Raw genomic sequence first — 57671 nt, 5'->3', positions numbered from 1 at the left:
CCAGGTTTTAAGATTTGTTTTCGGCTGGATTAATAAATGTACATTTCTGTAAATTCCTGCTCCCGGATACCACCTCGATGATTCAGGTTTATTATCCACCCGCACACTTAGCGTATTTGCCTTCCCTTTTAGAAGTAATGAAGAAATATCAAAGTGAAATGAACTATAACCATAAGGCCAACGACCTACTTCTTTGCCATTCACAAAAATGGTCGAATTACTCATTACCCCGTCGAAAAGCAAACTCACTTGCTCATCCGATAAGCTAGCAGGAATAGTAAATTTGGTACGGTACCATCCTATGCCCATGTAGGGCAAAGCACCTGTTCTACCGGTTTTACGTGTTTCCTTCGTTTCATTGTTCTGGGTAATTTTAACAATCTGAATATCGTTATTCTCATCAAATGGGCCGTAAATTGCCCAATCGTGCGGCACGCTCACCATTTTCCAAGCTTTATCATCAAAAGCCATTTGTGAGGCAGCGGGGAAATCTCCTTTCGAGAACTTCCAACCATTTTCTAAAAGTATATCTTTTCGGATTTGAGCTTGTACAAAACTCAAACTCGCTAAAAAGATGATAAATATTGTCTTCAACTTATTCATAATTGTGTTTTTTATCTTTATAAAGTTACCGTTGGCCAAGCGTTGTGTTATTTTTCAGATTAATAATTTCGAAATCCCCTTGTTTGCATCATCATAGCCATGAAATACCACTTTTTATACATAAAAGGCGCTTCTATTGGATTAGCACCTGTATTTTTCCGAATGGCTATAATAGGTAAGTCGTTTATGGCTTGATCGTTTGCATGGAATAAAATAAATAATAAGTACCCTTATAAAATGAAATATCGGTTGCCCAACTAGGATCTTTAAATCCTCAGCTATCATTTACAGCCCACGTTAAAATTCTAAATTTCATTGGTATCATTTGTTAGTTATAGCGTCGTTCCTCCTCGCAATGACGGCTTTATTTCGTAATACTGAACACCATACTTGCGTGGGGGGCGATTTGCTGTGAAAAATTACTGTCTGAACCTTTAAAACTTTCGCCTGTCCACAACTCTTTTGCTTTATATTTTCCACTAAACCCAAATTCCTTAAGATTTACAGAAAGTGTTGCCACTTCTTTATCGCCCATATTGAATAAAGCTAGATAACGCTCCCCAGTTTTGCTATTTCTTGAAGTTATGGCAACTTTTCCGTTTTCCATAAACAGTTGGCGCACTTCACTACCATACTTATGCATGTTAAGAATGTCTGTATTGTTAAGTAAAGATAGCGTAAATGAATCATTAGAAGGCAGATCGCCACCGAACATTAAGGGTGATCGAAAAATCGTAAAGAAAGTCATTAACGAAACCTGTTCTTCTTTCTTTAACCTCGTCATTCGGTCTTTTCCGCGTTCGCCGCGGATGGCAATTCTGCCTAGGGGAATCATATCACAATCGGGCCAAGTACCGGGAGCCGAATAGGCGTACCAGCCTTTCGCTACACTCATTAGATGAATTAAATCTTTCCAAATATCCCAGGGTCGCGTTGCCTTGTTTGCGTTATCATAATACAAGTGTAAAACCTATTGCTAATGGTTATTCAAGAAATCCACAGACTATTGGTGAGCATATCAAAAAGAAACGGATGGAATTGGTGCTAATGCAAAAAGATGTGGCGAAGTTGATTAAGGTAACCGTTAACTGTATCACCTTTTGGGAGACCAACAGGAGCAAGCCCCAAATGCAGCACTATCCGTTGATTATTTCTTTTTTGGGATATAACCCATTCGTCAAAAAAGATAATTATATTGAACAACAAATTTTTGCGTTTCGTTGTGAACATGGGTTGAGTTATAAACGCTTAGGAAAGTTACTTAATGTTGATGCCTCTACTGTAAGAGCATGAGAAAATGCCAAACGACTGCCATCAAGTAAAATGTTGATGTTAATGAATAAGTATTAAAAAACAAAGCCACTCCATGAGTGGCTTTACTTAATTATCACTTTTATCATCTATAATTTTAGTAACGTTCCGAAAGAACCGTTGTAACAGTGAACTATTTTCCGTTATAATTTCTGCATCAGCATGCATTCCATTTTTCAGTACTATTTTTCTTTGGGGGTCTTTGTTCTCAAACAGGTCAAACCGTACCTTAGCGATAAAAACACTGTCTTTATAAGCGACATCGGATAAATGGCTTAAAGTCCCTCGTATAAGTCCGTATTGTTCAAAAGGATAACTCTTCATTTTAACCAATGTCTTTTCTCCAACACGAATTTTACCCATGTTATATTGTGGTATTTGAACTTCTCCAAAAAAATCAATATTGCCAGGATTTACTACGAAGATTTCTTGATTCGAGACAACATTTTGATTTTCTTGAATTATACCTGCATAGCTTAACCTTCCGTCGGAAGGTGAGCGCAGTATATATTTCATTATCCATTCATCAGTCTCTGTTATAAACTTATTTAATGCCTGAACGAATTTAGACTGTTGCTCAGCGATTGTATTTTCAAGTTCAAGTACTTCCTTTTCTTTGGCATTATAGTTAGTAATATTAGTCAATATGGCTGTTTCAGATTGTTGTAAGGGGTATTTTGCCGAGAGATATTTGTTTTCCTGCTGTGCAAACTCACTTCTTGAGACGAGGCTTTGTGTTAGAAATGGCAAAATCAGTTGTAGAAGGCTTCCGACGCCTAATCCGACAAACAACTGAAGAATTAATGACCTATAGTTTCTAAGATAGCCCAAAAGATAAACAAAGCCTAATTTCTGGTCTTTATCCCCATCTTGCAAGTAAAAATCTGGAGTTGGGGTAAGAGTGAGGACGATACCTTCCGTTTCACCATTGTCTAATTTTTTCGGCTGCCTCGCTAATGCCCAACAACGAAACTCCTTCCTTATTAATCCCGCAGATATCCCGTAATCTTTGAAGGCTAAAGTTCTTCCCAAAATGCTTAGCGACCATGCGTAAGCAAGTAGGGCCACAATCCATTTGATCGGGCTGTTTATAATGGTGAAAAGGCTTCAATGTTTAATTAATTTTTAAAGAGCTTTTTTAATATAGTCTTCCAATAATTTCAGGGAGGCATCCATTTGATCTGAGTTGTAAATTATCTGTCCTTGCTTATCAAATATAAAATAGGTTGGAATATAGTGAACACCCAAGCGCATACTTACTGAGTTGAGGCTTCTCTTCTCTGATACACTTATCCATTTGAGGTTATTTTTTTTCACATCGTCAACCCATTCGTTATAATTTTCATCTTGATTATAATACACTACTTGAAGTCCCTGATCTTTATACTTTTCATATAATGCCATTAACTTTGGTAACTGTTCATGACATGGCACGCACCACGTAGCGCTGAATGCCAAAATATAAGGTTTGTTCACCAAATCTTTATTGGTCAGCACCTTACCGTCTGGAACATTTTTGATTTCAAAATCAAACATTTTTTGGCCAACTCGAGACGCACGGTTTGCCTCAGTATACCTAATATAGTCTTCTGTCATTTTCACTCCCAATTCACTTTCTTGAAGATTCTTACTGAATGTATTTAATGCATTTATAATCAGGTCGCCGTAGTTAAGCATCGAAATATTTTTACTTAATTGGACCAGACGTGTTAAGGCGTAATAATTTTCGGGATATCGCTCTATTGTGTGCAACATGTCTAAATCTAATTGGTGCGTTTCTTGAAACGGCAGCGCAACTGCTCCCTGACCTATTTTATTCTTTTCTCGGTATGCTCGAGATGCTGAAGTTCGCAAACTATCAAGTTTTCCCTTGATAATATTTGATAGCGACATTTTTCCATTAAGAGACAATAAACGATAAGTTGGGTTTCTCTCTATTATTGATAGTTCATTTATTCCTGTATCCAGTGCAAATTGAAGGCTATATTTTTTCTCATTACCCTTGTGTACCTCTAGAACAGCATTTTTTGTTGGATGATCTAAATTTCCTTCAAATGAAAATTTTCCATTTGAAATATTTTTAGTTAAAGTCTGTTCAGTGTAACGTCCAATGTCATCCTTTATCAGTAGTGAGATGGTATAATTATTGAAAAGGGGCGGAAGATTCCCTTTAATGCTGAAATTGCCTTGCGCTAAGCAGCTCCCTACCAATAGGCATATTATTGCTGTCGTAATTGTCTTTTTCATAATATATGTAAGTTAAGGAAAAATGTCTGAATCTAACGATTCAGACATTTGTACACTTAAAGAGGTTTTATGCAAGTGGCCATAGGAACGCTTGATTCGCCATCCCATGCTACACAACGGCATTGCTTACCATTGTCTGAATAGTCGCATTCTCCATTTACTTCAACTCCTGGCGATACATCATACCAGCAAATTTTGTCATCCATTGAAGAATAGCAACTCTTAACCTCCTCAGTTCCACCAAGAATGTTTTTCATCTCGGCATTGGTTAATAGATTTACTTTTTTCATAATTAAAAGTTTAACTTTGTTTTTTAAATTTTTGTATTCCAGTCACGCCTGGACGACTTAAGCGACATGTATTTTATCACTGCATGCTCGTATTAGGGGCAGTTCGTTTGTGGCGACTGCCCTTTTTCTTATCCCTCGAGAATCTCGTATGCTATGAAAGAAAATATTTTATGTCTTCTAATTGATAAGGGTTTGGCAATTTGTACCCATTCACTAATACTGTTGGAGTAAATGTAATTTCTGCCATTTCACACCAATCCGCCTGACGTTGAATGCTAGTATCTGCTTGTGTAGTGAGTTCAATGGGAAATTTCTTTGCCCAATTCTCATAATCATTGGTTTCCATGTTATACCATTCATTAACGGCCTTTTCTAATAGATTTCTATCTCCAAGATCGTTGATTGCACTAAGATGCTTTGCGGCTCTCGTAGGTCTGTCACCTTCCTTGTTTTTTACTGCAAAGATTATTTTCAGTTGAATGGTATCGTCATTCTTTAACCAATCTTCAACTAGCTTATGAGCCTCAGAACAAGGACCACAAAAAGGATTACTTACCAGTGTGACCACATTCACTGCTTCAGGATTTCCCAAAATAATTGGATCTATAGTTTCATTAACGGCATAACGGGGCTGATTTTTTAGGGCTTGGTCAAATAGAGCGCTATTACATTTATATTTTTTTAGTTGTTTCTTTATATGCGGAAGTTCGGCATCTGCTTTACAAAGTGGTTTTAAATATGACCAGACAAGTATAGGAAGAAGAAAACAGAAGAATAGCATACTGATATTTTGTAATTTAAAATCCATAGAAAATGGCGTTCGACCTAAGAAAAACGTTAATGCTTCCAATACCAGTAAGACCTGAACGGAGCAACACAGCACGCACCAATTCTTAGTTTTGTACTGATATGAGATTGAATAAATGGTATAGGGTATCGCCAATAAATTTATCCATCTCAGTATAGATAATGAAGTTGGGATAAGTAGTAAGGCAAGTAAAGACCCAGCAAAATAAAAAAACCCGACTTCACTCCAGTTCAACCAAGGAGTTATCTTTGAAGCGTTTGATTTTAGAATTTCATTACATCCATTATTTGCCCCTAGTTTACAAAGGTTGTTGATAAACTCGTTGTTTGCGTTGATACTGTGCATTAACAATAGGACTGTTACGGCAATTCCAGCCATTTTCAACGTGAGGAGTAATAGAGAAATCCAATTAAATGGAATGCTAAAGAAACTTACATACAGAATAATCGTCAACAAAACTCCTGCTAAAGGCAATTTTAAATCTTGCAAGAAAAATTTTATGCGATTCTTCCAATAATTCATCTCTCCACTTGATTCCAATACTGTAGAATGCAAGGAAATTCCCTTCCATCGCTTTAATAATTGAGGAATTGGATATTTGGATTTTTTTAGAATTTCATCTGAATAGGTTACTATTCCATTTCTTATTTCCTCTATCAAAATAAACTTACCCATTGAATGTGCAATAAAAGGTGTGGGTATCTCGTCAAGATTTGCTTCGCTAGTGTCGACTCTATGCCCATAATTTTCCACACCCCATTCATTCAGGCATCCACTTACTGACATTAGGCTGGGATATTCTGGATGGTCTTGCAAACATTTTTCTACACTTCTACGATTGACTTTGACACCTATACTCTTCGTTAGATTGTATAGGACGGATTCTGAATTTCCTTTTTTCATAATAGCTAATAATTATGTGAATTAGGAACAGAGTTTGGCCTCACTCTTTTCCCAGTGGCTTGAAAACTAAATTAGGCATCTTTTTTGTCGCAAAAATCTTTTGCATGAATAGCCATATTCTTACCATGAATGCTATGTTGATTGTCATCAGCAAGAAATTTATGCAAAAATAATGTTGTATTAGCCTTATTACTTTTTATCGTTTTTAAGGATTTGCGATTTAATAGCATTCATGAAATGCTCTTTGTAAGATTCACCAAGTGATATTATAGTGTCATTTGATAAGGTAATTTTTGAACGTTCAACCGCTTTAATGTAATTAATGTTTACTATAAAGGCACGGTGTACTCGTACAAACGTATGTGCAGGCAACATTTCCAATACTTTTGTAATGCTCACATGGGTTAAATGTGCGTTGTCTATTGTAGAGATACTTATATGGTGTTCCATCGCTTCGATGTAAGTTATATCAGAAATCTTAATTCGAATTATTTTACCTTTAATACCCGAATTTATAAAAATACCATCTTCCAGCGGCCGATGGGAAACTGCCACTATATGGCAAATACCGCCCGTACTCATCCATCACGTAACGTGGATCGGTTTGATTGTATCCTCCTGCCTTATCGTTTTCTACAAACCACCGAATATCGACCACAATATATTCCCAACCTTGCTTTTTAAGATTAGCTGCCATATAATCGGCATTTGCTTTAACTTCGGCCTCAGTAACGGTAGAACCATAGCAGTCCCAGCTATTCCACCCCATTGGAGGCACTTTTGCCCAATCTTTAAACGAAGTTTGTGCCTGTGCGGTCAACGCACTCATGTACAGCAGTACCATCACCAATGAGCTGTTCAGAATGCTCTTCATTTCTATTTCCTATTTGGTCAACTCAAAAATAAAAAAATAAACGTTAAATAAACGTTTATTTAAAAAAAATATCGATGCTGTCATTTATCGATTATTATTATATTGGGCTTTCAAATTTTTAACTGATGAGCTCGAATAGATATCAAAATATGCAATACCATAGATGTGGAAATAGTGGTCTTAAATTACCAGCAATTTCTTTAGGTTTATGGCATAACTTCGGTGATGTAGATGAACCAGCAAACTTTCGCGACATTCTTTTGCACGCATTTGATAGCGGCATCACGCATTTCGACTTGGCTAACAATTATGGGCCTCCTCCTGGCTCGGCCGAAACAAATTTTGGAAAGCTATTGGCTACCGATTTAAAATCGCACCGTGATGAATTAGTTATTTCTACTAAGGCAGGTTATTACATGTGGGAAGGTCCGTATGGCGACTGGGGTTCGAAAAAATATTTGGTATCTAGTTTGGATCAAAGTTTGAAGCGTATGGGCATTCCCTATGTGGATATATTTTATCACCACCGTCACGACCCCGATACCCCATTAGAAGAAACTATGGGCGCATTAGATCTTATTGTGCGACAAGGAAAGGCACTTTATGTTGGGCTTTCTAATTATAAACCAAAAGAAGCAAAAGAGGCAATTAGCATTTTAAAGCAGCTGGGAACACCTTGCATTATTCATCAGCCAAAATATTCGATGTTTGAACGTAGTGCAGAAGATGGATTATTTTCGGTGTTGGAAGAGGAAAAAGTGGGTTGCATTCCATTTTCGCCTTTGGCGCAAGGCATGTTAACGAATAAATATTTAAAAGGTATTCCAGCAACCTCGAGAGCTGCTAAAGCTACAGGTTTTCTTCAAACCGCAGCAATTACGCCAGAAAAATTAAACCAGATTAGTCAATTAAATGAAATTGCGCTAACGCGAAACCAATCTTTAGCGCAAATGGCGTTAGCTTGGGTATTGCGCCAAAAAAGTGTAACCTCGGTTCTGGTTGGTGCCAGTAGCGCTGGCCAGCTAACCGATTCGCTTAAAACGTTAGATAATTTGGCATTTTCTGCAGAGGAGCTTGGAAAAATTGAGGGGGTTTTAAAGGCATAATTACCATTTGTTATCCAACCTTAACTTAATATCCTGATTTCTATGATAAAACCAAAATCTTGCTGGGCTTAACATAGAAATCCAGCAAGAAATAACCTAACAGCCAAATTCGCTACAACACCAACGTTGTTCCATCCCCTATTTCGACACAGTAGGCATCTAATTTTATCAAAAATTCTGCCGCATACGCTTTCTGCAGATTTTCAATAAATTCGTTCACTTTCCCCGCTTCAACAAGGTTTAGCGTGCAACTACCAAAGCCGCCACCCATCATCCTGGCACCTAAAACATAAGGCAGGTTTTTTACCAGCTCAACTAAAAAATCGAGCTCTTCACAACTCACCCTAAAGGCCCTGCTTAAACCATCATGAGTTTCGAACATGGCTTGTCCGAGCCCCCTTAAATTCCCATTCTCTATATGGGTTATTGCAGCGAGTACACGTTCATTCTCTTCTACCACAAACCTGCATTTCTGATATACATCAACATCCTTGGTTTTAACATACTTATCGAGCATTTTCACATTTACATCGCGTAAGGTATTTACTTTGCTAACATTTGCTTTTATCCAAGCAACACCTTGTTCACACTGCTGTCTCCTTCGGTTGTAAGCCGAATTAGCTAAAGAATGTTTAACGTTGGTATTCAATAAAACCAGCTTGTAACCTTCTAATTTCAATGGAATATATTGACATTTTAGGCTTTTACAATCGAGCAATATTGCATTTCCCTTTTTGCCAAATACCGAGGCAAATTGATCCATAACACCAAAATTAACACCTGCAAATGTTTGCTCTGCCTTTTGCGCAATCCTGGCAATGTCTAATTTTGGCACCGATAACGAAAAAAGCTCAACCAAGGCGTACGTTGTGGCACATGCTCCGGCAGCAGACGGTGAAAGGCCCGCTCCTAAGGGCACATCACCAGTTATATATAAGTTAAATCCTCCAATTTTATAATCCCATTTCTGCAACTGATCGGCTACGCCAAGTATATAATTCGCCCAGTTTTTATCAGACTTCGTTAACGCAAAGATGGAGCTTTTAACCATTTCGGCATAACTTTCGGAAAACAAATGGATTTCATGATCGCTACGTCTAGAAACTGCCACATAAATTGCTTTATCAATTGCTGCAGGCAGCATATAGCCACTATTGTAATCGGTATGCTCGCCGATTATGTTTATTCTACCGGGCGACTTTACAATAATGGGTGCGTGCTTAAAATGCTTTACAAATGCACGTTTTACGGAATCGGTATTCATCTTATTTTTTCTGATAAACCCTTACGTAATCTACTTCCATGCGATTCGGAAACTTTGTTTTTGCTAAATTGCCACCATTTAATCCCCCCATCGCCAAATCTAAAAGAAGATAGTGCTTTTGCTTAAATGGATGTACGCCTTGGCTGCCTTCATTTTGTAATTCTGTTAATGGTACGTTTAGATAAAGTGTATCATCCACAAAAAGGCTAATGTTTTCGTTATCCCAATCCATCCGCCACGTATGAAATTGCTTTGCCCATGCTTTGTTAACTTCTTTTGTAGTACTAAACCATTTTGGCTTACTGTTAGTACCCATACGGGCGATGTTTGAAAGGATTTTACCTTTATAATACTCCATGATGTCTATTTCTCCATTCGCCGGCCATCTGCCATGCTCGCCCAAAGTCCAAAATGCTGGCCATAGGCCTTCGCTAATATCTATTTTGCCTCGCATTTCGAAACGGCCATATTGCCAGCTTTGCAAACCTCTGGAAATTAAACAAGAACTGGTGTACTCGATATTTTCTCTCTGCTTACGCCAATCTTTACTGCCTACCACAAATAATGGATTTGCACGTTGTTCTTTTCTTGCTTCGATTATCAGTAGCCCATCTTTACAGAATGCATTTTCGGGCTGATACCATTGCAGTTCTTCATTGCGGACGAATCCTTTCTCATAGGTCCAATTTTTAGCATCCGGAATGCCATCTTTAGTGAATTCATCGGCCCACACTAAATCATATCCTTCGGCACTATAATCGGCCACTTTTTTGTTGTTTCCCTTATAGATGCCACAAGATTGCAGGCAGAGTAAGCCTAGTAAAAAGACTATCCTATTTCGTTTCAACATTCTCCCTGTCTACTAATTTAATGAAATAGCTGTAACTGTATTTTTTATCCATTAGTCGGTAAGGCCGATGAGGATAAGCGCCCCAACTATCGTCGCCTCCCAAACCACGTTGCTTAAGATCAATATTTAAAAAAACATTTCTTCTTAGCGGTAAATTGGTAGGATGCTGTTGTTTCTTAGTTAATCCAGGATCTAAATCTTCTGTAGAATGGTTAATTGCTGTAAACGATAAGGGCTGCACACCTTCAATCCGAATACCCTTTCCTTGCTCGTCGGTTAAACTAAGCCACCTTACATCGGTTTTATTTCCACTTTCTTGGGGTCTTACATATCCTTTGTAATATTGATTTTCTACTTTGTCGGTATATGCACCAATTAATGAACCAAAATTTCTATCACTATAGTTCTCATAAGGTCCACGACCATAATAGGCCAGGTTGCCATATTGCTGTGGCAATTCAGTACGCATGCCGAATCGTGGCAATTCTGGCAAATCTCTCCCTGTCATGTCTATACTGGCAGTAACTTTTATGGCTCCAGAAGGGGTAATTAAATAATCTAGTGTATAAGGTACCATCACATTACTTAATTCGTACTTAACTCGAATGAATTGACCGCTATCTGCTTGTTTTGACACCTCAACACTTATAACTTTCCTATTTTCGTGAGCTGCTCGCCATATACCCAAACGCGCTGGCATACTATTCCCAAAGTCGTTATCCGTTGGTGCTCTCCAGAAATACGGTTCCGGAAAATTGATTAATCTGCTACCATTTTCTAGGCTATACCGCGTAAATTTTCCATTTTTAGTATCAAATTCGCCATGTACATTACCCGCATCAAATCTTAATTTATCGCCCGTTGTAGTTACTTTAAGCGTTCCACCAGTCGATACAGCCTTTGCAAAATAATCGCCAGCATATTTAAATTGATCTTTTGCTACTTCAAATCCAGCTGGGAGCATTGCTGTAGCCGTTTTAGTATAAGCATATACATTTAAATAAAATTCTGTGCCTTCTTGGGCTTTAATCATCGGTAAGGTTAATTTTATTTCCTTTTTTAAATGTGGTGCTAAACTCACGTCGAATATGCCTTCTTTAAAAATCTTTCCGTTACTGAGCATTTGCCATCGAAAATCGTATTGATCTAAATTTGTAAAATCGAACAAATTTTCGATAACAAGGCTTCCATTAGCTATATCTTTTGCGCTAAACAAAATATACTGATAGGTTTTTTTAACTTCATACGCTCCGGGATGTGGAGTTCTATTGGGAGCTATAAGTCCATTGGAATTAAAATTCTCGTCATTTTGCAAATTAAAACCCCCTAAATCGCCCCCATAGGCCCAAAATGTTTTGCCATTTGCATCTTTCGTTTTTATGCCTTGATCTACCCAATCCCAGATAAAACCACCTTGCATGTGTTTGCTGCTGCGAATAACATCAAAATACTCTTGAAAATTGCCGCTGCTATTGCCCATGGCATGCGAATATTCGCACATAATATACGGGCGTTTTTTGCTCGTATCGGCCGCATACTTTTTCATATTACCAATACTAGGATACATTGGGCATACAATATCCGTATTCCAATCTTCGCCAGCTTGCTCAAATTGTACAAGACGGGTGTGATCTCTTTGTTTAATCCATTTATAGTTATCGTGAAAAACTGGTCCGTTACCCGATTCGTTACCGAGCGACCAAATGATAATAGAAGCATGATTTTTATCGCGTTCTACCATCCTAACCGTTCGGTCTACATGTGCGGCCGCCCAATCTGGCAAATACGCAGGATGTTTAGTTTTATCAAAGCCACCTTGAAATTCGGCTCCCATGGCATGCGTTTCAATATTAGCCTCATCAACCAAATACAAACCATACTCATCACATAATTTATACCAGAGCGGATCATTGGGGTAGTGTGATAAGCGTACGGCGTTAACGTTAAATTCTTTCATTAACCGTATATCTTTTAACATCAGTGCTTTGGTAGTGGTATGCCCCGTTACCTCATCATGTTCATGCCTGTTTACCCCATGTACAGAAACTGCTACTCCATTTACGAGCAATTGTGCATTTTTAACCTCAACTTTTCTGAAGCCAATTTTTGCACCCGTAAGTGCTAATTGTTTCCCTTTGCTATCTTTTAGGGTGATGATGCAATCGTACAAGTTTGGATGCTCTGCACTCCATTTTAATGGGTTTTTAATTGTGCCATTTATGTTTACCGTTTGCAAAGTATCGGCAACTGCCTGAAATGTTTGTGTTTTTTGGAAGATTATCTTTCTATTTTTATCGAGTAACGATACCGCAACTGAACCACCAGAAGGTTCTGCTTTTGCAAATTTACGGATATCGATAGCTGCACTAAATACACCATTGGCATAATTTTGATCTAGATCGCCTTTTAGGAAAAAGTCCCAGATGCTTTGTTTTGGTAAAGAAAAAAGAAAAACGTTACGTTCGATACCACTTAAACGCCAAAAATCTTGATCTTCTAAATAACTTCCATCGTGCCAACGAAACACTTGAACGGCTAACTGATTGGTTCCCTTGTTAAGAAAGGGGCTGATGTTAAATTCTGATGGTAATTTTGATGCTTTCGTCATCCCTACTTTTTTACCATTTACATAAATAAACGCACAACCTGTGATCGAACCAAAATGAAGTAGTGTTTCTCTGCTTTCCCAGCTTTCGGGAACAGTAAAGGTGGTTCTGTAGGTACCCACTGGATTATTTTCACCAATAAAGGGTGGTGTTTTAGGATGTGGGTAAGTAATATTAGTATAAATGGGTATACCAAAACCATTGAGTTCCCAGTTTGAAGGCACATTTAAGTTTGCCCAAGCTCTATCATTTAAATCGGTACGATAAAAATCTTTAATTCTATCGGCATGCTTATCTACATAGTTAAATTTCCATTGGCCATTTAGCGATTGGTGATAGGGTGATTTAGCATAATCGTCTGCAATTACCTCTTTTTCCGAATCGTAGAGCATAAACGTAACATGCGCCTTTTCTTTACCTTGGTCTACTAATTTTGGGTTTTCCCAATCGTTATTTTGTGCTTCAGCTAGCGAAAAGCATAATAAACCGATAATGCTAAATATCGTTTTCTTCATGTGTGTTCAAATTATTTGGTTATCCAAAGTAAAGATTAAAATACCTTTAGGTTAAGGGTAAAACGGTATTTAAGAGGGGATAAATTCTTATTTTGGAAGTTTCCACTCGTCTATCCAAGTAATTTTTAGCCTACCGGCCTCGAATTGAATAGGTAACCATAGATAGCGACCATCGATTGCATTTTTAGGTTTCCAGATATCGGCCATAAAAATAAATTCATCTTTTTTATTTGGCATTGGAAGTACAAAAGTACTTTGTCCGCCAAACGTCTTATCCGCACCTTCACCTACACAAGGATTCCCCATAAATGTCCAAGGCCCCCAAATCGATTTCGATTTAAACCAACGAGCAGGATTTGGTGCCCATCCTGTACATCCCGAACCAATCATGTAATACAAACCATTCTTTTTAAAAAGTGCAGGCGCTTCGGTTTGCTGACCTATATATATTCGCGTAAATTTACCAGTGTGAGCTAAATAATCGGGGGTTAGCTCTGCCAAATGTAAGGTGTAATTTTCTTCTGATGAAAAAATATGATAGGCCTTTCCATCATCATCAACATAAACCGTCATATCGCGTGCCATTTGTCCACCTGCAAAATCGCGACAAAAAAAGCCATCACTTTGGTTTTTAGGGTTATCACAATCTAATTTTTCACTTTCGGTTGTGTTGGCCATATAGATAGGCATTATACCTGCATTGGGTCGATAGCTTTTTATAAAAGTATAAGGTCCCGTAACCTTATCGGCAACAGCTACACCTGTTCGTGCCGCCGCATATCCTTTGCCTTTAAGTTCGAGATGAAACCACATCACAAATTTTTTCGTTTTTTTATTATAAACAACTTTTGGGCGTTCGATTACACTTCCTTTTACAATATCGCTTGTGGGATCGTCGCTTACTGGCATCGCAATACCTTCATCCTTCCAATTATATAAATCTTTTGAAGCATACACATGCACCCCCACTTGAGCTGTATTTCCAAGGTCTCCTGCTACTTTATGCTCTCCAAACCAATAATAAACTCCATTGTACATTAATATGCCCCCACCATGTGCATTAATATGAACGCCTTTATCGTCGTTCCAAATTTTGCCGGGCGTAAAAGAGGTAAGTATTTTTTGTGCGCTGATCTTGGCGATAAAGCCAAAAAATAGAATCGTTACTATAAAAATCTGTTTCATAAATCTTAATTTTTCCAAGTAAGTACGCTTATTGAAGTTGGTGTTACATTAGCTTTCCCTTCGCCATCTACTTGATCTACCTTCTGCACAAAGAGATCTAACCGTCTTTTTTTGGCCCAAAGTTCGGTATCAAATGTGGGTTCCCATTCGCCAACACTGGTTAAAGTAAGATCTTTGCATAGCCAAGTTGATGTACTTATATCGCTGGTAAGCGCTATAGAAACTTTATTTCCTCGTTCTATATCTCTAAAAATGAGTGCACCAGCGATGGTGTTTTTTGTAGGCCAGCAGACTAATTGTGGCCTTGAGATAGGGATTTTCTTGGTACCTCCCCCACTTAAACTAAAGGCTGTTTTTCGGAATGCTAAATTATTTACTACCCAACTTGCGTTGGTTTTATACACAATGTGATATTGTGGAATACGCTCACCCTTGTTACGCCAATAGGTAGCAATGTAGGCTCGACCTTGTTCGTCGGCATACATCGAAGTTTGATTAATCAACTCGCTATTTTGGGGGATTTTTAACGCATATTCAGCATTTGATGCGGTAATTGGTAGTGAATAGCTTGTGCCATCCGATTTCTCCCAGGTTACGCCCCCATCAGTAGATTTAGCATAACACAGGTCGTGGTTACTGGCTACATCAGGCGTTTCGCGCCATACCCACGATAAATGAATGGTTCCCTTAACATCAATGGCAGTTTGCACATAGGCATTTCGCTGGCCTTCACCATTAATCAAATTATCCTGTAGGCGTTTCCAGCTCCGGGTTTTTAGCTCGTAACTGTTTATCACAAGGTTACCATTTCCCGATCCACCATCACGATAAAAGAACAATAGATTTCCATTTGCCAATTTATAGAACTCGGGGTAGCTAACTTTATTTTCTTTAAGACCAAGCATGGGTTCCTTAGCTCCTAGGGCTAAGCTTTCGGAAGTTAATGATCTTGCATAATTCAACGTATTGTTGTGCTGACCCCATGCAATGTGCAGATAGCCCTCCCCATCTACCATCAAACTAATCGATTTATGTGCATCTGTGGCATCGCCTTTATATTGTGTTTTTAGCACCTCCCAATACTGCGAATTGATGTTCCTTTTTGCCAAAACTACATTTTGCGCTGCATCGTAATAAGCTGTGTATTGATTGTTTTTAAACGTTGTTAACGAATTTTTTCTAAAAATAACGGTATTTACAGAATTGTTTGCCCATCCATTTTCTGCAATGGTACTTTGTGTGCTTTCTTGGCTATTTGCTTTTAAAAACAGGCTTAGCGCCAATACCAAAATAACAGAGATTTTAAACATATTTATCTTAAATCAACACTATGGTCGTTGGGAAAATTTTCACCGCTCCAAATCCGTTGTGCACTCCATTTTACGGCTGGCTTAGCCCAAAATGGATCCGAATCAGGCAAGCCTAAAGGTAAAAAGATATTGGTACATAAATACGGACTTCCTTGATTATTATATACATCGGCCAAATCAGGCTGATTGCCATATAAGCCGATGGTTAACCAGCCATTTTTATAAGTAGTTGCACTTTCTAAGGTTCTCTTAATTACGGCTGTTAAGGCACAACGTACCTGCTCGGGGAGTAATTGTTTTGGCAACAATTTTTTATAAGCCATATCAGCTAAATGATGAAATGCACCACCACGATAGATAATTGACCTTCCCGTAGCTGGATAGGTACCGTCTACATTAATCAACCGTTCTTGAATTATGGCATAGCGCTCATTTCGTTTCCGTATTTTATCGAACATAGTAGTATAGGCAGTTGTTTTTTTACCAATTACATCAACAAGTGTTCCCAAATAAGGGTGAATAACGTAGCTATTGTAATAATCGAAAGCGTAGCTGCTGCCATCTTTATACATGCCATCGCCAACATACCATTGTTCCATTTGTTGTAAAGCATAATCCACACGCATTACATCCCATTCAAATCCAAATTTAGCCATGAATGCTTCATTCACTGCTGAAAAAAGCAACCAATTAGAAAACACCGGTTTAAATCTACGTGTAGTAGCAATCGACTTCATCAATAATGTTTGGTTCTTTTTATCTAAATTTTCCCACAGCCAGGGCGCACGGATAAAAGCGAGCGCTACGTACGAAGCATCAACCAATTGTTGCCCACCGATATCGTAGTTCATAAAATCTTTAGCATTCGAATCGAGCGAGTTTTTAACACCTTGAAGCACCCATTCACGATATTGTTTACGCAAAGCCACTTCTTGAGCGGATCCGCCTTCTAACTGCAACCAGGGAGCTATTCCACTTAAAACCCGACCTAAAACTTCAACATATTGCACTTTCAATCGGTGCTCCTTATTGTCTGATCGGATAGAAACTTCTTTCGGCATCGCAATACGCAGACTATCTTTTGCCAAATTGTAGAGCACAGGGCGTACCATTTTATCCATTTCCTGTAACCAAACCTCTCTATCAGTTAATGGAATTGCTTTTATAGCCCTACTTTTCTTTTGTGCGAATATAGGTGTAGTACCCAGGATGATTATTAAAAACGTAAATGCTGTTTTCTTTAATGAAATCATGTTTTTATTTTTTGTTCGTTAAAAATCTATACATTTCGCAATTTGCCAATAAAAAGGCACCGACTCCAAAATTGGAAGTAGAATTAGCATCTACCACCTGCCCTGGTATGGCCTTTTCGCCAATAGGCTGTACAAAACCTACTTTTCCAGTTGGCTGAAGGGCGGTTCTGGCAAGGTATACGTATCCTTTTTTTGCCGCGGGCAAGTATTTTTTTTCATTCAGCAATCCATTATTTATTCCCCAAAACAAACCATAGGTAAAAAAGGCCGTGCCACTGGTCTCGGGACCTGGCGCATGAGCGGGATCGAGTATGCTTCTAGTCCAATACCCATCTAGTTGTTGATTTTTAATCAACACTTTAGCCATATCTTGATATTTGGTTAAATACTCCTTACGATGTGGATCATTTGTCGGTAAATCTTTTAACACTTTAGCCAATCCTGCAAACACCCAGCCATCGCCCCTGGCCCAAAAATCTTTTTTACCATTTGCGCTTTTATGGTTTGGATAAACATACTTAGCATCTCGGTAATAGAGTTTTGCTTTCGAATCGTACATAATACTATTTGCATACATAAAATATTCATAAAGTTTATCCAAATACTGTGTATTACCTGTAAGTTTATACATCTTGGTCATAACAGGCATTACCATATATAAACCATCAGACCACCACCAATAATCGTTTCGTGGTGTGCTCATTTCGTATTCCATTACTTCTTTTGCACGTGCTACTTTTTGTGGGTCGGGGGTTAAATTATATAAATCGATATACGTTTGAAAGCAAATCTGCCAATCGCCAAACAGCACATGTTCGTCGGTTTCTCCATATTTATATTTCCACTTGCTTTTATCGTCGCTTTTAGCGCCCATCCATTTATTGTAAGTAGCCCATGTCTCAGAATATTGTTTATAAGCTTCTTTTTTAGTGATTTCGTATGCCTCCATATTTCCAGTATGATAAGCAGCATGATCCCAAAAAGAGCGCACTTCAGGCTTGTTATTCGCTTGCCAATAGTCGTTTGCCTTATTTATGTTGGCCAGTACTTCATCTTTCGAAGGTAAAACTTGTAAATTGCCCCATTTTTTTAATAAGCGTACTTCTTCTTTAGCAGTAATTGGCATTACGGTACCGTGGCGAGGATGAAAATCCATTTTAACCTCATCGTCTATAACTTTGTAGGTTTTAAAATCCGTAGTTTTTGTGAACTGATATTTACCTTTCGTGTACAGGTCGTACATTAAAATATACCCTTCTCCATTGTTAAGCTTAAATACTCCAGCCCCTTCAACTGCATCTTTGGTTTGCTGCATGGCTCCATTTTGTAGTACATAGTTTTTGGTAAGCTCATCAGAAATGGCTAAGCGAATACCTAAACCCGAACCTTCCGTTTTATAGAACAGGTAGTACTTCTTATTGTAATAAATAATCTCTCCATCAATAGCAGCTCCATTATTGGGACTAAAAAATAATTGCTTAGGTTCTGTTTCTAAATCCGTAAAATCGGCATTGGCGTAAGCATAATAGATTTTATCGGGATCTTTTCCGTGTTTCATCGACCAATACACCATATACTTGCCTAGGCTTTTATCGTAAATGGTTTGCGGTGCCCATACACGCATTAAATTTTCGTTACCTGCAAAACGCTTTTGGATGTTTATCCTATTCGATGTCCAGTTAATTAAATCTTTAGATTTTAACAACACCATTCCTCTATTACTATCCCAACCTTTAGCAGATACCATATCGGTTACCACCATGTAAAACGTCTTTCCATCGGCACCTCTTAGAATATGTGGATCTCTAACCCCTCCTGTCTCACTAATGGTGCTCGAAGCGATAATCGGCTGGTTATTATTGAGCGCTTTAAAGGCATATCCATCTTTACTAATGGCAAAACGAATCGATTCTTCGGTTCCCTTATTTCCTGTAAAGTAGGTAAATAAATAGGCCGTATACTGTGCATGTACAAAGACGCTCAAGCAAGTGATAAATAATAGTGTAACTATTACCTTTTTAAAAAAATTAGTCTGAATGTTCAATTTTAAGTATTTAGTAAACGAAGTACATAAATTTTATTCATTTGTTTAGGGGGCTTAATCACACTTTATAGGGTGTATTTCTCTAGTTCAAATTGGTATGAATGCTATAGTTTTTATGAAAGGTTTTACGGTGTTTCTTAATAAAAGCAGATGGTGTTAGTTTAAACTGATTTTGAAATTGTACCCTAAAATATTTAATATCATTTATTCCAACCCTAAATGCTACCTCATTAACGTTTAAATTGGTATTAATTAATAATTCGGCCGCCTTTCTTAACCGGGTAAAACGTACAAAACTGTTGATGGATAAACCCGAGGTCGATTTTATTCTTTTGTACAAATTAGAATGACTCATACTTAATTCTGAGGCTAGTATTTTAACGTTAAAGGTAGGCACCATTAAATTATCCTCAATAATCATTATTGCCCTCTGTAGAAAGCTCTTATCTTCTTGCGAGATTTTATTGCTCTCAGATTTTAAGGTTACTTCATTAAAGAAATACGACTGCAGATTACTTCTGTTTTTTATTATTCCGTTAATTTTTGCAGTAAATAATTCCTTATCAAACGGCTTGCTAATAAAATCGTACGCACCCACTTCAATTCCTTTTAGCTTAAGTTCTGCACTTGGATCGGCTGTTAACAAGATAACTGGAATATGGCTAAGCGTTTGGTCGGCTTTTATTTCTCTACACAATTCGATACCATTTAAACCTTCCATATTTACATCAGAGATAATAATATCAGGCATATTTTCTCGGGCTTGGGCTAGTCCTTCCAATCCGTTAAGGGCTTTGTAGATTTTAAAATGTTGATGAAAAATCTGATGAATATAATCGATAATCTGCTCGTTATCGTCAATTACCAAAATAGAATGCAAGTCTGAAATTAGCAACTCGAGATTAGGAATGGCCTCATTTTCAGTACTTTCGTCGTGGTCGCTAATCAGTTCGTTCACATAATTTAGCTGTTCCTGTTCTTCACTAATGAACATTTGTTCTTCAATAACGTCATTTTTTGGGAGTGTAATTAAAAACGTTGTGCCTTCTTTAGATTTGGAGGTATAAGAGATCTCACCCTTATGCAGTTCAACAAAATTCTTCACCAAATAAAGTCCAATGCCGAAACCAATTTTCATTGAACTTTTATTCATCACCTTGTAAAACTTATCAAATAACTTATCGCCCACTTCTTCAGGTATGCCGGCACCGCTATCGGCCACTTGAATTTGAACGGTATCGTTTGCCAAAAATATACTTAAGGTTACTCTACCGCCCTTTGGGGTAAATTTTAAAGCATTTGAGAGCAGATTAAACAATATGATTTCTAATTTATCACGATCGGCGTGAATAATCATTTCCTCATCATCACATTCGAAGCGATAAGTAACGTTATTATTGTTTGCAAGGTAATTAAAGCATAAAAATATTTCTTTGGCAAATTTAACAAGATTAATTCTAACGAGCTTTAACGGTTCATTCTCGTTTTCTGTTTTCCTAAAGAGCAATAGTTGGTCTACCAAACTTAATAAGCGTCTCGAATTTCGATATACTACATTTAAATCGTTCTTTTCTTGTCCTGATTCTTTGGTGCTTAAAATGTCTTTAATCGGATTTACAATTAGCGTTAGCGGAGTTCTTAACTCGTGAGAAATATTAGTAAAGAAATTTAATTTCTTCTCATTTAATTCCTTTTCACGTTCGATTTTGAGGTTTGCCGTCTCAATTTCTTGTTTTAAACGATCTTGTCTTCTTCTATATTTTAAAAAGGTGATGTAGGCAGTAAATATGATTAAAATATACAAGGCATAGGCCCACCATGTGCGGTACCATGGCGGCAAAATCTCTATTAAGATAATCTTCTCATTTTTTGACCATACGCCTTCCGTATCTGTGCTTTTTAAGTGGAGTTTATATTTACCCTCGTTTAAGCGAGAATAATTGGCTATATTTAGTTTATCGATGTAATTCCAGTCCCGATCCCATCCTTCTAAGTAATAAGCATATTTAATTTGGTCTTGAAAAGAAAATTCTATTGCCGAAAAATTAACTGAAATTACCGCAGAGTTAAATGGTATCGATATTTTTTCTAATCCAACTACAGATAGTTTATGCTGATAGGCGGGGTCTTCATCTACAGGAATGTTATTTATCCTAAAATCGGTAATAACAATTTTTGGCACTCGTTTATTAATTCGGATGCTATCTGGAAAGAACTTGTTGAAGCCATTTATACCACCAAACAACAATTCTCCGTTGCTTAATCGTAAAGCTGCATTGTAATTAAACTGGTTACTTTGCAAACCATCGGTGGCAAAGTAGTTTTTAAATTTAAGGGTTTTGCTATTAAATTTCGAAAGTCCATTATAGGTACTGCACCAAAGATTGCCCTTATTATCTTCTAAAATATTTAGGATAGAATTACTTGGCAAACCATCTGCTTGGATAAACCGTATTAATTTATTGTTCTTTCGATCTATTTTTAACAATCCACCTCCTTCGGTTCCTATCCAAAGTTGATGATACCGATCTTCAATTATTGCTCTTATGGCAATATTAACAGGAATGTATTGGTGCTTTTTATGAATGGGGTCTATTTTGATAAGATGGGTATAATTACCTCCCCAAAGATTTCCTTGATCATCTTGATATAAGGTATGAACATCTTTTAATCCTGCATCGAAAAGTTCGAATTTATCTAAATCAGGGTTATACAGATAAACGGCACCTCCTTTGGTGGTACCTATCCAGAGGCGATTACTACGGTCTTGAAAAATCTTCCACACATTGGGTTCTTCTACTCCCTTTACTATATTAAAACACACATAGTGCTTGAATTTTTTAGACCGTTTATCAAAACGGTCTATCCCTCCGTTAAAGGTGGTTACCCAAATGTTATTTTGATTATCGTTTAAAATACTGGTCACGAAATTGCTCGATAAGCTGCTGGGGTCGGCATACCGATGTACGTAATTTGTATACTTGTTCGAACGAGGATCCCAGATGCTTAACCCCCCTCCATCTGTTCCAATCCAAATGTTTTTATGTTCATCTTCGCAAAAGGATAGAATAAAATTATTAACTAGGGTATTGCTGCGAAAAGGATCACTTTTGATGGTTCTAAATTGCGCTTGCTCTTTGTCGATGATGTTTACGCCACCCCTCAATGTGGCAATCCACTTTCTGGCCTCGCGATCGATATAGATTGCTCCGATAGAATTACTACTTAGCATTCCTTTTTCTCTTGATGACTTTAGAAAACTCGATTTTTTTATAGCTAAATCAACGATGGTGATACCACCTCCATCAGTAGCCACCCAAAGTTTTTTTTGCTGATCGATCGTTAGGCCCATGATGTTGTCGTTACTCAAGGGCACTTCAATTCGATTTGCTTTTCGAGACGACTTATGATAAGAAAACAATCCTTTTTCTGTACCTATTAGCAATTCATCTTTTAATGTATTTAGGATACAGGTTACCGAATTAATTGTTGAATTAGAAAGGGTAAGTATTTTTGTAGTTTCGCTATACCTGCAAAGACCAACATCTTTTACGTAGACCCAAAGATTAGCTTTTTCATCGATGGCTAACCCACGAGCTGTAAAATCTACACTTTTTCCAAATGAAATTCTTTGGGCTACATCCGATCCATAATTAACTACAAATAGTCCTTTTTCGTCTGTTGTAAAATAGACGGTCCCTTTTTCATCCACCGCAATTGAAGTAATTGGTGCGGTAACTTTTGTTTTATTGCCCTTTTCGGTATAAAAAACAGGGTGCATAGTTGAATTCGAATAATCGAAAAAGGAAACCCCTTTCTGTGTTCCAATCCATATTCGATCTTTGTTATCGCCGCTTAAGGCGGTAATGTGATTGTTGATAAGCGAATTTTCATCGTTCCATTTGTTCCTGAAAATCTTAAAGCTGTAACCATCGTAACGGTTAAGCCCGTCGTAGGTACCCATCCAAATAAAACCAAATCGATCCTGATAAAGTGAATTTACGATGTTATTCGACAACCCTGCTTCAACCCCTAAGTATTTAATAGACTTCCCATTTAGTTGCCCAAAACAGGTAGTTAACGAAAGAAAAAAATAAGCAATCGCCAGAAGCGGTTTAAGAAAATAATTCTTTGGCATTGGTTGTATCGACTTGGCAATTTGGTTAACCTAAGATACAAAATAAATAAACGTTACAAAGACATTTTTAAAAAAGGCCTAACACTTTAGCAAACTTTAAAAGTTCGAGAAAGCGTTAGGCCTTTACGCGCTAGTTTAGTTTTTTTTCTTAATTATTATCTTCATCGGCAACGGCTTCTTGCCAGGTTTCCCATCTTTTTATGGAGGCATTATAGCCTGTATACCCTTGGTTTTGCCAAAGTGCCGCTCCACCGTTAGATTGAATTGATCCATTTGGAATAGGCCAATTAATATTATGCGGCGCCATTGTGTACGAACGACCTTTTACCTGAACTTTGTTTTTGTTGTAATAATCGCTGTAGTGTTCTATACGTTGAAACCAATAGCTGTTGGCGGCCAAATTATCAACTGTATAGGTATTACCCCATTCATCAGCTTTACCACTCATGGCGAGGCAGTACGAAACACGGCTTAATTCTGTAAAACGCCATTCTTCCATTAGCAATTCACGAGCACGCTCGTTCATTATATCGCCTATATTTATAGTGGTATACATTTGTGTACATTTTGCACGTTCTCTTATTTTATTTACATCGGCCGTTGCCCCAGCTATATCACCTTTGTAGAATTTCGCTTCGGCACGCAATAAATACGTTTCAGCTAAACGGTAAAGGTATAAATCGCCCGCACCCCCACGGTGGTTAACCTCATTCGGATTTAAGGTTTCTATTGGGTCTTCTATATAATATTTATAGTGCGGCCAAGCAAAATATTGACGGATGGTATCGGCGCATAATAGTGCCCCTGTTGCACTTCTTAAACGAACATTTTGGCCAAAAAATGCACTGGTTGGATCATTGTATTTAAGATCTTCCATCTCCATCCAGTTCCCAACCGTATTATTATGGCGTAAATCGCCTGCATCGGTAATGCCGTTTACGTTCCATAACCCGCGTTGTGCAAAAGAAGTTGGACGAATATGGGCAATACCACGACCAATGGCATGTACATAATCTAAGTTATTACGATAGCTTGAATTTGAAGCTGCCAAGAAACGAACGGCTTGCTTCGCATCTGGTGTAGCCAAACCAACATTATCTAAAAATGGAAGCCAATTACGCATCGAATTCATTTTAATCGCCATATCAGTGCCGTTACGGTTTGGCATAATCATAATGGCTTCAGTATTTGCAGCGATTGATTTATTCTCTGGACGGTGTAGATCCCAAATTACATTACGTGTTATGGGCAAAGTATTTGGATAGGGATTAATAAAATTACCAAAATTGTTCAAGGCCAGTGAATAGCCAGAACTGTTAATCAGAATATCGGCTTGCGCAATTGCTTTGTCATATTGCCCAGTTGCTAAATAACATTTTATTAACAGCTGGCGGCATGCCCCTTTGTTAACTAAACCTTTTAAGGTCATGTCTTTTTGATCAGGAACCCACTGAACTGCCTGTTCCATGTCTTCGGTAATCTTTTTAAGGATAGCTTCGCGTTTAGTACTACGATAATTTACCTTTGGTACCTTTACAATTTTGGTGATTAATGGCACATCTTTAAATTCGAAGCAAAGTGCCAAATAACGCCATGAACGATGAAAAAGCGCCCTGCCTTTGTATTGATTTTTTGTGTTTTCATCGAGCCCTGCTACCCCATCAATAAATGTAAGAATCGTATTCGCGTATTTGATTCCGTTATACGTTTCGCCCCAGAAATAGGTTAAACGATCTGGCATATCGGTAGGTGTTAAACGTGTGGCCATATCGGTAAAAATATTTCCGTCATCTGTTTTCGAAGCTACATTAACCTCCGAAAACATATACTCCGTACTTATCGGCAGACTTAAATCTGTATAAGAAGAGAAAGTCCAATACGACCGTAAGTGTCTATCGGCAATTGCCACAGCCGCATCTAAACCACTTTTAGTAGTAAAGGTTTCTCCAGGTTCGAAAAAAGATAAAGGCTCAGGTTGTAAAAACGACTCCTTACATCCGGTAAAAGTGAGTGAGATACCTGTCCATATTAAGAGAACAGTACCTGCTTTTTTAAATGTTTTGCTATAATTTTGTTTCATCGCTATCTTGATTTAAAAATTTACGTTTAATCCAAAAGTGAATATTTTAGGTGCTAAGCCTCCAGTTTCAATATCCCAATACGTCCACGTCTTATCTTTCTGCCATACAGCAAGATTACGGGCCGTAGCATACACCTTTAGCTTATCTACACCTATTTTACTTGTTAGTTTATTAGGTAAACTGTAGCCTACCGTCACATTTTCTAGGCGGATAAATGAGCGATCGTACAATCTGCCTGGTGCCGATACCCCTGTAACGCCTCTTGCATCTAAACGCGCCACTGTGTTACTAGGATTTTCAAGTGTCCAATATTCTTTTGCGTACACGTTTGCTAGATTTGTAATTAATGATGTGCCATTATCTTGATTTAAATAGGCACCATTTAAACTTTTATGCCCCATATACGAATACATGTTAAATGAGAAATTCAAGTTTTTATAATTAAAATCGTTACGTAGCGACCACATTATTGGCGGATTGGTCTGCCCTAAAAACTCTTTATCATTATTGTCATAAACAGGAGTAATGGTACCATTGGCGTTCACTTTATCGTTAGCGGTATAGTTATTAGCTACTTTTGGATCTCCGGGACGTTGGCCATACTTAAGGGCCTCTGCCGCTTCGTTAGCTTGCCAAATTCCAGTTACACGATAGTTCCAAATGGCTCCGATGGGTTGACCAATGAACCATCCGTTTCCAATATCATCTCTTTCCTTAGTGGAGGTGATATTTCCTTGTGCATCAATTATATTATCGTATACATAATACAAGTGTTTAATGGTATTTTTGTATTTCGAAATATTAAAATTACTGCTCCAAGAGAAATTAGAAGTTTTTATATTCTGCGAATTTATATTTAACTCAATCCCCCTATTCTCTACTTTACCAAGGTTGGTATTAATTGAAGGGAAACCAGTAAAATCGGGCAATGATCTGGTCATAATCATATCTACCGTTGGGGTTATATAATAATCAACATCGGCAGTAATTCTATCGTTAAGAAAACCTAGGTTTAACCCAACGTTAAATGCTTCTGTCTTTTCCCAGCTTAACCCAGGATTGGCCAAACGATCCATCAATAAATATCGGTATTGAATTAAATTACCACTATTATCGATGTATCCCATCGTTGCTCCAGCACCTAGACCAAGGTTTGCAAGTGCAAGATAGGGATCGCCTAATTGCCTGTTTCCATTTTGCCCATATGATACTCTAAATTTACCCGTGCTTAATGGCTTCCATTGTAAAAAACTTTCGTTGGCAAAAGTCCAAGCAAATGCTGCAGAATAAAATGTTGCACGTGGATTAGAAGCTCCGAATGCCGAATATCCATCGCGACGAACGGAAGTGGTAATCATATACTTATCGTTATAAGAATAGAATAAACGAGCTAGCAAACCATCAGCGGTTTCTTTTGTATCGTCTGAATTGTAACTAGTAAAGTTTTTATCGCCAAAAAGCGTTTCGTGATAGCCCAAAGCATCACTTGGCAAAATGTTACGGGCTTGAATTCTATCTTGCCAGTATTGTCTTTTCTCTGCTTCTTGAACCAATGTAATGTTTACACGATGCTTTTGAGCAAAGGTTTTTTCCCAATTCAAGGTGTTATTTAGCGACCAATCGAAACGTTTTGCCTGTTCGCGGTTTACCAAACCATTGGTTCCCTTCCAGTCGGGGTGACTGGCCGATTCCCAATACCGATCGTGGAAGTATTGAAAACGTGGAGAGGCATTAAATGAATAATTAATATCGAAAGGCAATTTAACTTTCGCATTAAAAATAGTATTCAATACCGTATAACCTTTGTCTAAGTCTTTGTAAGGGCGATCAAAATCATAATTCCATCCATAGTTATTTACCATATTATCACCCTGTGGGTGAACCACTAGGTTTCCATTTGAATCTTTATAACTAGCAAAAGGCGAGTTATTTAAGATTTGACGGCCCCAATCTACAGCTAAATCGCCATCGGTACGGTTCTGAAAGTTCACATTAGCACCCAATTCTAACCATTTATTGATTTTTGAATCCAATTTTAAGTTGCCTCGAACAGCTTTGTAATTGTTACCTACCGCAACACCTTGATTATTGAGGTAACCTACCGACATATAGTAATTCATCTGGTCGGTTGCACCAGATGCACTAATGTTATAATCTTGATTAGAACCTGTACGGAAACTATGTTCGTACCAATCAAAGGTTTGACCTGCAAGGTAATTTGTTAGTACTGTACTTTGTAATAGTAAACGTTTAGCCCAAATTTCATTGTCTGTTGTTACTGCTGGATTATTGGTATAGGCTTTCCATTGGGCTAAGGTAATGCCCCATTTTGCTAAATTAGCGTCTGTTGGCTCTTCGTAATACCCAGGTTGCGCTTTAAAGGTCGACTGATATTTTTCGTAATTACCCGTCACCGTGTTTATGCCATATGTGGGTGCAGTATACCAATCTTTGCGGTATTGCATATAACCGGCTGCATCAAAAACTTCTCGTTCGGCTGCACTGTTAACAATACCCAGGTTAGAGGTAAAATTAATTTTTGGTTTACCTCTTTTTCCTTTTTTGGTGGTGATGATAATTACCCCATTTGCAGATTTTGCGCCATATACCGCAGCAGCTGATGCATCTTTCAAAATGTCCATTTGATCAATATCATCAGGGTTGATTTCTGATAACTCTCCATAGAAAATGGTTCCATCTAATATTAATAAAGGATCATTATGTCCCCCTGCACTGTATACAGAACGTATACCACGGATTTGGATAGAACCTCCCCCTTTTGCCGAAGCATCGAAGCCGACACTCACACCCGCAGTACCGCGAAGGATATCTTGTACGGTATTTGGATTTTGATCGGCTAACTTATCTGGACGAATTTGTGTAATGGCACCAGTAAGGTCTTTCTTACGCATGGTACCGTAGCCTATGCCTACGACTTCTACTTGAGAAAGAGCGGTTGAATTAGCTACAAGTTGGATGTTTAAATTGGTTGAACTCCCCACAGCTATGGTTTGTGCATCATAGCCTACATACGATACAACAAGACTTGCGTTGGCCGTTACAGTTATGGAGAACTTTCCATTTGCATCGGTAGTAACACCTCCTTGGGCATTGGCCACTTTTACAGCAGCACCGACGAGTTTTTCTCCCGTTTTCGAATCGGTAACTAGACCAGTAACGGCTTTAGTTTGTGCATATAACCTACTTGTGGATGCAAGAAGCAATGCGATGCCTAAAATAAGGCAACTACTTATGGCTTTTGCCTTTTGATTTTTAAAGATTAAGTAATAGTTGAGCATAGTTAAAATATATTATGTCTGGTTGTGACTAATTAATTTTTTCTGGATGACCCTTTTAAAGCAGGTGATGATTTATCCTAGCTTTATTGTTGGGAACAATCGAATAGTGGCTATAAAATAGCCCTAATGCTAGGGATCGTTAGTGGTAAATTTATACCTCATGGTGTTCGAATTATATTTGGTAGTATAAAGAAAGGGTAAATTTGCCTACCAATAGAGGGGTATTTCGTTATAATGTAGGGGAGAAATTCTTAAAAAAAGGGATAATAGGAATTTTATCAACCTATTGCTTTTAAAATAGGCATGCCTATAACGAAGCTATTCATAACCAAAGCAGCGCAAAGGCTCTTGCCTTTGCGCTGCTTAAGGAATGAAGTAAAGAAGAGACCTTGGTCTTATTTTCAGACGAGGGTAAGATTGTCTTATTTCCCTTGGCCTAGCCAAATTTTGCGAATCGCCAATTGTTTTGGTGTAGGGTTTGAGATTAATTCTAATCGGTTATAATCTATCTTTTTAACAAATTGAACAGGCTGGGTTAAGGTAACTGCTTCTTTAACCCCATCTACATTTTTACGGTTTACAACCATCACAAGTGTATCGCCTGGTTTGGCATTTGCATTAAAATTACCCATTAATTTGGCATAGGTTTCTGTTGTTATTTTATCGCCATTTATACTCACCAGCTCATCACCTACTTTATAACCCATCAATTTCCCAAAATCGTTTAAACGGTTGGTATTGGCTATAAAAATAAAGCCGTCTTGGTTAAGTCCAGGTGAAAACGCACCAACGGTGGCAGCACTAATTTCTGTTTCTGGAGTATGTTTTACACCTGCATAGCCAAAAAACTGATCGTAAGGAATCGGCGTTCCACCTTCCACATATTTGGTAAAGAAAGTGCGAATTTCGGGAAAGGTCATTTTTGCAATCACATCAAAAAGCTCATCGTCGTTAAAGTACTTATCCTTACCATATTTAGCACCCAAATCGTGCTTTAAATTTGCCAAACCATATTTACCGGCAGATAATTCTAAAAGATATAAATCGAGCGAAGCAGAAATAAGTGCGCCTTTCTCGTAAACATTTCCGTACTGTTCTTTCCATTTACCTGCACTTTCCTTACTTAATTCGGTAAAACTTAAGGTATCGATCATACCCATTCTCGAATTGGTTATTTTATCGCTTAGTTTTTTCAGGAACTGCGCAGTGGTATTAATGCCGTACTGTACCTGAACATGATGTGCATCGTACTCCGTACTGCCTTCATACAGCCATAAGTGTTTAGAAAGTACAGGATTATTAAAATCAAATTTCTTTACTTCTTTCGAACTAATGGTTAAAGGCGTTACAATGTGAAAAAATTCGTGTGCCGACATATCTACCCAACTTCCGATGGCCTGTTCTTGTGGAGCTTCGTTTAAGCTATAGAACGATGAATACGAGTGTTCCCATGCTCCAGAAATTCCGAAAGGCTTTTGCTCTCCGTTAAAATAATAGATAAAGGCATATTTGTTAACCGGTAATGAACCACCTAAATATTGGTTGGTAGCCAACAAAATCTCCTTTAAATGTTGAGCTATAAAAGCCGATTTAGCCAATTTATTTGGTGAATAAACCGACACTAATACTTGAGTATTCCCTACTTTTACAGAGGTAGTATCGGGCAAACTGAACATAATCGGCGAATCGTACAAATGATCGGCATTAGCGCAAAGATAAGTATCGGCAGTGGCCGATGTTTTAATCGGAACTAAACCTGTTGAGCCATAAAAACCTGTGGGTTTAGTGATATTTAACTGAAAAGGTAAGTCTTTTAATTTATCGAGGTAGCCAAAAATGCCACACGTATTAAATACAAAGTTCTTTCCCGCTTCGAAATTGGTACCAGCCATGGGGTAAACCATACCTTTAATTTCAGTGTCCCAAGTATCTTCTACTTCGTACACAATTTTAGTTAAGGTTTTTGCATTGGTAATATCCCAACTGTTATCGCTCGTTCTTTTTACAGCTAGTTCTTTACCTGTTTTGTTTAAGGCTTTAAAATTATGCACAAACCGTCCATAATCGCTATACATGTAGGTACCAGGAACAATTTTAGGTAAATAGAACGTAGTGGTAGCGGTATTTATCTTGGGTGTTTGCAAGGTAATGGTTAAGCGGTCGTCTTTAACAGCAGTGAGGTTTACGCTATACTTATAACTGGTTTGAGCAATTGTACTGAATGCGCTTGCAACAAGGATTACAGAACAGATAATTATTTTTTTTAGAGCTGAGGCCATGGTTTTGAATTTATGAGCTAAAATTAGGAGATTTTTCGAGAAATTTCAGCGTATATTTAGTTATGAAATTAAAAAACGTAATTTTTGCGCTCTTATTTTGTATAAGTATCCAACAAACCTCGTTTGCACAAAAAACCATTCTTTCAAAACCTGCCACATTAAATCATATTGCTTATTATGTGGCCGATTTAAAAATAGCATCTGATTTTTACCATCATTTTTTTGATCTCAAAGAAATAGCTAACCCATTTAATGATGGAAAGCATACTTGGTTTCGTTTAAGTAAGCGTTCTGCACTGCATATTATCGCTGGAGCGAAAACCAAAGGTAATTATTTTATTGAAGAGCATGTATGCTTCAGCGTACCGGATATTGAAGAATTTATTAAAAAATTGAAGAATAAAAATATTTCTTACATGAGCTTTAACAAAGTTAAAAATGAAGTTACACAAAGGGCAGATGGGGTTCACCAAATTTATCTTCAAGATCCAGACGGGCATTGGCTAGAAGTAAATGATGCGAAGCGGTAGATCATATTCATAAAATCTTTGCATTTACAATGTTGATAACATCATTTCCATTGCCACCACAATAGCGCTAATTTTGTGCTAATGAAGTTAGACTCCCTGCACCATCTGATTATCGATTGTATTGAAAAAACCAACAAACCAATCTTCTTAACAGGCAAAGCAGGAACCGGAAAAACTACCTTTCTGCATTATATCCGTTCTACTACAAAAAAAAACTTAGCGGTTGTAGCACCCACAGCTGTAGCGGCAATTAATGCGGGTGGATTAACCATTCATTCATTTTTTCAGGTACCTTTTGGGCCCATACTGCCAGTCTCGCCTACACATGCCTTCATCGAATTTTCTGGCAAAAGTTTCGGAACAGAGAAAGCCAAACTTATTAAATGCCTCGATTTATTAATTATCGACGAAATTAGTATGGTAAGAGCAGATGTAATCGACTACATCGACAGGGTGCTTCGATTTGTAAAAGGAAGTTCAAGACCGTTTGGAGGAGTACAATTATTAATGATTGGCGACCTATACCAACTACCACCAGTTTTTCAGAACGACTGGCACCTACTTGCCAAATTTTATAAAGGGCCGTATTTCTTCGATAGCTTAATTTTTAGGGAATATCCCTTACTTACATTCGAACTTACAACCGTGCACAGGCAAAGCGACCCTATCTTTATTGAATTATTAAATGAAATAAGGAACGGAGCCATTAGCGAGCCTTTGCTAAGCAAATTAAATGAACAGTATAAAAACGCCCAAGATCTTGCCGACTATGTAACCTTAACTACCCATAATCCACTAGTTAAAAAGATCAACGAAGAAAGGTTAGCGCAGTTGGGAGGAGAAAGCCATACCTTTAAAGCTAAGGTAACCGACGATTTTCCAAAAGAAGCCTATCCTACTGATGAAGAATTGATTTTAAAAGTCGGTGCCATGGTGATGTTTATCAAGAACGATAGTTCGGGAAAGCAACAGTTCTATAATGGTAGAACGGCTAAAGTAGTTAGCATTAGTGGCAATAGCATTAAGGTTACTTTTAACGATGATGGTACCGCATTCGAAGCCCTTTTAGAAACTTGGGATAACACCAAATACACCTTATCAGAAACTGACCAAAAAATTATTCAGACATCTGCCGGATCATTTACCCAATTCCCTTTAAGGCTAGCATGGGCAATTACCATTCATAAAAGCCAAGGCCTTACCTTCGATAAGGCAGTAATTGATGTGGGTGCTGCTTTTGCCCATGGGCAAACCTATGTAGCCCTGAGCCGATGCCGGAACTTGGAAGGAATGATTTTAAAGGAAAAGGTAGATGTGAAAAATATCATCACCGACCCATCGGTTACCAACTTTATGAAAAAGGCTCAGCAACAGGTACCGAGCCAAAAAACCATAGCCCATTCATTAGCAAATAAAGAGATCGAATCGCTGATCGAATGTTTCGAATTTACATCTATTAGGGCTGCTTGGGCACATCTACAGGTAATCATTATACAACTCTTTCCAAATGAAAAGCTAATAATAGAAATAGTTGCTGCCACCCAAGATCTTCTGAACATAAAAATCGATGCTATTGCCCAGCAATTTATTCGTAAAGAGCTAAAACCAATTAACGAAACAACGTTACTGAAAAGTATGAACAATAGGCTCGGAAAAGCATCTGGATACTTCGTGCCTCAACTTATCACATTGAAAGAAAACATTCTCAACCTGCATCAACTTTGCATTAATTCTCCTTTCGAACCTGATTATTTTCCAACCTTGAATTTTTTACTCGAACAGGTGGAGGCAAAAATAGCCGTCTTTAACCGATTGCCAACACTTGAAAACACGAACCAGATTCAAGCTATCCTTAAAAACATTGCTACAAGCTACAAACAAGTAGACAGCTGGAAAGTAAAGCCCATTAAAGAAGAAATGGTAATCGAAAATCCTATACTTTATGCAAAACTTATCAAATGGCGACAGCAAACGGCCGAAAATAAAAAGGTATTAAGCTATCATATTCTTTCAGATATGGCAATTGCCGATATTTCTGCAAGGTTACCACGATCACTTAGCCAACTGGCGAAGATTAAAAATATTGGAGATGGGAAGACCATGCAACATGGTGACGAAATTCTTAAATTGATAAGAGCCTATTTAGGCGAGGGGGATTTATTCGGGTAGGTTTTTAAAGAACTCAAGCAGACAAGCCAAGTTCGAAATAAAAAGTAGACCCACTACCTAACTGACTTTCTACCCAAATTCTTCCGTTGTGGCGCCGAATAATCTCTGCGCTGAGGTATAATCCAATCCCAAATCCAGATATATTAATATTTTCTTGCACTCGATAATAGCGTTCGAAAATATTTTCTAGATCGGCAGCCTTAATTCCCATGCCTTTGTCGCTTATGCTAACTTTTGCAATCTCGCCAGCACCTATAACTTCGCAGGTTACATGAATTGCAGAACCAGATGGAGAGTATTTAACTGCATTGCTAAGTAAATTAGATAAAACACTCCCGATTTTATCCTTATCTGCAATCAACTTTACCTCACAATGGCCGTCATAGGTAATAGGATGCGAAGATTCTAAATTCCTCATTTCTTCTACCGTTTCAGAAATCAATTCGTGTAAATCGAAACTGGTTTTGTCTAGCACAATCTTACCCGATTCTAATCGAGAGATGGTAAGGAAACCATTTATCATGCTCCCCATTTTTTTCACTTGTTTTAATGCTTTATCTATTGAATTTAAAAAGAACTCATCATCGGCCTTTAATGCCTTGCGTTCCATAAGTTGCAAATAACCATTCAGAGAAGTTAATGGCGTTTTAAGTTCGTGGCTTACCATTCCAATAAAATCGTTCTTGCGCATCTCATCTACCTTACGTTCGGTAATCTCGTGTAACACACCAGTAAAATAGCTTTCACCGTTGTTTTGCTGCTGAACCGTACCAATGCCTCTCAACCAGCGAATCTTTCCATCTCGAAAGCCTACAACTGGGTATTCCATATCAAACCGAACGCCTTTCGTAATCGAAGCTTCTATTGCATCGCCTACCGTTTGCCGGTAATCTTTATGAATTTGGCCAATAGCTACTTCATGCGGCACTTCATCGTCTGGCAAAAAGCCAAAAAATTCTTTTAATTTAGGCGATGCCATAAAAATCCTATCCTTTACACTAATAGAATACGAACCCAATTCGGCCGCATCGATTGCCATTCGCAACGATTCTTCTGCTCGTTCTACTTTTTTGGTGGCTATGTACGATTCGGTAATCTCCATCACCACGCCAGTAAAAGCCGAAAACTCTCCAAAAGGATCTTGTTTTAGATTTCCTACTGCCCTTACCCAGCGCAACACCTGATCATGAAATCCTATAATCGAATAGGTTAAATCGTAGTTTCCGCCAGCAGTGATTGCATTCTCTAGCTTCTGGGTTACATGGTCTCTAAAATCAGGTGTAATTTGTGCAATTGCATCACCAATAGTAATATCATCTGAAGGATAAAAACCAAAAATCTCTTTTAGGCGGTTGGAGGTAATAAATTCTCTAGTTTCTGAGTGAATTCGCCATGTTCCAAAATTGGCCGCCTCAATGGCAAGTCTTAACGCAATTTCTGCTTCCTCAATTTTATGGCGCGAAATAACAACTTCGGTAACATCGGTAGCGGTTACGAGTATACTATCTACCTCTCCTTCTTCGTTAAGCATTGGCTGGTAAACAAAGTTGATGTAAAGTTGCCTACCTTCCAAAGTAGTGGTAGCTTCATTTCCTATATAGGGCACACCCGTGGTAAATACTTCATCGAGCAATTGCAGGAAAGGTTGTCCTATTAATTCGGGCAATGCTTCAATTAAGGGTTTACCAATTACATTTGCTTTCTTTCCCCAGATCTCCAAAATTTTCTGATTAGCGGTATCGATAATCATTCCTCTCCCAGTTAACAAAGCGATAGCTACAGGCGCATTAGAAATCAGATAGCGCAACTTCGTTTCGCTCAGAATTAATTTTTCGAGCGCATTGTCTAGTAAGCCCTTCGCTGCCAGCATTTCTTCGTTTGTGGCTGTAAGTTCTTCATTTGTAGCAGCAGCTTCCTCATTTAGTGCAGCAAGCTCGTCAGAAAGTCGTAGCTTTTCGAGTTCTTCCGATTTTCGATCCGTTACGTCGCGCGTTATGCCTGCAATGGCTACCACATCACCATTTGAGTTTATTACTGGATTTAGAATATAATCGTATACCCTTTTACCAAGTATAGCATGGGGAAAGCCAACCTCTCCCCGTACAGATTTTTTTGTGATTACGATTTGGTCTATTTCCCGTTCGTGCATTTCTGCATGCCATGGTTCATATCCATTTTCGAGCAAGTTATTTCCTATGGCACTATCCCAATCTTTGCCCCACATATCGAGTAAAGCTTGATTAGCGTAAGTAAACCGATAATCGAGTCCGAATACATAAACCAAGTCGGGAGTGCTCGATGTAATGGCTTCGTACATCCGTTTTTGATGCTCAGCTTCTTCCTTGGCTACTTTTAAATCCTGTTCGGTCTGTTTACGAAGACTTATATCGCTTGCTGTGCCAAACCATTCTACAATTTCTCCCTTTTCGTTAAGGATTGGAACGGCTCTAGAAAACGTCCAACCCGTGCTACCATCCTCCCGAACCACTCTATGCTCGAGCTCGAAAATACGCTTGGTAGCAATAGCTCGCTCAATGGTTTGGTTAACCATTTCCATGTCTAAAGGATGGACATTTTTTTCTCTCCAGCCAGTAGTTGGCTCAAATGTACTTGATAGAAAACCTCTACCATCTAATTCATGCATAATTTCCCAATCGGGACTCATGCTGTAAATCACATCAGATGTGGCATTTACAAGTGCACTGAAACGTTCTTGACTAGCTGATAGTTCACTCATCGGTTAAAATATAATGCGCTATTTTTCAATTAGAAATAACAACAAGAGTGGCCAGGAAAAGTTCAAAAAAAATTTAGTTTTTAAAACATCTTTTCTTTAATTTAGTACGTTTATATATAATAAATACATAAATTAATACATAAACATACTAATTTACATGCTTGCAGACGAAATAACGACCATTCAAAACAAATCATTTACCTATGAATCTCCGTTAAAAGCTGGTGCTTTTGAAATGGATGATGAGACCAAGATTTCATTAATTGAAAGTCATTTTAGCAGTATACTCGATATACTTGGGCTAGACCTAAAAGATGGCAGTATAAAAGACACTCCAAAAAGGATTGCCAAAATGTACGTAAGCGAGATTTTCAGTGGCCTAAACCCTGCCAACAAACCTAAGCCTACTCTCTTCGAAAACCCCTACCAATATGATGAAATGTTGATCGAAAAGAACATCAGCGTATTTAGTAATTGTGAACATCATTTTGTTCCAATTGTTGGAAAGGCTCATGTGGCCTATATTAGCAACGGAAAGGTAATTGGTCTTTCAAAGCTCAATAGAATTGTTCGATATTATGCGCAAAGGCCTCAGGTGCAGGAGAGGCTAACCATGCAGATTGCAGAAGAAATAAAATCGGTTATGGGAACTGAAGATGTAGCGGTAGTAATTGATGCCAGCCATCATTGCGTATCGTCTAGAGGAATTCGAGATGCAGGAAGCACCACCATCACCAGTGCGTTTAGTGGTCGATTTAAAGAGATCGATACCAAAAATCAGTTTTTAAAACAAATTGGCTCATGAGATTCGAAGGTAAAAATATACTTGTCGTAGGTGGAAGCTCTGGAATTGGTCTCAACCTGATTACTACACTTCACCATGGGGGTGCAAAAATCTATTCTGCTTCTCGAAAACCCGCAACAGATTGGCCCATTGATGTAAACTACCTGGAAATGGATGTGCTTCAAAATGTAAACCACTTGGCTAATTTCTTACCCGAGAAGTTGCATGGACTTGTATATTCAGTGGGCAGCATTACGCTAAAACCTTTTAGCAGAGTGAGTGAAGCCGACTTAATTAGCGATTTTCAGCTTAATGTTGTTGGTGCTGCTATGGCAATACAACAGGCGTTAAAGTCGCTTAAAGCTGCTGAAGGTGCTAGTGTGGTGTTAATAAGCTCGGTGGCCTCAAAAACAGGAATGGGCTTTCATACGAGTATTGCAGCCGCAAAAGCTGGGCTCGAAGGCTTTGCGTTTGCACTAGCTGCTGAACTTGCGCAGCAGCATATCCGAGTTAATGTGGTGGCCCCATCATTAACAGATACCCCGCTAACCGGAAGTCTCTTGTCGACCCCCGAAAAAAGAGAATCATCAGCCAAAAGACATCCATTAGGTCGCATAGGTACTGCCAGCGACATAAGTTCGGCAATTTCCTTTCTTCTTAGTGAACAGAGCAGTTGGATTACGGGTCAAATAGTAGGTATTGATGGCGGTTTAAGCAGTTTAAGAACACAATTTTAGGCCATGGTAATTTCAGCTACAACACTTGAACATATGGAAGACCGTTTTAGGGCTACCCTTGTAAATTCGTTGCCCGGTTTTAAATGCCTTCAATTGGTGGGTACTATGGGCAGCAGTGGACATAGTAACCTTGGGCTCTTTAATTCCATATTTCACCTGGGCGCATCACCTGCACTTTTAGGCATGGTATTCAGGCCTGGGTCTCACGATCATGATACCTTGGCGAATATTAAAAGAACTGGTGCATATACGTTTAATAATGTGCTCAAGCCCTTCTTTGAACAAGCGCACCAAACTAGTGCAAGGTATACAAGTGGTCGGTCTGAATTTGTAGAATGCAAACTGGAAGAATTTTTTATCCCAGATTTCGATGCACCCTTTGTAGCTGAGTCGACTATCAAAATCGCAATGGAACTTAAAGAACTAATTCCCATTAAGCTAAACGGCACCACCATTGCTATAGGCGAAATACAGCAAATAATTTTAAGTGAAAAACTAGTGGGAAACGATGGCTATATCGACCATGAAAGCGCAGGTACTGTTACGGTTGCAGGCCTCGACAGTTATTTTAGCACACATCCTATTGCACGGCTAGCCTATGCTAAACCCGACGAAGTTACTCAATTAATCGAACGCCCTAATAGCCTAATGAATGAAACATAAGGAGAAATCGGTGCTTATTATTGGAGCTGGCATAGCCGGTTTAACTGCCGCTAAACTGGCAAAAGCAGCAGGTCTTAACATAGTAGTGATTGAGGCATCAGATGGTGTAGGTGGACGAGTGCGTACCGATTATAAAGAGGGTTTCTTGTTAGATCGTGGTTTTCAAGTATTGTTAACTGCCTATCCAGAAGCGAAAAAACTATTAAACTACGATGCTCTCGACTTAAAATCGTTTAAACCAGGCGCATGCATTCTAGAAAAGCAAGCCATTTTTAAGATTGGCGATCCTTTTAGAGAACCCTCTCTACTACTTAACACGCTCTTAGCCCCTGTCGGAACCTTACGAGATAAGTTTAAATTGCTTAAATTGAAACTGAGCTTAGCATTTACCTCTTTAGAAACAGTATTTGAACGACCAGAAACTACAACACTTGCCTACTTACGAAACCATGGCTTTAGTGAAAGATGTATTGAAACTTTTTTTAGGCCTTTCTACGCAGGTATATTTCTCGAAAAAGAACTCGCTACATCTAGTCGAATGTTCGAATTTACATTTAAAATGTTTGGCGAGGGTGCTGCCGCTATTCCGGCCGGTGGGATGGGGATGATCAGTTCTCAATTAGCAAGCGGTTTAGGAACCGACGAGCTTATCTTAAACGAAGAGGTTATAAATATTTCTGGTACTACGGTTACAACAAAATCTGGCAAGTGCTACAGCGCCACTGCAGTAATTATTGCAACCGATGCGCCACATATACCACTAGCTAAGCTAGAAAATAAAATAGATAAAAGTAAGGGTGCGTTAACGCTTTATTTCGGCGCCGACAAAAAAACACAAATTAGCCATCGCATTACGCTTAACGCCATTAAAAATCAACTTGTAAATAACATTGCTTTTTTAGATCACATTTCACCTTTGTATGCACCACCCGATAAATCCCTTATTTCGGTTTCTGTTAGTACATCCGAAAGTTTTGAAACATTAAAGCTAGAAACAATGGTGCGCCAAGAGTTGTTACAATGGTATCCAGAATCGATTGCTTGGAAACTTCTCGCGATTTACGACATCCCATACGCACTCCCAAGAAATGAAACTGTAAACTATAGTGTAGATAAACATCAGGCCCAACTTACTGAAAATTGTTTTATTTGTGGCGACCATCTCCTTAATGGCTCCATCAACGCAGCTATGAAAAGTGCCCAAATTGCAGTATCGGCTATGCTAGACTCTGCGCTTTTTAACCCCGAAAAACCATGAACACGTATCAACTCATTAACCAACTCATTCAGTATGTGGAAGAATTCGACAACAGTAGAACAAACAACGCTATGGTAAGTGTTGAAAACTTTACTGGATTTCTGAATACCAAGTTAGCCAACGATAAAAATAGCGCTGCCCAACACGAGGTAAGGTTTGGAAATGAGGAATCTACGGCGATCTTGAATGCCTATCAACTCGATAATAATATTGCTAGATTGTTTGTGTTCATGAGTCGTTATGCAAAATCTTACATCAAAAAAGTATTGCATAACACCAACTTAGCTTCTGCCGAAGAATTTACGTGTTTGGCAATACTACTTACCCATTTAAGCCTTACTAAAACTGAACTTATGCAACTCAATCTATTAGAAAAAACATCAGGCACTGAGATTATCAATAGGTTATTAGCTAACGAACTTGCACACCAGTGGGATGATATAAACGATAAACGTAGCAAGAGAATAGCCATTACCGAAAAAGGAAAAGAATTGCTCTACCAGGTTTTTACTGACATGAACCATGTTGGCAAATTGATCACGGGTAAGCTGAGCCTAGCAGAAAAATTTACTTTACAGTATCTTTTACAACAGTTAGAAAATTTTCATTACGAAATTCATTGTAAGAAATCAATTTCAAACAAAGAAGATATCATTAACTGGTGCGGTTAAGGAAAGCTCATTTCATTTTCATTTTTTCTTGGCATTACATTTGAGCATTTTTTATTACACAAAAACGCAGAAGCCATGAAAAAAATCTTAATCCTATGCCTATTGGCACTTACACTCGAACAAGCATCAGCTCAGGCCACTAAAGTAAACACTGCTCAATTTATGGATAAAAAAACATATGTTTTTATTCCAACTCGTGTTAGTGCGTATAGTAACGAGCCTACTAATTTAACGGGTTATTTGTATTTTTTATCCGTAAAACCAGATACCATTACCACTTACCTGCCTAGCTTCGGGGTAAACGGCACAGATGGCCCCGGTAAAATAATCGATAGAAACAGAGGCGAATACGAATCTGTAAAATTTGACTACAAGATGGAGAAAGCCAAAAATGGTTCTTGGAATATCAGTATAAACTTTAAAGATACTCCAGGGGCTATAGATGTAAGGATGCGATTATGGGTTAATAAAAATGGTTATGGTACACTAACCGTAAATAAAACATCGCAGCCTACACGAACATATTATGGGTATTTAAAGGCTCCAGAACAGAAATCGTTGGCGAGATAGTTGAAGAATTCAGTAGTTAAAAGTACGGCGGAAACGTTATCTTTAGGGTAATGAAAAAAATGCTACTCTTTTTTATTCTAGCGTTTTCGTCGGCTGTGTTTGCGCAAAAAAAGCCCTCTTATAACATTGTCGCTTATTACACGGGTAGCAGTGAGCGTTTACAACACTATCCGTTGGAAAAATTAACTCATCTTATTTATAGTTTTGTTAAACTTAGGCATGATACCCTGTTGTTAAGGGATTCGAAACAAGAGCAAAATGTACGTCAAATAGTTGCTTTAAAGAAAAAATACCCACAGCTAAAGATTATGGTTTCTATTGGCGGGTGGGGTGGTTGTGCATCATGTAGCGATTTATTTGCAGATGCTAACCACCGAAAAACATTTGCAAAAACGACTGTCGCGCTACTCAAAAAATATAATTTGGATGGGCTAGATTTAGATTGGGAATATCCAGCAATTGAAGGCTTTCCTGGTCATACTTATACAAAGGCAGACCGAGACAATTTCACGGCCTTAGTTAGCGTTTTAAGAAACGAGATGGGAAATAGTTACCTTCTAACTTTTGCTGCTGGTGGCTTTTTGACCTATTTAGAAGAATCGGTAGATTGGGCTAATGTACATCCGTTTGTAGATTTCATCAACTTAATGACCTACGATTTAGTGGGTGGTTATGCAATAGTTACCGGTCACCATACTCCCTTGTACAGTTATCGAAAAAACCAAGAATCTACAGATAAATGTGTAAGTTGGTTAGTAAAACACAAAGTTCCGGCTCATAAATTAATTACGGGTGCAGCTATTTACGGGAGGGTTTGGGAAAAGGTGTCGGCAATAAACAACGGTTTATACCAGTCGGGGATATTTAAACAAGGTGTAAGTTTTGCAAACTTCGACACCTATTTCAGCGACAGTTCAGGCTTCCACTATTTTTGGGATAAAAAAGCAAAGGCAGCTTATCAGTATAATCCTAGTAAGCAATTGTTTGCCACGTTCGACAACGAGAAATCTATAACAGCCAAAGCCCAATACGTTAAGCGAAGAAAATTAGGAGGCATTATGTTTTGGGAATTGAGCGATGATAAACCAAAGAATGGTTTGCTTGAACAAATGTGGAAGGTTTTGGGCAGCAAATGATAGCTTTAGCTTCATGGGGGTTCCAATCGCTTCTTCAACAGGCGGCCATTTTCCACAACTCCTTTATCCATCCATCTACCCAACTAGGCTTTGTTTTGCCAAATTCCCCAGAATCTTTAAATAGGTTTCCAATCTATAATCCCATCTTAGACCAAAATTTAATCGCAGACAATTATTATATTGATTTTGTAGCGTAAATATCCTTCCAGGCGCAAAACTGATTTTCTGTTTCATTGCCTTGTTATAAAGTTCCATTGTATTGAGCTTTTTATGAAGTTCTACCCACAGTACGAAGCCACCTTGAGGCCTACTTGCCATCGTTCCTTCCGGAAAATAATCTGCAATTGCTCTAGCGAAATTGAGTTGGTTTACATGAAGGATCTGCCTCAACCTGCGAAGATGGTTCTCATATCTTCCGGTTTCTAAAAAGCCAGCGATAACTTCCTGGGTGATAGAGGCAGATGAAATAGAATGATAAAGTTTCATCTTTACCACCTTTTCCTTGAACTTGCCTGGAACAACCCATCCTACCCTATACCCTGGTGCAAGTGTTTTGGAAACCGAACCACACCACAAAACAATTCCTGTTGTATCATATGTTTTACATGATTTTGGGCGATGCTGCCCAAAGTAGACATCACCATTAAGATCATTCTCGATCATGGGGATATTATATTTTTCAGACAAGAGCACGGCTGCTTTCTTATTTTCATTTGGCATGCAACTACCTATAGGATTACTAAAATTACTGATTAAAAGCGTGGCGTTAACACGCTTACTCTTGAGTGCATCTTCAAATGCATCGAGGTCGATGCCCGTTTGGGGATGAGTGGGTAATTCGAGTACCTTAACGCCCATGGCCTGAGCAAGCTGAAGCATCCCAAAAGACACAGGGCTTTCCATTGCAATGGTATCCCCTTTTTCTGTTATAGCCATCATGCACGATGAAAGTGCGTTTAAACACCCACTGGTAACAACTACATCCTCAGCTTTAAAATTACAGCCCATTGTAATTCCCCATCTTGCAATCTGACGGCGAAGCCTCTCATTACCTTCTACTTTTTCATACGCAACGCCACTCCCTTTTAAATCTCTTGTAGCCTGCATTAAACCCTTATTAAGTTTAGCAATCGGCAACAGTTCGTTAGCGGGTGTACCCAATGCTAATTGCAAGTAATCGCCCTCACCAATATTGTCATATACCTTGCCAACCAAGAGTTCGCTATCGCTGTAATTTGCTACCAATGATGGGTTTGTTAGCGCTGGCATCGCCGGTTCTTGCCCTTTTGAATACCTTACATAGTACCCAGATTTTGGACGGGTCTCTATCAGCATCTTGCTTTCTAAATGGAAATAGGCATTTAGCGCCGTATTTTGGCTCACCCCATACTCCCTGCAGATCGTACGCAGGGAAGGTAGCCTGTTACCTATACGTAAAGTGCTATTTAATATCTGTTGTTCTAAAATTCCTGCTATTTGCAGGTATACAAAATCATTTTTACTCATGCCTATCTTTTTAATGATAATCTGCTACCATCAAAATTAATAAAACTGCATCTGCTATCATGCTTTTATTTTATACAATTTTGTGATGTAACCAAAATAAGATCGAATGAAGTATCCAAAAGTTTTAGAAAGCAAGGTAAAAATATGTTTTCATGCCTGCCACCCCTTCAACCACACGAGCACGTTTAAAACAACACTAACAATTTTTTCGTTTTTCTTTACCATCTGCTGCAGTGCCCAAACTTTCACACTAAAATCTAAGGAACTGGGGGGCCAGGCCACCAGTAGGCAACTACTCAATGGATTTGGCTGCACAGGAGAAAATATTTCACCCCAAATGCTGTGGGAAAATGCCCCAAAAAATACCAAGAGCTATGCCATAACCATGTTCGATGAAAATGCTCGCACAGGAAGCGGATGGTGGCACTGGGTAATATTCGATATCCCAAGCCAATGCTCAGAAATATTGTCTGACGCAGGTAACGTAAAAAGAGGTATTGCCCCACCAGGATGTATACAAAGCAAAACTGATTTTGGCACACTAGGTTATAGCGGACCGTGTCCGCCGCCAAAAAGCGGTTTTCATAAATACATCCTTACCATTTATGCGTTAGACACGGAAAAACTTGGGCTCGATGCCAATGCCAATCCCGCAATGGTAGGATTTTATCTGAGCAACCATACCCTTGGCAAAGCTTCTATTATTACCTATTACAAAAATTAACACGCCTAAAACAGTAGCAATGAAAAGAATTGGATTAGTAGGCGGCATAAGCTGGGCCTCTACCTTAGACTATTACCGTTTAATAAACGAAGAAACGAATAAACATTTAGGAAGTTTAAATTTTGCAGAATGTATAATCTACTCTGTCAATTTCGAACATTTCAGAAAGAGTAATGCAGCACACGACTGGGACAGTACCTTCAGATTATTGTTAGCGGCAGCACTCCATCTAAAGGATGCTGGGGCAGATCTTATTTTACTCGGGGCCAATACTGCACACATTGTTGCAGAAAGAATAGCAGAAGCTATTCCTCTTCCTTTGATCGATATTAGAACTGCTACCGCAAACGCAATTAAAAGTTATGGCATTAAAAAAGTGGGTTTATTAGGTACAGTGTTTACGATGGAACTCGATTTTTATAAAGATAGGATTTCTGGCTATGGCATCGAAACCAGTATACCAGCCAGCAAGCAAGAGATCGATTTCATAGAAGATACGCTATTGCATGAACTGGGCAAGGGCCTCATTAAAGCAGATACTAAGCACGAATACATCAGGATAGCCAACAAATTGATAGCTGAAGGCGCTGAAGGAATTATCTTGGGCTGTACCGAAATACCACTGCTCATCTCTCAAGAAGATTTTACGGTACCCATTTTTAATACCACACAAATTCACGCGCATGCTGCAGTCGAATTCGCATTATCAAATTAATAAATCAAAACAAATGAACTTAAACAAATTTTTACGAAAAAAGCCAATTGGAGCTTATGCCGACGATATCAAATCTAGCGAATTGAAAAGAACGCTAGGCAAATGGGAATTAACAGCAATTGGTGTTGGCGCCGTAATTGGGGGTGGCATTTTCGTGTTAACAGGCGTGGCCGCCAATCAATATGCAGGACCGGCACTGGCTTTTTCTTTTGTGCTTGCAGGTATAGGTTGTTTATTTGCGGCTTTGTGTTATGCGGAATTTGCTAGCATTCTGCCTGTATCTGGATCAGCCTACGCCTATTCTTACGGAACTATGGGAGAATTTTTCGCATGGTTTATAGGATGGAATTTGATACTCGAATACATGATGGGTGCTACAACGGTAGCAGTAAGCTGGTCTAAATACTTCATAAAACTGCTGCATCTTTCGGGAGTACACACTATACCTACATGGCTAATAAACGATCCTATAACCGCAAAAGAACAAGCGATTAAACTGGGGATAGCTCCTCCATCTTTTTCGATCAATTTACCAGCAGCGTTGATTGTATGGGTAGTAACTTATGTACTGGTAAAAGGCATCAAGGAATCTGTTAAGACTAATAATCTTATTGTATCACTCAAAGTAGCTGCAGTACTATTTATTGTGGTGGTAGGTTTTTTTTATATCAATCCATCAAATTGGCATCCCTTCATACCTGAGAAAGTAATCGACGAAGCTGGGATCGCCCATTTTGGATTCTCTGGCGTGCTTACGGCGGCCGGCATTGTCTTTTTTGCTTTCATTGGATTTGATGCAGTGTCTACGCAATCACAGGAAGCTTTAAATCCTGTTAAGGATATTCCCTTTGCGATCATCACTTCACTCATTATATGCACAACATTATATATCCTTGTTTCACTTACCTTAACAGGAATGTCATCCTACACAACGATAGATTTGGGTGCACCGGTAGCATCGGCATTCGACGCAGTGGGATTGAAATGGGCATCGCTAATTATTACAATAGCAGCAGTAGTTGGCCTGATCTCTGTAATGCTGGTAATGTTGCTGTCGCAAACACGGATCTTCCTTAACATGGCCAATGATGGACTCCTGCCAAAAAAAATGTTTGCTGCTATCCATCCCCAATTTAAGACTCCATGGCGGAGCACCATTTTATTGGGGGCCATTGCCTCTTTGGTAGCAGCAGTAACACCAATAGAAAAGGCAACACAAATGACTAGTATAGGTACATTATTTGCCTTTGCAATGATCTGCGTAGGTGTGCTTGTACTACGAAAAAAACAACCAGCACTAAAACGACCTTTCAAAGTAAAATACCTTCCCTTAGTTGCGGGATTGGGAATATGCTTCAATCTACTATTGATGTTCAGTCTTGACAAGGCTACTTGGATCAGACTATTGATCTGGAGCATTATCGGGATTGTTATCTATGTTCTCTACAGCGCAAAACACAGTAACCTTAACAAACAAAAAACCAATTGAAAATAGTACAGTCAACGAAAAATAATCTTCAAGAATGGAATACGAAATCAAAAAAGCTACGGTCGATGACCTTCCTGTAATCTGTCAACTGTTTGATGAGGCTATACTTTTTCAGCGTAGCCTTAACTACACAGGATGGAACAGTTATGACAAGGGCTTTATTACGACCGAAATTTTAAACGGACTGTTGTACAAGTTGGTCTCAAGCGACCACGTCAACTGTATTTTTAGTATCTGCTACAGTGATCCGCTAATTTGGCGGGAAAAGGAAAAAGGAGACGCACTCTATCTTCACCGGGTAATCGTTGCCCGAAAACTAAAAGGAGCAAGAATATTCCAAAAAGTACTCAACTGGGCGGTAAACCTCGCCACCGCAAAACAGCTGAAATTTCTAAGAATTGATACCTGGGCAAGCAATGAAAAACTGATCGGTTATTACAAAACCTATGGCTTTGTTTTTATAGAAAACTTTACCACCTCAAATTCTACCCATTTGCCCATCCAGCATAGAAATCTTAATGTAGCCTTATTGGAATTGGATATACGGGTATCAAAAACCGAGAAACCAGCACAAAATCTGGAAAAAATTAATATCATGGAACAGTTTGCCATGATTAACAGGTATTGGGATCAAAGGATAATTGGTGAAGCAAATGGACAATTGATCAAACTTGCGAAGGGGAGTGGAGCCATCAACTGGCATAAGCACGACGACCAAGACGAACTCTTCATTTTATACAGTGGACAGTTAACAATCCAGTTAAGGGATAAAAACATAGAAATATTTCCTAATGAACTATTTATCGTACCCAAAGGAGTAGAGCACTGCCCCATTGCGCATGGCGATTCAGAATTTCTGATTATGGGAGTTAATGTTACTTCAAATGCGGCCGGAGGAAGGCCAGATAAGTATGACAAAAAATAAAATCTATATTATTGGTACTGGTGCTATCGGAATGGCATTGGCAGTTTTTCTCAAATTAGCTGGCAAGGAAGTTACTTTGATCCGCGGAAGTGTTGATAATGAAAGTCCAAAAACACAGAAGCTTAAAGTTGAAACAGAAAAGAAAGTATACAAAGCCAATATCACAGTAGCCACATTGAGCAATTTTGAAAATCTTGACGGAATTGTAGTACTGGCAAATAAATCTTATGGGAATGAGCAGCTTGCTATTGCGCTTCAAAATAAGATCGGCTACTCGCCGATTGTTCTACTACAAAACGGTCTTGGAATTGAAAAACCTTTCCTAATTGAACAATATAAGGAAATTTATCGCTGTGTACTTTTCCTATCTTGTCAGTTGACCGCTGCAGATACCGTGAGGTTCAAACCCATGATCACTTGTCCGATAGGAATCGAGAAAGGCGATAGCCATGCGTTGGATTCTATAGTAGACGCACTGAACACTGAAAAGTTCATATTCAGAAGTGAAGTCAATATTCAAGAGATTATATGGAAAAAAGCAATTGCAAATGTCGTATTCAATTCCATCTGTCCACTGCTAAATGTAGATAATGGCATATTCAAGCGAGACCAGTTGGCCCTAGAACTAGCCAGACGAGTAATTTCAGAATGTATTGTGGTTGCCAAAAAAAAGAGCATCACAATTAGTGAAAAAGAAGTTGAAGAAAGTGTGCTTATGATCAGTAGCTCGTCGGATGGGCAATTGATCTCAACGCTACAGGATCTCATTCAAAACAGGCCAACGGAGATAGAAACCTTAAACTTCGAAATCGTGCGAACTGCAGAACAATTGGGTATTGGAGATGAACTGCAAGCTACACGATTATTGGGAGAACTGATCAAAATAAAAAGCAGTCAAAATCTCCACACTTTCCAAAGTTGAACGTTCATTTCATCAATTTTGTGAATCGAACTTACAAAATACTACTTTTTATACACAACAATCCCTTCAGATGGGCCTTCTACACCACCTTCACCAACAATTACTAACTTTCCATCGGCTAATACTACGGCATCCATAGCTCCAAACGGGGCAGCATAGCCAAAATAGGCAATTTTTGTAAAAAGCGGCCCCAAATTAGTATAATTTACACCATTATCACTGGTTTTAAAAACAACGGGTACAGTAGGATAACTTGGACTATTTTTAACTTCAGTATCGGTTTCCCTTCCTGTTGAATTGACTAAGAAAATTTCACCACTCGGCACTTTTAAAAGACTTCCAGTAAACAGATGTCCATAATCGCCCGTATTGATATCAGTTTTCACGTTCGCTGCCACAGTCCAGTTTAATCCCCCATCGCTGCTGTAGGATACGAATTTATTTTTCGGACTCGCATTGGTATGTCCGACAATCATCATCAGTCTTCCATCTGCCAATTCCACTACCGAAGCATTTTTCAAATTAGACCCTCCTACCGCTTTACTTAGTTTCCACGATGCACCATTATCATCAGATATAGCTACCTTAACTATTTTTTTACCATAGTTGAGCGGCATGATTAAACGCTTATTATAGGTTCCGAGTTTTAGTTCAATGCCATGGCCAGGCCCATTTTGTACATATCCTGAGGCTACATCTTTAAGCGCACTCGTAATTTCTGTTGGAACACTCCAAGTGGCTCCATTGTCTGTTGATTCTATTTGAAATATTTTCTGTGATGCATCATTATAGGTGTACGAATTGTTTGTAAAACTTGCGCTTATGCTACTATAGTGTAAGATAATTTTACCGTTTTCTTGAGTTACGATCTGTGGGAAACAAAAAGTAGAATTGCTACCCTCCCCCGCGATTACCTTAATCTGATTTTCCCAAGTATTGCCACCATCGGTTGAGCGTTTCATAATAATGTCTGTGTTGCCCACAGGCATTGTATTTTGAGCTACTCTTTCGTTAGCGTTGTCGGGTGTACCACGACCTTCGGCAAACAACAACAGATTACCGTTAGCTGCTTTGGCCAGCGCTGGCGCTTGTATTTTGTTATATCCTTGTTCATACTCATGCATGGCGTAATTCATTGAATACATTTCACTACTTTCTATGTACATTTCATGGACATTGATGAAATTTCTCCATGGACGAATTTGAGGCGTGAAAAACTGCAACCGATCATTCCCCATTCTAAAGGTAAACACTAATATCTTATTGATCTTTACGTAAAATATCCCATTTGTGATTACGACTTCCAAATCTGCGGGTACGCCTGGCACCATCACCTGATTCACAGTTGGCCATCCCTGTGCGGGATCTACAGACGCCGTCACCCCATAATAATCCAGAAAAAATTTAGGTTCACCCGTTGTCGAATTGCCATCCATACCAAAATTAAACACTGCCTGTGTATCCCAGTTTTTGCCCAGTACTAACGCGGCTGCTGTTCCGTTAAATGTTCCAAATGTTACTTTAGCATACATGTAGAAACTTGTACCTGCGCCAATTGGGACAAAATATTTCGAATATACCCAGTTGTACTTATAGCTATTCGCATCTCCAGCAAAGTGATCTGCGGCAGACAGGGGATAAAAATTGTAGTGAGGAAGCTCGTGCAGGCCGTCTGGTTTTTGTGTCCAAGAAAGCAAGTCTCCTTGTGCAGCATAGTCGGTATATCCTTTAATAAGGATATTCTCATAGTTTGGCACCCCATCTTTCATCAACCATTTCCCTGCAGTTTTTGTTTTATCAAACGGAAAAGGAAGAGAATCAGGATTTATTGGTTTGCCTGCATCAAAAGGTCCAGGAAATTCATAATGTTCTTCCTTATAACAACCTGAAAGTATTAGACCAGCAAATCCTATAAAAATGAGATACACTTTAAGAAGGTTCATTTTTGTCTTTGTATATTTTAATGTTCTTTTCATTTTATTTCTCGTTCTATTGCCACTTTACCGGATCAATTGGAATATACCAGTTGCTTTCGTTTTGTAATCTTGTTCTTATTGCTTCGCGCTTATCGGCTGGGTACTTGACCGCCACAGCATCAGCCAGCATATTTTTTCCATTTAACTTTGAACGAAGCATAAGATCGTACCACCGTCTTCCCTCAAATGCAAATTCCCTTGCCCTTTCATCAAATATTAATTGATCCATCACTTCCTTGTCTGTATATGGAAAGGTTAGTTTATCGAGAATTTCCAATCCTCTGGCCGTTCTTACCATATTGATAAAATTAAACGCAGACGAATAATTGTTAAGCTGTAGATCTGCTAAGGCCTTGAGCAGGTAAGCATCTGCACTGCGCATTACCTGCCAGCTAGCACTGCTCTCGTATGGCGCACGCATCGACGATACGTTGTCGAGACCAATGTACTTCCAGATTACGGTATCGCCGGCAACTACCTTAAAGCTGGCCTGCGCTCTAACATCAGCGTCTGCTAGCGAGACATCGTCTTTAAATAAAGGAGTTACTACAGCGGCAACTGGTTTCAAGTAATAGCGTCCACCATCTGCTCGAACCGATGAAGTGAACTCCTGAAGCCTATTGGTTTCAAAACTTTTAGTATACTGAAAGCCCAAGGCAAACATGGAATGACCTGAAGCATTGGAAGCAGAAAATTGATTAAACCAAGTTCCCGATGTTCCCAAATTATGGCTGGTGTTTTGGATCACTAAATCGCAAAACGAAGAGGCCACTTGATACTGACCTAACCACAAGGCAATTTCGGCAGCATAGGTAGCAGCCAATGGTTGAGACACTCTTCCATACCTTTCATTGGCAGATAGGGTTTGCCCGTTCCACTGATAATTTACCGGAATCATTCCTAGAGAGGTAAGTACATCGTTATATACCAATGTCCAAACCTCTTGTTGGTTGGCAGGCATTTTATAAATTCCTCGGATCTGTTCTGAACTTAAACTTAGCATGGGCTCTTTAACCGTTTCACCATTATTATTTACATACGTAATTTGCTCAGCAAAATCAGTAGTAATGATTGGAAAAGTTGCATACGTACGAAGCAATTGATAATAACAAATAGCACGTAGCAATAATGCTTCTCCGTAATAAGCATTGGCATCTCGGTCGGCAATTTTACTGTCCAATTCCTTCACTTTATAAACTTTTTCCATCTGACGATTGCAGCGCGCTATTGTTCTGTAAATGCCCGCATAGTTGGTGTAAGGATTATCCGTGCTTACGTTGTTAACTACAAATTCGTTGATATATGGATCCGGATCAGACTGTCCGGCGGTAACCATATCAGCCCTTGCATCGCCCCATAAAAGAAATTTGTGAGCTTCTTGCGCCAACGACTGATACATGCCAATTGCTGAGGCGTTGAGGTCTTCTCTATTTTTATAGAACTCTTTCTCTATCACATTGTTGCTTGGAGTAACTTCAAAAAATTTAGAGCATGAAGACACACATATGCTGCTTAAAACGGTCGCTGACACAAAGACTACCTTTTGTATATTTTTAATTTTCTTCATCTTCATTTATTTACAATGACATCTTTAGACCGATAATATATGATTTTGGTAATGGAGAAGCACCAAAGTCGATGCCCTTTAGCATCGGATCGGCAGAGCTTACCACCTCTACATCAAAGCCGCTGTACTTTGTAAAAGTGGCAAGATTTTCTGCCGCGACAAATAGATTAAGCTTACGAATAAATTTTAGTTGAGGTGGCACACCAATTTCGATATTAGCGGATATATTTTTTAAGCGTAAATAACTTCCATCTTCAACCCATAAATTAGATGCCGCACCATTCATTGAAGGGTCATCGAAAGCAGCTCTACTTAATCCTGTCCCCTTCTCGGAAGGCGATATCCATCTGTTTTGCACATTTGGAGATTGGTTTGAATAGTCTTTCATCACATTCATCTGTTGATTAAAACTGTTATATATATCGTTACCGACGGCGTAGGTAAATAAGGCATTAAAAGACAGTTTTTTATAGGTAACTACTGTTCCAAAATTACCGAAAGCCGAAGGAAGAGGAGATCCTATTATCTGACGATCCAAATTGTTAATTTTTGAATCCTTATTTATATCGTCGATGATGTAATCGCCTGCTTTAAAGTTAGTACCATCGGCCTTTTGCAAATTAACATCAGCTTGGCTACCGAAAACGCCAAGTACTTTATAGCCATAGAAAGAGCCTATTGGTTCATTAACTTTGGATACAGTGTAAATGCCGCCAATAGATTTAATTATACTCCCATTATTAAGCTCCCTTACGTTGTTCCTAAGTGTAGATATACTCCCAAATAGCGACCATGAAAATTCATTTTTTGAAACCATTGCCGCATTAAAATTCAATTCAAATCCCTGTGAAGCCATATTTCCGTTGTTTTCGAATTGCGGATCAAGTCCAAGTTCTATGGGTACTGCGCGTTGAGTAATTAGCCTCGAGGTTATTTTGTAAAAATACCCACCATCTATGTTCAATTTCTGATTAAATAAATCCAGTTTAAGTCCCACATCATAAGTATTGGTAATTTCAGGCTTAATTTCACTGTTGGCAACATTACCAAGGTATACGCCCCCATATCCGAAATAATTTGCTGGATAATATAAGCTATAGTGGTAAAATCCGCGTAGATCGTTATTGCCGGTTCTGCCCCAAGCAACTCTTAAACCGAGGGATGTTTTGCTTCCTTTACCAAGAAGATCGACAACCGCTTTTACACCGGGATAAATTCCCCAACGACCCTTAGTACCAAAATTACTAGAACCTTCGATATTAAAATTTGCAAATACATGCATGCGATCAAATACATCAACATTTCCTCGAGCATAAAGCGTAAGCAATCTTGATTTATAATTAATGTTAGATACGGAATCTACCAAACCTTGCTCAAGTGTTTCATAGTCATCTGTACCAGCATTAATCTTTCTAACAAATACTGACTTTTCATCATACGATTCTACAGTTACACCAGCTTGTCCGTTATAGGTAAGCTTGTTGCTTAATTTCCCTTGCGTGTTTAACCAACTAGACCAAAGGACGAAGGCTTCACTAGAACCTCTTTTTAGATTTTGTCGTTCTTTGTTTAAATCTGCAACGATGCCAAGTGCTGGTCTATATTGTTTCTCTGTAAGGTTCATGTAGTTGAATACAAATGAAGAATTTAGAGAAGTACGTGGGGAAATTAGCCATTTGGCGCCAATTTTTCCGTCTACACGATTATCTTCATTGCTGTTATACATATTGTTCACCAAAGCCAACGGATTGCTTTTCCCTAATACATCTACATCATCGTATTGTTTGGAGAGCTCCCCAGCTTGCGAAAATGTGTAAGGACTTAAAAAGGGAGCCTTTGTTGCCGCTACGAACAACGGATGAACAGCGTAGTTAAAACCCTGTTCAAAATAATGTCCGTTTGCATGAGTGTATGCCAGGCTGTTGGATATCTCAATCTTAGGCGATAATTTATAGTCAAGGTTAAATCTAAGGTTAATCTGGTTCATATCCGAGCCAACCAATGTTCCTTCTTTATCTACGTATCCTACGCTAAACATATATTTTGCATCCCCATCGCCACCTTTAAGTCTTAAGTGATAATCATTATAAAGCGCATTTCTAGTGATTAGATTAACCCAATTTGTGTTATTATTAAATTTTGGATTAGATGAATCGAATATCGGGTTCACATCTACTTGTGTTGCTGAACTTCCATTTTCAAAATAGTAGTTTCGGAGGTAATTTTTAAATTGACCTGCATTCATTCGATCTACATCGAAATCTGATCTCAAAAGCCCAAATTTCGCAGAGAAATCGATTTTTGTCCCACCCAATTCACCTCTGTTGGTCTCAATATATATGGCTCCATTCGTTCCTCTTCCTCCAATTTCAGATAATTCTGATCCTTTGCTCACAATTCTCATATTGCTAATGTCGTTTGGATTAATAAACCCGAAGCGATTGGGTTGGTGAATGGAGAGAAAAGAGGGTAATACACGTGAATATCTTACCGGAATACCATCAACATAGATATATGGGGAGGCATTAAGATTGATAGAGCCTACACCCCTGATCATTAGTTGAGACGCAAAACCAATCGACCCTGACTGCGTAAGCTGAACTCCGGCTTTATTAACCAATAGCTCACTAAAAGTTGATGCGCTAGTATTGGTATTTATACTACGTTGAAGGGAGTCGGATACGCGCTCCTGCCCGAATGCTGTCATACTTACCAAACTCAGTGCAAAAAGCAATCCTTTCTTTATCATATGTTTAAATTTCTTTTCCATTAAAATGTTTTCCTATTGAGGTATCAATTCAATTGCATCCATCAGCACGTCGCAGCAATAACTTCCATTTTTACCTGTTGCAAAAGCGGTCAAGGCAAACGTCAGTTTGACATCTGATTGGCTATCTACGTTGATGACACCACAGTTATTAAAGATATAATAGCTGTAATCTGGCCAGGTGCCATCTGTTTTTGCAAGGTCGATGTTGTCTTTTACAATAGCTCCTTTATAAATCGAGATAAATTTCCCCCGCGTACTACCACCACGATGCACTATCCGTACGTTATAACTGCCAGCTGGTACGTCTGGGATGGTGAGGTAAAAAAAGTCGCCCACTTGTTGAGCATCAAACGCAACAATTTTAAGTTCCTTATTTTGATGGTAACTCTGTGTTCCATTATTTAATACAATTTTTGCAGGCGCATCTGCAAACACGTTTTGTTCGCCATAGGGGCTACCAGGAGGGAAAAGGTTGTATCGAATAGTAGCTGGTAATGCTTCTACAATTTGTACAACCGTATCAATAGAATGGTAAACACCATTATAGCAAACTCTATCGATGCCAAACTCAAGTGATTGGTCAAATTTAAAGTCTGAATTCATAAAATATTTCCCCTGATTATTCACCGTAAAACTTAACGCATTCTTCTTGTAAACAGGGTATATCCGTTGTTTAATTAACTGGTTTAAAAAATAGCCAGAGTCGGGGATGATATGATATGCAGCCCAGTTAGTTAGATTTGAAATGTTATTTTTATTAAAGTTGTTCTTCAATAAAACCTCATCACGTTCAACTATTAAGGTAATTATACTGTCTTTTAGATAATTGGTTAATCCTGTTTCTTCAAAGATGCCTAGCATAATATTGTATTTTCCTGTTTTAGAAAGTGCTTCATAAATAGTTTCTACTGGTGGATTAAGCACTTCATCAATGATATTGACATATCCATTACTCATTTGGATGTTCGGTTCCAAGATTGTTGAAAAATTATTCAATTTGATAGCATTATAAGATTCCCTAATATCAGCAATCAGGTATTTATTTGTTAATATCGTTGGTGAAGGCAGGGGGCCTGGCTCAAGTGAATTTGTATTCACCATTTTATCAAGCAAATGATAACTGAAATAATTAATCCAGAATTCTGGCGATTTATCTTTAATAGCGCTTACTTTCGCTCCGTTTGCGGATAAGCGAGCGAAAAGTTTTGTAAATGCCTCATTTGTTGGAATAAAAACAGTGTATGTTCCGGCTGTCTTTAACAGGTTTCTCTTTTTAACATAATCGACCATTTCTTTATACGTACTCAAATCAGGGCGATTATCTACATAATCCATAATTTGAAGTTCATCATTGTCATCAAATCTGGCATCAGAAAACTCTGGCTTACAGCCATGGCCAAGCAATACTAGTAAAGCTGCGAAAATTAGATAATTATAGCCTTTCCATTTCAAAAAAGGAATATTTGTGTACTGTTTCATGTCGTTGAGGTTAATTGACATTAATTATTTGTTTTTGTAATAGCTTTTTTGGCTTAAAAATGGATTGTTGTCTACTTCAGTTTTGTAATAAGGTAAAAACCAACTCTCTGCATTTAGCAATCTCGCTCGTATAACTTGATATGGAAGTTGTAGCGAATTATTTATGGCAGCCTTTTCTATTAAAACACTATTATAATCTGCTCTTCTAGATACCCGCACCGCTGCGAACCACTCTTTTCCTTCAAATCCAAGCTCAAATTCTCGTTCCATCAACAATCTGTTAAAGAACGTCACGCCTTCGCCACCTTCGCCTGGCGCAAGAGCAGGCAGATCGCAGTGCTGGCGTATGATATTTATTACTTTTTCTGCTTCGTCATATTGATGGAGCATGCCGTAGGCTTCAGCTTTCATAAATAGGATTTCGCGATAGCGATAAAAAATATAATTTGCCGTACGATCGTTCTGTCTCCTATAAGCTCGCTGATAGGGTGCTTGTCCTAAAAACTTATATATTTCAGTTGAGGAACCGGCTGTAGGCAAAGAAAAAGCACTATAATTTTTTAATCTGATGGTGTCTGCAGAGAAGTTTAAATTTGGTGTCGAACTTGGGTAGAGCAAATCGCCTGCATTGACTTTGATATTTGTAGCATTTGCTGAGTAGATTGCTGTTGCACCGTCCTCTTTAGAAAACCAATTATACAAGGGTGAAGAAGGACCTTGGAGGCCATATTGAAGTTCAAAAATAGATTCAGTAGAATTCCCTGGGTAAAATATAGTGTACCAGTCTTTCGGATTCACCATATTATTGGCGTAGGTGGCATCAAGTGTTTTACATAAATTGATACAGGCGGTATAGTCATTTCTCCATAATTTTACGTCTGCTAAAAGCGCAGTTACTGCATTCTTTGTTATACGACCATACTTTTCCTTCACATCAGAAAACGTTTTCGGAGCGTTTTTTAATGCTAATGCTAAATCGTCTTCAATAAAATTAAGTACTTCTTCTTCAGACGACGGGGCAGTAGTCAAATTCTGCGCATCAGACTCATACGGTTCCTTCACAATGGGCACTTCTTTAAAGGATCTTACTAAATAGAAATAGATCAATGCCCGCAATGCATGGGCTTCGCTCATCATGCTATTTAATTCCTCTTCCTTAAACGTTGGATCGTTTTTTAATGCTGAAGGCGCATTTTTTATAAAGGCATTGATCCAACCTATTGCCTTATATTGATTTTCCCAAGACAACAATGGATTATCCGTATAAATATCTTGCGATAAGAATTGGGAATAAGAGCTTGTAAAATTAGCAGCTAAACCTGGGGCATATAAACTAGACCTGCTATCTCCCCATACTTGGAAATTTCTTACGCAACT

43 protein-coding genes (2 of these 43 only partly in view) are annotated in these 57671 nt (G+C 38.5%); 16 read left to right on the top strand and 27 right to left on the bottom strand.

The genetic code is table 11. The features are described 5' to 3' along the window. Positions 1-603 carry the beginning of a beta-galactosidase GalB gene (gene galB, locus WG904_RS14735; RefSeq protein WP_339580098.1) on the bottom strand. The gene continues 1821 nt to the left of window position 1, outside the view, so only the first 603 of its 2424 coding nucleotides appear in the window; the start codon lies at positions 601-603; its stop codon lies off the left edge, out of view. Positions 604-967: 364 nt separating this feature from the next. Beyond that, positions 968-1498, bottom strand: coding sequence for an alpha-galactosidase (locus WG904_RS14730; protein WP_339580097.1), 531 nt, complete (start codon positions 1496-1498; stop codon positions 968-970). Between the two features lie 137 nt (positions 1499-1635). On the opposite strand from WG904_RS14730, the gene WG904_RS14725 reads away from it, so the two are divergent. Continuing rightward, positions 1636-1896 carry a transcriptional regulator gene (locus WG904_RS14725; RefSeq protein WP_339580096.1) on the top strand — a complete coding sequence of 87 codons (261 nt, stop codon included), beginning with the start codon at positions 1636-1638 and terminating at the stop codon, positions 1894-1896. An 87-nt stretch (positions 1897-1983) separates the two neighbouring features. Here WG904_RS14725 and WG904_RS19695 read toward each other — a convergent pair whose 3' ends face one another. From WG904_RS19695 to WG904_RS14690, 7 genes are all read right to left on the bottom strand, one after another. Continuing rightward, on the bottom strand, positions 1984-2430 hold the full coding sequence (locus WG904_RS19695) for a beta-barrel domain-containing protein (RefSeq protein WP_489737900.1): 447 nt from the start codon (positions 2428-2430) through the stop codon (positions 1984-1986). Between the two features lie 406 nt (positions 2431-2836). Further along, the gene (locus tag WG904_RS14715) at positions 2837-2962 is read right to left on the bottom strand and encodes a cysteine peptidase family C39 domain-containing protein (protein ID WP_339580510.1); all 126 of its coding nucleotides are present in this window, start codon (positions 2960-2962) and stop codon (positions 2837-2839) included. Positions 2963-3039: 77 nt separating this feature from the next. After that, a complete protein-coding gene (locus tag WG904_RS14710) occupies positions 3040-4161 on the bottom strand; it encodes a thioredoxin-like domain-containing protein (protein ID WP_339580094.1) in 1122 nt (373 codons plus the stop codon). A 56-nt stretch (positions 4162-4217) separates the two neighbouring features. Then, positions 4218-4451: a hypothetical protein gene (locus tag WG904_RS14705; RefSeq protein ID WP_339580093.1), complete on the bottom strand. Its 234-nt coding sequence runs from the start codon at positions 4449-4451 to the stop codon at positions 4218-4220. Positions 4452-4602: 151 nt separating this feature from the next. After that, a complete protein-coding gene (locus WG904_RS14700) occupies positions 4603-6162 on the bottom strand; it encodes a thioredoxin domain-containing protein (RefSeq protein WP_339580092.1) in 1560 nt (519 codons plus the stop codon). Between the two features lie 189 nt (positions 6163-6351). After that, a complete protein-coding gene (locus tag WG904_RS14695) occupies positions 6352-6744 on the bottom strand; it encodes a LytR/AlgR family response regulator transcription factor (protein ID WP_339580091.1) in 393 nt (130 codons plus the stop codon). Then, positions 6662-7036, bottom strand: a complete 375-nt coding sequence (locus WG904_RS14690; protein ID WP_339580090.1) for an alpha-amylase family protein — start codon at positions 7034-7036, stop codon at positions 6662-6664. The genes WG904_RS14695 and WG904_RS14690 overlap by 83 nt, the downstream gene beginning before the upstream one ends. A gap of 125 nt (positions 7037-7161) precedes the next feature. Here WG904_RS14690 and WG904_RS14685 point away from each other — a divergent pair, with 125 nt between their 5' ends. Then, positions 7162-8142 (top strand): aldo/keto reductase, encoded by a 981-nt coding sequence (locus WG904_RS14685; protein WP_339580089.1) that lies wholly within the window; start codon positions 7162-7164, stop codon positions 8140-8142. Positions 8143-8254: 112 nt separating this feature from the next. Here WG904_RS14685 and galK read toward each other — a convergent pair whose 3' ends face one another. The 11 genes from galK to WG904_RS14630 form a co-directional block, all read right to left on the bottom strand. Beyond that, positions 8255-9406 (bottom strand): galactokinase, encoded by a 1152-nt coding sequence (gene galK, locus WG904_RS14680; RefSeq protein ID WP_339580088.1) that lies wholly within the window; start codon positions 9404-9406, stop codon positions 8255-8257. A 1-nt stretch (position 9407) separates the two neighbouring features. After that, positions 9408-10256, bottom strand: a complete 849-nt coding sequence (locus WG904_RS14675; RefSeq protein WP_339580087.1) for a glycoside hydrolase family 16 protein — start codon at positions 10254-10256, stop codon at positions 9408-9410. Beyond that, positions 10240-13377: a beta-galactosidase, LacZ type gene (gene lacZ / locus WG904_RS14670; protein ID WP_339580086.1), complete on the bottom strand. Its 3138-nt coding sequence runs from the start codon at positions 13375-13377 to the stop codon at positions 10240-10242. Before lacZ ends, WG904_RS14675 begins: the two co-directional genes overlap by 17 nt. Before the next feature lie 87 nt (positions 13378-13464). After that, on the bottom strand, positions 13465-14562 hold the full coding sequence (locus WG904_RS14665) for a glycoside hydrolase family 43 protein (protein ID WP_339580085.1): 1098 nt from the start codon (positions 14560-14562) through the stop codon (positions 13465-13467). Between the two features lie 5 nt (positions 14563-14567). Beyond that, positions 14568-15872, bottom strand: a complete 1305-nt coding sequence (locus tag WG904_RS14660; RefSeq protein WP_339580084.1) for a BNR repeat-containing protein — start codon at positions 15870-15872, stop codon at positions 14568-14570. A 2-nt stretch (positions 15873-15874) separates the two neighbouring features. After that, positions 15875-17125, bottom strand: coding sequence for a DUF2264 domain-containing protein (locus tag WG904_RS14655; RefSeq protein WP_339580083.1), 1251 nt, complete (start codon positions 17123-17125; stop codon positions 15875-15877). Between the two features lie 4 nt (positions 17126-17129). After that, entirely contained in the window at positions 17130-19109 is a 1980-nt protein-coding gene (locus WG904_RS14650) for a glycoside hydrolase family 88 protein (protein WP_339580082.1), read from the bottom strand. Between the two features lie 142 nt (positions 19110-19251). Further along, complete coding sequence (locus WG904_RS14645) at positions 19252-23307, bottom strand: hybrid sensor histidine kinase/response regulator transcription factor (RefSeq protein ID WP_339580081.1); 4056 nt, start codon at positions 23305-23307, stop codon at positions 19252-19254. Between the two features lie 148 nt (positions 23308-23455). Then, the gene (locus WG904_RS14640) at positions 23456-25387 is read right to left on the bottom strand and encodes a RagB/SusD family nutrient uptake outer membrane protein (RefSeq protein ID WP_339580080.1); all 1932 of its coding nucleotides are present in this window, start codon (positions 25385-25387) and stop codon (positions 23456-23458) included. Positions 25388-25399: 12 nt separating this feature from the next. After that, positions 25400-28687: a SusC/RagA family TonB-linked outer membrane protein gene (locus tag WG904_RS14635; protein ID WP_339580079.1), complete on the bottom strand. Its 3288-nt coding sequence runs from the start codon at positions 28685-28687 to the stop codon at positions 25400-25402. A gap of 422 nt (positions 28688-29109) precedes the next feature. Then, the gene (locus WG904_RS14630; protein ID WP_339580078.1) at positions 29110-30966 is read right to left on the bottom strand and encodes a M61 family metallopeptidase; all 1857 of its coding nucleotides are present in this window, start codon (positions 30964-30966) and stop codon (positions 29110-29112) included. Between the two features lie 62 nt (positions 30967-31028). Here WG904_RS14630 and WG904_RS14625 point away from each other — a divergent pair, with 62 nt between their 5' ends. Beyond that, the gene (locus WG904_RS14625) at positions 31029-31496 is read left to right on the top strand and encodes a VOC family protein (RefSeq protein WP_339580077.1); all 468 of its coding nucleotides are present in this window, start codon (positions 31029-31031) and stop codon (positions 31494-31496) included. An 81-nt stretch (positions 31497-31577) separates the two neighbouring features. Then, positions 31578-33665, top strand: coding sequence for an HRDC domain-containing protein (locus WG904_RS14620; RefSeq protein WP_339580076.1), 2088 nt, complete (start codon positions 31578-31580; stop codon positions 33663-33665). A gap of 13 nt (positions 33666-33678) precedes the next feature. On the opposite strand, the gene WG904_RS14615 is transcribed toward WG904_RS14620, so the two are convergent. After that, on the bottom strand, positions 33679-36402 hold the full coding sequence (locus WG904_RS14615) for a PAS domain-containing sensor histidine kinase (protein WP_339580075.1): 2724 nt from the start codon (positions 36400-36402) through the stop codon (positions 33679-33681). Positions 36403-36559: 157 nt separating this feature from the next. Between WG904_RS14615 and folE the strand changes: the two genes are divergently transcribed. The 7 genes from folE (at position 36560) to WG904_RS14580 (ending at position 42221) form a co-directional block, all read left to right on the top strand. Continuing rightward, entirely contained in the window at positions 36560-37207 is a 648-nt protein-coding gene (gene folE / locus WG904_RS14610; RefSeq protein ID WP_339580074.1) for a GTP cyclohydrolase I FolE, read from the top strand. Next, positions 37204-37923 (top strand): SDR family NAD(P)-dependent oxidoreductase, encoded by a 720-nt coding sequence (locus tag WG904_RS14605; RefSeq protein ID WP_339580073.1) that lies wholly within the window; start codon positions 37204-37206, stop codon positions 37921-37923. Before folE ends, WG904_RS14605 begins: the two co-directional genes overlap by 4 nt. A gap of 33 nt (positions 37924-37956) precedes the next feature. After that, the gene (locus WG904_RS14600; protein WP_339580072.1) at positions 37957-38586 is read left to right on the top strand and encodes a flavin reductase family protein; all 630 of its coding nucleotides are present in this window, start codon (positions 37957-37959) and stop codon (positions 38584-38586) included. Next, positions 38576-39844, top strand: a complete 1269-nt coding sequence (locus WG904_RS14595) for an FAD-dependent oxidoreductase (protein ID WP_339580071.1) — start codon at positions 38576-38578, stop codon at positions 39842-39844. The genes WG904_RS14600 and WG904_RS14595 overlap by 11 nt, the downstream gene beginning before the upstream one ends. Next, positions 39841-40515, top strand: a complete 675-nt coding sequence (locus WG904_RS14590) for a MarR family winged helix-turn-helix transcriptional regulator (RefSeq protein WP_339580070.1) — start codon at positions 39841-39843, stop codon at positions 40513-40515. Before WG904_RS14595 ends, WG904_RS14590 begins: the two co-directional genes overlap by 4 nt. Before the next feature lie 75 nt (positions 40516-40590). Beyond that, positions 40591-41085, top strand: coding sequence for a DUF4251 domain-containing protein (locus WG904_RS14585; protein WP_339580069.1), 495 nt, complete (start codon positions 40591-40593; stop codon positions 41083-41085). A 50-nt stretch (positions 41086-41135) separates the two neighbouring features. Next, a complete protein-coding gene (locus WG904_RS14580) occupies positions 41136-42221 on the top strand; it encodes a glycoside hydrolase family 18 protein (RefSeq protein ID WP_339580068.1) in 1086 nt (361 codons plus the stop codon). A 75-nt stretch (positions 42222-42296) separates the two neighbouring features. Here the strand turns inward: WG904_RS14580 and WG904_RS14575 are convergent, their stop codons facing one another. Then, positions 42297-43727, bottom strand: a complete 1431-nt coding sequence (locus WG904_RS14575; RefSeq protein WP_339580067.1) for an aminotransferase-like domain-containing protein — start codon at positions 43725-43727, stop codon at positions 42297-42299. 106 nt (positions 43728-43833) lie between these two features. Between WG904_RS14575 and WG904_RS14570 the strand changes: the two genes are divergently transcribed. From WG904_RS14570 to WG904_RS14550, 5 genes are read left to right on the top strand one after another with little or no spacing between them, the layout of a single operon-like run. Further along, entirely contained in the window at positions 43834-44451 is a 618-nt protein-coding gene (locus WG904_RS14570; RefSeq protein ID WP_339580066.1) for a YbhB/YbcL family Raf kinase inhibitor-like protein, read from the top strand. 19 nt (positions 44452-44470) lie between these two features. Next, the gene (locus WG904_RS14565; protein ID WP_339580065.1) at positions 44471-45166 is read left to right on the top strand and encodes an aspartate/glutamate racemase family protein; all 696 of its coding nucleotides are present in this window, start codon (positions 44471-44473) and stop codon (positions 45164-45166) included. Positions 45167-45179: 13 nt separating this feature from the next. Next, on the top strand, positions 45180-46655 hold the full coding sequence (locus WG904_RS14560; protein ID WP_339580064.1) for an APC family permease: 1476 nt from the start codon (positions 45180-45182) through the stop codon (positions 46653-46655). A gap of 34 nt (positions 46656-46689) precedes the next feature. Next, the gene (locus tag WG904_RS14555) at positions 46690-47580 is read left to right on the top strand and encodes a cupin domain-containing protein (RefSeq protein ID WP_339580063.1); all 891 of its coding nucleotides are present in this window, start codon (positions 46690-46692) and stop codon (positions 47578-47580) included. Beyond that, a complete protein-coding gene (locus tag WG904_RS14550) occupies positions 47567-48502 on the top strand; it encodes a ketopantoate reductase family protein (RefSeq protein WP_339580062.1) in 936 nt (311 codons plus the stop codon). Before WG904_RS14555 ends, WG904_RS14550 begins: the two co-directional genes overlap by 14 nt. A gap of 41 nt (positions 48503-48543) precedes the next feature. Here the strand turns inward: WG904_RS14550 and WG904_RS14545 are convergent, their stop codons facing one another. The 5 genes in view from WG904_RS14545 to WG904_RS14525 are tightly spaced (at most 33 nt apart) and all read right to left on the bottom strand, a layout consistent with a single transcriptional unit that may run on beyond the window. Beyond that, positions 48544-50478 carry a sialidase family protein gene (locus WG904_RS14545; protein WP_339580061.1) on the bottom strand — a complete coding sequence of 645 codons (1935 nt, stop codon included), beginning with the start codon at positions 50476-50478 and terminating at the stop codon, positions 48544-48546. A 13-nt stretch (positions 50479-50491) separates the two neighbouring features. Continuing rightward, positions 50492-52045 carry a RagB/SusD family nutrient uptake outer membrane protein gene (locus tag WG904_RS14540; protein WP_339580060.1) on the bottom strand — a complete coding sequence of 518 codons (1554 nt, stop codon included), beginning with the start codon at positions 52043-52045 and terminating at the stop codon, positions 50492-50494. A gap of 10 nt (positions 52046-52055) precedes the next feature. Continuing rightward, positions 52056-54794 (bottom strand): SusC/RagA family TonB-linked outer membrane protein, encoded by a 2739-nt coding sequence (locus WG904_RS14535; protein ID WP_339580059.1) that lies wholly within the window; start codon positions 54792-54794, stop codon positions 52056-52058. A 33-nt stretch (positions 54795-54827) separates the two neighbouring features. After that, on the bottom strand, positions 54828-56294 hold the full coding sequence (locus tag WG904_RS14530; RefSeq protein WP_339580058.1) for a fasciclin domain-containing protein: 1467 nt from the start codon (positions 56292-56294) through the stop codon (positions 54828-54830). A 24-nt stretch (positions 56295-56318) separates the two neighbouring features. Then, positions 56319-57671, bottom strand: partial view of a RagB/SusD family nutrient uptake outer membrane protein gene (locus WG904_RS14525; protein ID WP_339580057.1) — the 3' portion only. It continues 174 nt past the right edge of the window; 1353 of the gene's 1527 nt are visible here — the last part of the coding sequence; the start codon falls outside the window, past its right edge — the gene reads right to left on this strand; it ends in the stop codon at positions 56319-56321.

This window comes from Pedobacter anseongensis (assembly GCF_037482965.1).
Lineage (GTDB): Bacteria > Bacteroidota > Bacteroidia > Sphingobacteriales > Sphingobacteriaceae > Pedobacter > Pedobacter anseongensis.
The sequence above is the reverse complement of the archived record's forward strand: the minus strand, read 5'-3'. Positions and strand labels throughout refer to the sequence as shown.

Coding starts and splice junctions, on each gene's coding strand:
- WG904_RS14730 (WP_339580097.1), bottom strand. CDS start 1,498: ATGAGTGTAGCGAAAGGCTGGTACGCCTATTCGGCTCCCGGTACTTGG.
- WG904_RS14725 (WP_339580096.1), top strand. CDS start 1,636: ATGGAATTGGTGCTAATGCAAAAAGATGTGGCGAAGTTGATTAAGGTA.
- WG904_RS19695 (WP_489737900.1), bottom strand. CDS start 2,430: ATGAAATATATACTGCGCTCACCTTCCGACGGAAGGTTAAGCTATGCA.
- WG904_RS14715 (WP_339580510.1), bottom strand. CDS start 2,962: ATGGTCGCTAAGCATTTTGGGAAGAACTTTAGCCTTCAAAGATTACGG.
- WG904_RS14710 (WP_339580094.1), bottom strand. CDS start 4,161: ATGAAAAAGACAATTACGACAGCAATAATATGCCTATTGGTAGGGAGC.
- WG904_RS14705 (WP_339580093.1), bottom strand. CDS start 4,451: ATGAAAAAAGTAAATCTATTAACCAATGCCGAGATGAAAAACATTCTT.
- WG904_RS14700 (WP_339580092.1), bottom strand. CDS start 6,162: ATGAAAAAAGGAAATTCAGAATCCGTCCTATACAATCTAACGAAGAGT.
- WG904_RS14695 (WP_339580091.1), bottom strand. CDS start 6,744: ATGAGTACGGGCGGTATTTGCCATATAGTGGCAGTTTCCCATCGGCCG.
- WG904_RS14690 (WP_339580090.1), bottom strand. CDS start 7,036: ATGAAGAGCATTCTGAACAGCTCATTGGTGATGGTACTGCTGTACATG.
- WG904_RS14685 (WP_339580089.1), top strand. CDS start 7,162: ATGAGCTCGAATAGATATCAAAATATGCAATACCATAGATGTGGAAAT.
- galK (WP_339580088.1), bottom strand. CDS start 9,406: ATGAATACCGATTCCGTAAAACGTGCATTTGTAAAGCATTTTAAGCAC.
- WG904_RS14675 (WP_339580087.1), bottom strand. CDS start 10,256: ATGTTGAAACGAAATAGGATAGTCTTTTTACTAGGCTTACTCTGCCTG.
- lacZ (WP_339580086.1), bottom strand. CDS start 13,377: ATGAAGAAAACGATATTTAGCATTATCGGTTTATTATGCTTTTCGCTA.
- WG904_RS14665 (WP_339580085.1), bottom strand. CDS start 14,562: ATGAAACAGATTTTTATAGTAACGATTCTATTTTTTGGCTTTATCGCC.
- WG904_RS14660 (WP_339580084.1), bottom strand. CDS start 15,872: ATGTTTAAAATCTCTGTTATTTTGGTATTGGCGCTAAGCCTGTTTTTA.
- WG904_RS14655 (WP_339580083.1), bottom strand. CDS start 17,125: ATGATTTCATTAAAGAAAACAGCATTTACGTTTTTAATAATCATCCTG.
- WG904_RS14645 (WP_339580081.1), bottom strand. CDS start 23,307: ATGCCAAAGAATTATTTTCTTAAACCGCTTCTGGCGATTGCTTATTTT.
- WG904_RS14640 (WP_339580080.1), bottom strand. CDS start 25,387: ATGAAACAAAATTATAGCAAAACATTTAAAAAAGCAGGTACTGTTCTC.
- WG904_RS14635 (WP_339580079.1), bottom strand. CDS start 28,687: ATGCTCAACTATTACTTAATCTTTAAAAATCAAAAGGCAAAAGCCATA.
- WG904_RS14630 (WP_339580078.1), bottom strand. CDS start 30,966: ATGGCCTCAGCTCTAAAAAAAATAATTATCTGTTCTGTAATCCTTGTT.
- WG904_RS14625 (WP_339580077.1), top strand. CDS start 31,029: ATGAAATTAAAAAACGTAATTTTTGCGCTCTTATTTTGTATAAGTATC.
- WG904_RS14620 (WP_339580076.1), top strand. CDS start 31,578: ATGAAGTTAGACTCCCTGCACCATCTGATTATCGATTGTATTGAAAAA.
- WG904_RS14615 (WP_339580075.1), bottom strand. CDS start 36,402: ATGAGTGAACTATCAGCTAGTCAAGAACGTTTCAGTGCACTTGTAAAT.
- folE (WP_339580074.1), top strand. CDS start 36,560: ATGCTTGCAGACGAAATAACGACCATTCAAAACAAATCATTTACCTAT.
- WG904_RS14605 (WP_339580073.1), top strand. CDS start 37,204: ATGAGATTCGAAGGTAAAAATATACTTGTCGTAGGTGGAAGCTCTGGA.
- WG904_RS14600 (WP_339580072.1), top strand. CDS start 37,957: ATGGAAGACCGTTTTAGGGCTACCCTTGTAAATTCGTTGCCCGGTTTT.
- WG904_RS14595 (WP_339580071.1), top strand. CDS start 38,576: ATGAAACATAAGGAGAAATCGGTGCTTATTATTGGAGCTGGCATAGCC.
- WG904_RS14590 (WP_339580070.1), top strand. CDS start 39,841: ATGAACACGTATCAACTCATTAACCAACTCATTCAGTATGTGGAAGAA.
- WG904_RS14585 (WP_339580069.1), top strand. CDS start 40,591: ATGAAAAAAATCTTAATCCTATGCCTATTGGCACTTACACTCGAACAA.
- WG904_RS14580 (WP_339580068.1), top strand. CDS start 41,136: ATGAAAAAAATGCTACTCTTTTTTATTCTAGCGTTTTCGTCGGCTGTG.
- WG904_RS14575 (WP_339580067.1), bottom strand. CDS start 43,727: ATGAGTAAAAATGATTTTGTATACCTGCAAATAGCAGGAATTTTAGAA.
- WG904_RS14570 (WP_339580066.1), top strand. CDS start 43,834: ATGAAGTATCCAAAAGTTTTAGAAAGCAAGGTAAAAATATGTTTTCAT.
- WG904_RS14565 (WP_339580065.1), top strand. CDS start 44,471: ATGAAAAGAATTGGATTAGTAGGCGGCATAAGCTGGGCCTCTACCTTA.
- WG904_RS14560 (WP_339580064.1), top strand. CDS start 45,180: ATGAACTTAAACAAATTTTTACGAAAAAAGCCAATTGGAGCTTATGCC.
- WG904_RS14555 (WP_339580063.1), top strand. CDS start 46,690: ATGGAATACGAAATCAAAAAAGCTACGGTCGATGACCTTCCTGTAATC.
- WG904_RS14550 (WP_339580062.1), top strand. CDS start 47,567: ATGACAAAAAATAAAATCTATATTATTGGTACTGGTGCTATCGGAATG.
- WG904_RS14545 (WP_339580061.1), bottom strand. CDS start 50,478: ATGAAAAGAACATTAAAATATACAAAGACAAAAATGAACCTTCTTAAA.
- WG904_RS14540 (WP_339580060.1), bottom strand. CDS start 52,045: ATGAAGAAAATTAAAAATATACAAAAGGTAGTCTTTGTGTCAGCGACC.
- WG904_RS14535 (WP_339580059.1), bottom strand. CDS start 54,794: ATGATAAAGAAAGGATTGCTTTTTGCACTGAGTTTGGTAAGTATGACA.
- WG904_RS14530 (WP_339580058.1), bottom strand. CDS start 56,294: ATGAAACAGTACACAAATATTCCTTTTTTGAAATGGAAAGGCTATAAT.